The following is a 57,671-nucleotide window of genomic DNA, read 5'->3' as shown; positions in this document are numbered from 1 at the left end:
CTGCTTTTGGTATTAGAAGTATTCCTTCTATGTTATTTTGCCCGATAGGAGAAGAACCTCAAATGGCTCACGGAGCATTACCTCAAAAACAAATTGAACAAATTATTGCTGATGTTTTAAAAGTGCAGAAGTAATAAAATTATTGAATAAATGATGAAAAAAAGTGATGTTGAAAAGCATCACTTTTTTTTAGTTTCAACTCAAAATAAGAAACCCAGTGATTATCACTACGCAAGCTATTTTTTAAATTTTAATCCCTTTAAAAACAAGGGTTTGAGCTTTTTAAAATATGTCGTTGTTTTTTGAGAAAAACACAATTTGTTAAAAACTTCAAGGGATTTGTGAATAAGTATGGCTTTCAATTTTTAGCAATTTTTTGAATCTTTGTTTCTCCCCCAAGAAAAGAAAACATCAACTAAATTTAGCTCAAAATAAGCATGGCTGCAATCGAACCAATTTTACAAGAAAACAAAGATAGATTTGTAATTTTTCCTATTCAACATAATGATTTATGGGAATGGTATAAAAAACAACAAGCTTGTTTTTGGACAGCCGAAGAAATCGATTTACATTCTGATTTAAATGATTGGAATACGAAGTTAACAGATGATGAGCGCTATTTTATCAAACATATTTTAGCTTTTTTTGCAGCTTCTGATGGAATTGTAAATGAAAATTTAGCAGAAAACTTTGTAAACGAAGTTCAGTATTCTGAAGCAAAATTTTTCTATGGTTTCCAAATTATGATGGAAAACATTCATTCTGAAACTTATTCTTTATTAATAGATACATATGTAAAGAATGAAGAGGAAAAAGATAAGCTGTTTAAAGCTATTGAGGTTTTCCCAGCAATTAAGAAGAAGGCAGATTGGGCTTTAAAATGGATTGAGTCAGATTCGTTTGCTGAGCGTTTAATTGCTTTTGCTGCTGTTGAAGGAATTTTCTTTTCAGGGTCATTTTGCTCTATTTTCTGGTTAAAGAAAAGAGGATTATTACCTGGGTTAACTTTTTCTAATGAGTTAATTTCTCGTGATGAAGGTATGCACTGTGACTTTGCAGTTCATTTACATAACCATCACATGGTAAACAAAGTACCAAAAGAGCGTATTCGCGAAATTATTATCGATGCACTTGATATTGAAAGAGAGTTTATTACAGAATCTTTACCTGTAAGTTTAATTGGTATGAACGCTAAATTAATGACACAGTATTTAGAGTTTGTAACAGATAGATTATTATTAGAATTTGGATGTGATAAAGAGTACGAAGCTACTAATCCGTTCGATTTTATGGAAATGATTTCTTTAGAAGGAAAAACAAACTTCTTTGAAAAAAGAGTTTCTGAGTACCAAAAAGCAGGAGTTTCTTCTGGAGGTACTGGAGACATCAGTTTTGATGCTGATTTTTAATCGCAAAGCGATAAGATTTAATTATAAAACAATACTGCTAACCCCTACATGCGGTAAATTTTGCTAAAGTGCTTCGGTACTTTAGCACCATATAGTTTCAAAAAGAAACAAAATTATTTTAACGTATAAGAGTTGTTATAAGTGTAATGCTTTGGCGACGCTTTTAACCAAATTAAAACCAGTAAACATATGTATGTAGCAAAAAGAGACGGTAGAAAAGAACCTGTGATGTTCGACAAAATCACAGCAAGGGTTAGAAAAATGTGTTATGGATTAAACAAAATTGTTGATCCAGTAAAAGTAGCAATGCGAGTTATTGAAGGATTATATGATGGTGTAACTACTTCAGAATTAGATAACTTAGCGGCAGAAATTGCAGCTACGATGACTACTGCACACCCTGATTATGCAAAATTAGCAGCAAGAATTGCCGTATCTAACTTACATAAAAATACAAAGAAATCGTTTTCTGAAACGATGACTGATTTGTACGAATATGTTAACCCTCGTACAGAAAAAAAATCACCTTTATTGGCTGATGATGTGTATGATATTATCATGAAAAATGCTGATAAATTAGATTCTACAATTATTTACAGCCGTGATTTTAATTACGATTATTTTGGTTTTAAAACGTTAGAACGTTCATACTTATTAAAGTTAAACGGTAACATTGTTGAGCGTCCGCAACAAATGTTAATGCGTGTATCTATAGGTATTCATAAAGAAGACATTGATGAGGCAATTGCTACATACGAGTTAATGAGTAAAAAATATTTTACCCATGCAACTCCTACCTTATTTAATGCTGGTACACCAAAACCACAAATGTCGTCATGTTTCTTATTGCAAATGCAAGATGATAGTATTGATGGTATTTACGATACGTTAAAACAAACAGCTAAGATTTCACAATCTGCAGGTGGTATAGGTTTGTCTTTACATAACATCCGTGCTACAGGAAGTTATATTGCTGGTACTAACGGAACGTCAAACGGAATTGTACCTATGTTACGTGTGTTTAACGATACGGCGCGTTATGTAGATCAAGGAGGAGGAAAACGTAAAGGTTCTTTCGCTATGTATTTAGAGCCTTGGCATGCTGATATTTATGATTTCTTAGATTTAAAGAAAAACCATGGTAAAGAAGAAATGCGTGCACGTGATTTATTTTACGCAATGTGGATTTCTGATTTATTTATGGAACGTGTACAACAAGACGGGGAGTGGACGTTAATGTGTCCACATGAGTGCCCTAATTTATATGATACTTATGGTAAAGAGTTTGAGCGTTTATATACAAGCTATGAGCAAGCAGGAAAAGGTAGAAAAACTATTAAAGCACGTGATTTATGGGAGAAAATCTTAGAATCACAAATTGAAACAGGTACACCGTACATGTTATATAAAGATGCAGCGAACCGTAAATCGAATCAAAAGAACTTAGGAACCATTCGTTCTTCAAATTTATGTACTGAGATTATGGAATATACTGCCGAAGATGAGGTAGCAGTATGTAACTTAGCATCTATCGCAATTCCAATGTTTGTTGGAGAAGACGAAAACGGAAACAAGTTTTTCGATCACGATAAATTATTTAAAGTAACTAAAAAAGTAATTAGAAACCTAGATACGGTTATCGATCGTAATTATTATCCAGTAATCGAGGCTGAGAATTCTAATACACGTCACCGTCCGGTAGGATTAGGAATTCAAGGATTAGCAGATGCTTTTATCATGTTACGTATGCCGTTTACATCAGATGAAGCAAAGAAGTTAAACCAAGAGATTTTTGAGACTTTATACTTTGCATCTGTAACTTCATCTATGGAGGTTGCAAAAGCAAAAGAACCATATTCAACATTTAAAGGATCACCAATGTCTGAAGGAGAGTTCCAACACAATATGTGGGGAATTAAAGACGAGGAATTAAGTGGTCGTTGGGACTGGAATGCCTTACGTAAAGAGGTTAAAAAGCATGGAGTTCGTAACTCATTATTAGTTGCTCCGATGCCTACAGCATCTACATCTCAAATTTTAGGAAACAACGAAGCGTTTGAACCTTACACTTCTAATATTTATACACGTAGAGTGTTATCGGGTGAGTTTATTGTTGTAAACAAGCACTTATTAGAAGATTTAGTAGAGTTAAACTTATGGGATAACAATATGAAAGAAGATATTATGCGTGCAAACGGATCTATTCAACATATTGATACAATCCCACAAGAATTAAAAGATTTATATAAAACAGTTTGGGAAATGAGTATGAAAGATATTATCGATATGGCACGCCATAGAGGATATTTTATCGATCAATCTCAGTCGTTAAACTTATTTATGAAAGACCCTGATTTTGCGAAGTTAACTTCAATGCATTTCTATGCATGGAAGAGTGGATTAAAAACAGGAATGTACTACTTACGTACAAAATCTGCTGTAAACGCAAAACAGTTTACTTTAAATGTAGAGAAAAAAGCTGATACAATTGAGGAAGATAAACCGATGAGTGCAGCAGAATTTAAAGCAATGGTAGATGCTTCTAAAAACGGAGCACCAGATGATGATTGCTTAATGTGCGGTTCTTAAACCAAAATTTAGATTAAAAGTGATAAAAGAGAAGTCGAAAGGTTTCTCTTTTTTAGTAAAAAAAAATGATGTTATCCATAATTGGTTTTTTTGTAGGTTTATATGTTTATGCAAGGAGAGTTGTAAAAAATGATATAATTAAGAGAAAGATAGACCGTGTTATAAATGGCACAAATAAAGCTCTTAGATTATATAAAGAAACTAAACCAAAAACAACTTTAAAAACCCTCAATAAGTTAAGTATTAAAGGAATTCTATTTTCATTGATATTATCTACAATTTCATTAATTTTTACTTTTGAAATAAAAAATGAATTATTAAAATTCATTACCCCAATATTTATCTTATCTGCTTTATTAGCTTTTTCAATTTCGTGGATACAAAAACATAAGGAAACTAGAAAAAATCTTTTTCTAAATATAAACATGTTAAGTTTGTTATTTGCGCCATCAATAGTTTACTATATAGGAGGCTACATACCAATTTTAAATATTGATATAAATAGAATATTTAAACCTTTAAATTACCTCATGGAAGATGTTGGTGTTTTTAACTTTCAATTGATTTGGATTTTAATGTTATTAGTAGTTTTTTATATAGGAGCTTTTGTAGTTGCTATACCAATATATACAGTTATATATATGTTAATATTAGTAACAGCTTTGTTTATCAAATTAATTGAAAAGTACATTGATAATAATATTTTAGATGCTATTTTTGGAACATTAACACTTGGAATTTTATTATATAAAATATTTTTATAACCTATGAACTGGGAACAATTACTTTCTTTAAAACGCTTTGGAGATACACAAAAGCGAGAACGAATAAAACAAGATGAAACCCGTTTAGGGTTCGAGGTAGATTTTGATAGAATTATATTTTCATCTGCTTTTCGTAGTCTACAAGATAAAACACAGGTAATTCCATTATCAAAAACCGATTTTGTACATACACGACTAACACACAGTTTAGAAGTGTCAGTAGTAGGAAGAACCTTAGGACGTAGAGTTGGTAAAGTATTGTTAGAGCGTCATCCAAATTTAAAAGACTTAGGATACACTTTTAACGATTTTGGAGCTATTGTAGCTGCAGCATCGGTTATGCATGATATCGGGAATCCGCCTTTTGGGCATTCAGGTGAAAAAGCTATTGGTGAATACTTTAAAACAGGTAACGGAGCAAAATACAAAGAGCAACTTACCGAAAAAGAATATCAAGATTTAATTGATTTTGAAGGGAATGCGAACGGATTCAAAATTCTTACAGAAAGTAACCAAGGAACTGAAGGTGGTTTACGTTTAAGTTACGCAACTTTAGGAGCATTTATGAAATATCCTAAAGAATCACTTCCTAAAAAACCTACAAAGCATATAGTTGATAAAAAATACGGGTTTTTTCAATCTGAAAAAGAAGCTTTTTTAGATGTCGCAAACGATTTAGGCTTACAACAAAAAGAAAGTGACGGAATCTCATTTTACCGTCATCCATTAGCATATTTAGTAGAGGCAGCAGACGATATTTGTTATACCATCATAGATTTTGAAGATGGGATTAATCTTGGTTTAATCGACGAAGACTATGCTTTAGAATATATGATTAAGTTGGTTAAAGATACTATTGATAGTAAGAAGTATCATTCGCTTCAATATAAAAAAGACAGAGTAAGTTATTTACGTGCTTTAGCAATTGGAGTGTTAATTAATGAGGCTGTAGATATCTTTTTGGCTAATGAACAAGCGATTTTAAACGGAAGTTTTGAAAAATCATTATTAGATAAATGTAAGTATGAAGCACAGATTAACGACATAATTAAAATTAGTGTTGATAAAATTTACAGGAGTAAAGATGTAGTTGAGAAGGAAGTAGCAGGATACAAAATTATTGCTGATTTATTAGATGTGTTTGTAACCGCTTTAAATAATAAATTTGAAGGTAATCAATCAAACTATGATAAACTAGTATTGAATTTACTTCCTAAAGAATATCAACAAGAAAAAGAAAACATATATGATAGAGTCATGCAGATAAGTGGTTTTATTGCCAGTTTATCAGATGGATTTGCAATACGATTACATAAAAAAATTAAAGGAAATATTATTTAACACCTGCTAATAGGTTGATTTTTAATTAATTTATTATGTTTGCGTTTCTTAATAAATAAGTAGGGTAAAGTAAAACCTACTTGTTATATATGTTATTAACTATTTTATTATGAATAAAAAAATACTCCTTCTTGGCTTATTAGCTATAACTTTATTTGGTGTTGTTTTTAAAACTATGGTCAGTAATGAGACTGAAGTTGAGAAATTAAGAAAACAACACACTGAGTTTTTAAAGAATCACCCATATCAAAAAACAGGAGAACTTCCTAAAAAAGAAAGAAAAGCACAAGGCTTACCGCCAAATGCATACTTTGAGCAAAAATATTTAAATGAAATTAATCCTGCTACTGGAAGGACTCATATAGAAAATGTTTTTAAACTTCAAAAACAATTAGATAAACAAAATGCATTTCAAAGAGCTCCCGGAGAAGTAGATAATAGCTGGGTTGAAAGAGGTCCAGATAATGTTGGAGGAAGAACCAGAGCGTTAATCTTTGACCCGAATGATTCTACCAATGAAACTGTTTTTGCAGGGGGTGTTAGTGGAGGTTTGTGGAAAAACACTAAAATATCTGATGCAAATAATAAATGGGTTCGTGTTGGTATACCTGAAAACCTAGCAGTTTCTTGTATAGCAGTGGATCCTAACAATTCTAAAATATTTTATGTGGGTACTGGAGAATCTTATGTAAATGGTAATATTAACGGTGATGGTTTGTGGAAATCAGTTGATGGAGGTAATACCTGGAAGAATATTTTTGGAGGCGTTACTGGAGAAAGTTTTTTAGATGCTAATTCTAAATTAACTATAAATTCACCAGCAGGAATTACAGGGGATTATATTTCTATTAGAACTACTAATTTTGGAGGGGTTATTACATCTGATATCACTAAAGATTTGATACTCGTTAGTGATGGGACTGGTAATACAGATGATGGTTGTGAAGCTGTAACTAATGCTAGTTTATTAAATGGTAAAATAGCAGTAGCAAGAAGAGGTTCTTGTAATTTTACCGCTAAAGCAAAAAATGCTCAAGATGCTGGTGCTGTTGCTATAATTATTGTAAATAATGTTGCAGGCGCTCCTTTTAATATGGCTGGTACTGATGCTACAGTTACTATACCTTCGGTGATGGTTAGTAAAGAAGATGGTGATGTAATTATTAATGCTCTTTCAGCTGGGGTTGTTAATGGAACATTAAGTAGAACAAGCAATAATGCTTCAAATGCTACATTAGTACCTGGAGTTCAACATATAAATGATGTTATTGTTAGAAATAATAATGGGGTTTCAGAAGTTTATGTTGCCGCTGGTGAAGCAGGATATACTGGAGGAGCATCCATAGGTGGTGATAGTATGGGAATGTATAAGTCAATAGACGGAGTTAATTTCTCAAAATTAGATATTCCAAAAACAGGAGCAGGAAATGAATATGAACCTAACAATTTAGAGATAGCATCAGATAACTCAATTTATTTAAGTTCTACTAGAAGTTTCACCTATGGAGATGGTGGAGGAGCTATTTTTAAATCTACTGATGGAATAAACTTTAATCTAAAACATACCGTACCTAATGGTAATAGGACAGAAATTGCTCTTTCCCCTTCGAATCCAGGAGTGATATATATATTGGCGCAAACAACTGTATCTAGTGCACCTGTAAAAATATATAAAACAACAAATGACTTGATAAATGTAAATGAATTGACTTTACCAAATGATGCAGATAATGGAATACCAGCGAATGATTTTACTAGAGGACAAGCGTTTTATGATTTACTATTAAAAGTAGACCCTAATAATGAGGATGTTATTTATATAGGGGGTATTGATTTATTTAAATCAGTAGATGGAGGTACTTCATGGAATCAAATATCAAAATGGTCTAACAATAATAATTTAGCTGCTTTATCTATACCAACAGTTCATGCTGATCAACATGGTTTAGCTTTTGCTTCTTCATCAAGAATGATTTTTGGTAATGATGGAGGTGTCTATTTTTCTAACGATTCAGGAACAAGCATTGATGCTAGAAATAAAAATTATAATACTCTTCAATTTTATACTATTGGTGTTGCACCTAGATCCGCGTTTAATAATAATGAATATTTTTTAGCTGGAGCTCAGGATAATGGTACTCAATTAATTGAAGCTGCTACAGCTGGGATTAATAGCTCTGTTAGAGCTCAAGGTGGAGATGGGGCTGCAAGTTTTTTCGATACTGATGGATCTGATAGATATTTGATTGCAAATTTTGTATATAATCAATCAATTAATTTATTTAATTATAATACTTCTAATTGGATAACCATAAATGATGAAAACTCATCTAATGGAGATTTTATTAACCAAGAAGAGTTAGATTCAAACCTTAATATTTTATATTCTAATTATTCAAGCGGTTCAAATTTCATAGTTAAAAGATATTCTAGCTTATTAGGAACAATTGAGAAAAATGATTTAACAAATTCTTTAATGAACGCTGAGCCTTCTTCTTTAAAAGTATCGCCATTCACTACAACTTCTAGTAAATTATATATAGGATTAAAAAACAGTAAATTACTAAGAGTTGAAAATGCTGATTCTGGTATTGGTGTTTGGACAGAAATTACTGGAGATAATTTTATTGGATCTATCTCTGATATAGAATTTGGAACTAATGAAAATGAAATTTTTGTTACCATGCATAATTATGGTGTAAAAAGTGTTTGGTATAGTAATAATGGAGGAACAAACTGGGTGAGTAAAGAAGGAGATTTACCTGATATTCCTGTTAAATCTATTTTACAAAGTCCTTATAATACAAAAGAAGTAATAATTGGTACTAATTTAGGTGTTTGGAAGACTAACAATTTTGATTCAAATTCTCCTAATTGGAAACGATCTCAAAATGGTATGAGTAATGTGCCTGTATTAGATTTAGACTTGAGAGATGATAATATTGTTTTTGCAGCAACTTATGGAAGAGGTATTTTTTCAGGTAAATTTTTATCACCAAATGAGGATGAAGATGGAGATGGTGTTAATAATAATGATGATAATTGTCCTTCGACAGCAAATGCTGATCAGAAAGATACTGATGGTAATGGAATAGGAGATGTTTGTCAAGACACAGATGGAGATGGAGTTTTAGATATTAATGACAATTGCCCTGAAAAACAAAATGCTGATCAGAAAGACACTGACGGTAATGGAATAGGAGATGTTTGCCAAGACACAGATGGAGATGGTGTTACTGATGATATTGATAATTGTATAAATGTTAAAAACCCAGATCAAAAAGATTTCAATAATGATGGAATAGGTGACGTTTGTCAAGATTCTGATGATGATACCATATTAGATATTGACGATAATTGCCCTTCAGTAGCAAATCCAGATCAAAAAGATACTGACGGTAATGGAATAGGAGATGTATGTCAAGATACAGATGACGATGGAGTTATTGATACAGATGATAACTGCATTACATTAGCAAATCCAGATCAAAAAGATACAGACGGAAATGGAGTAGGTGATGCTTGTCAAGATACCGATGGAGATGGAATAATGGATGATGTTGATAATTGTATTAACACTCCAAACCCAGATCAAGCAGATGGGAATAATGATGGGACAGGAGATGTATGTGATACTAGTTTTGCGAACCCAGATAATATTTCTGTTGTAACTACTTCTGAAACATGTGTAGGTGAAGATGATGGAAAAATAATAGTTACTATTAAAGAGACATTTGTTAACTATTCAGTTACTTTAGATGGAGCAAAACCTCAATCAATAACAGGAACAGCTACAACAACAACTTATGAAAATTTAAAACCAGGAGAATATGAAGTGTGTGTTACTGTTGATGGTAGAGATTATAAGCAATGTTTTGTAATTAATATTACTGAATCAGAGGCTATTTCACTAAGGGCTGCTAAAAATCAAGAATCTAGAGATTATACGATTACTATGAATTCTGGTACAGCACCTTATAATGTTTATTTAAATGGAAGTTTAGTAAATACATTTAATAATTCAACGTTTAGTGTAAAAGTTCAAAAGAGCGGTGTTTTAGAGGTAGGAACAGCAAAAGAATGTGAAGGAAAGTTTTCAATGGTTATTGATAATACTTTCTTAAAGAAAAATCCAGTTTCTAATAGTATTGATTTATTATTGCCAATTGACGCTGAATCTAATATTAAAGTTACAATATTTGATGTAACAGGTAAGGTTGTTTTAAAAGACAATATACAAAGACAAGGAAATGAGTTATCAATACCATTTAATGATTTTAAATCGGGTATTTACATTCTTAAATTAGGTAATGATAACACAAACACTTTTAAAATTTTAAAATAATGAGAAAAGTAATAAAAACAATAGCATTATTTTCACTTCCTTTATTCGTTGCTTGTGGAGGAGGAAGTAAAGAACCTGTTAATGAAGCACCAAGTAAGGTGAACTTGGTATATCCAACACCAAATTTATTATGTATAGATAATACAATAACTTTTGATTGGAGTGATGCTACAGATCCTAATAATGATAACATTAGTTATAAAGTAGAGATTTCTAAAAATAGAGAAATGTCTAATATTGTAAAATCTCAAACAGCGAGTACATCTCAAGTAAATATTACTTTAGATAAAGGAACTGCTTTATATTGGAGGGTTACTGCTATTGATGCTAAAGGTTTAGCAGGAGAAACATCTTCAGTAAATGCTTTTTATACGAAAGGGGAAGGAGAAACTAATTCTGCTCCTTTTACTGCAAAGTTGGTAAGTCCTTCAGATGAAAAATCAACAGATGCCAATGCTTCTAATCAAGTTGTTTTAACTTGGGAAGGAGCAGATTCTGATAATGATACCTTAAAATATGATTTGTTTTTTGGAGAAAGTTCTGATTTTACTTCAGCTTTTGAAGAAAATTTAACGACAGAATCAAAAGAAGTAACTGTTGAAAGTGGGAAAACATATTACTGGAAAGTAAATTCTATTGACCCATCGAATGCAAAATCGATTGGTCAAGTATGGAGTTTTACAGTTAACTAATACTGACTTTACTATATTAAAAAAAGCACCGAATACTATTTGGTGCTTTTTTATTTTTTAAAATATCATTACTTTTTTAGATGCTTTTCTGCCATTTTTTCTAATTCATCATACCAATTCTGTCCAAACTTTCTTATGAGAGCTTGTTTTACAAATTTATAAACAGGTACTTGTAATTCTTTTCCTAAAGAACAAGCATCATCACAAATTTCCCACTTGTGGTAATTTACTGCTGAAAATTCACTAAAATCTTTAACTCTCACTGGATATAAATGACAAGAAATAGGTTTTTTCCAATCCACTAATCCTTGATTATAAGCTTCTTCAATTGCACATAAAGCTGTTCCTTTGTCATCAAAAATAACATAGGCGCAGTCAGCATCATTAATCAAAGGAGTCTCTAATTCACCAAAATCACTTTTAATCCAAGTTCCCTGTTTTTCGATAGCATCAATACCTTCTTTGCGCAAAAAAGGCTTTACTTTTGGATATATTTTTTCTAAAATTTTAGTTTCCTCCTCTTCTAGAGGAGCACCAGCATCTCCATCAATACAACAAGCACCTTTACAAGCAGATAAATTACAAACGAATTCTTTTTCTATAAGGTCTTCAGAAACGATGGTTTTTCCTAATTGAAACATAAAATATATTTTAAAGTTAGAAGTTTACATAAACTTCATGTAAATTTAGATGCAAAAATACTAGATTGTAACATTACTTATCTAATTTTGTACCCGAAAAACAACATAATATGAATTTTAATTTAAAAGAAATCTTTACTGCCTTTATGGTATTGTTTGCTGTAATTGATATTGTTGGAAACATTCCTATTATTATAGATTTACGAAAAAAAGTAGGTCATATTCAATCTGAAAAAGCTTCAGTTATTGCTGGTTTTATTATGATTTTGTTTCTTTTTGTTGGAGAACGTTTATTAAGTTTAATAGGAATAGACGTGCATTCATTTGCAGTTGCAGGTGCTTTTATTTTATTTTTCATTGCTTTAGAAATGATTTTAGGAATTACCTTATATAAAGATGATGAAGATGAAACATTAACAGCAACAGTATTCCCTCTAGCCTTTCCTTTAATTGCTGGTCCAGGTAGTTTAACGACTTTACTTTCTTTAAGAGCAGAGTTTAACATTGGTAATATCATTATAGCAGTTTTGTTAAATGTATTGGTGATATATATAGTGTTAAAAACATCTTCAAAAATAGAGAAGATGATTGGTAATAATGGAATTAAAATAATCCGAAAAATATTTGGAGTAATATTATTAGCTATTGCTGTAAAATTATTTGCTACAAACATTAAGGTATTACTAGCATAATGATTTTTGATGTTTTAATTGTTGGAGGAGGAGTTTCAGGAATGCAATGTGCGTTGGTATTAGGATCTGCTCAAACAAAAGAGTATGCTAGAGATAAAAATATTGGTATAGTTCTACATCAACGATCATCTCATTTACAGAATGCATTATTTAATAATGTTTTAGGTTTAAGAACTGGAACTTTAGGAGAAGATATTTTAACTCAAGGTAAGGAGCAATTAAAAACTCAATATCCAGATGTAAATCAAATTGAAAACGAGAAAGTAATAGCCGTTTTAGATGACAAAGAAGGATATAAGGTAATCACAAATAAGAATGAATATTTGAGCAAAAATGTAGTTATAGCGCTTAACTATTCAAAACCATTTGAAATAAGTGGATTAGAACAATATATTGAGCCTCATATGAGAGCTAATTCAATGAAGGACAGGGTTCAATTGCGAAATTTTAACCATTTAATAAAAAAAGGTTTGTATGTTTGCGGAACTTTAGCGGGTTGGCGTAGTCAATTTGCTATCGCAGCAGGAAGTGGCGCAAGCGTTGCAACCGATATATTAACAGTTTGGAATAATCATATTCCGACGAAAGTACATGATAAAAAATAATTTTTTAAATATAAGAATGATGAAAAGAATATTAGTTTTAGGAATGATAATGTCATTATTCATTAATTGTGGGGGAAGTGATAGCGAAGTTGTACCACCCCCTTCAGAAGATAAGGTTACAGCAGTAAATGATTCTTTTCAAGCTGAAGAAAATACTTCAGTTGTATTACCCGATTTTTTAGCAAATGATACTTATACGGCAGGAAGCATTAAAATAACTTTTGAAACTACAACAACGAAAAATGGAAAAGTAGTTGAAAGTAATAATAAGTTCACATACACTCCGGCATCAGATTTTTTTGGAACAGATTCATTTAAGTATACTATTTGTAGTACAATTACAACTAATAGCTGTTCTACTGCTATAGTTACTATTGCTGTTAAAGAAGACACTTCAAACAATGGCGGGGGTAACAATGCTAATTTTACTATACCTTCTGCTTTACAAGCATATTATAACGATATAGACTTTAGTCTAACAGGTACTTCTTTAAAAGATGCTTTAGCTACTAAGGTGATTAACTCACACACAAATCCAGTTTCATCATATACACCAGGTGTTTGGAATGTTTTAAAACAATCAGATTTAGATCCATCAGATGACAGTAAAGTATTATTGATTTATGGTTATAATGATAATGACGGAAATTTAGTAACAGATAGAACTAGAGATAAAAATGAAACTGGTGGTACTCAAAATGAAGATTGGAACCGTGAACACGTCTATGCTAAATCATTAGGTACTCCAAAATTTGAGAATACTGACACACCAGGTTCAGACCCGCATCATTTAAGGGCTTCAGATGTTAAAATGAATTCTAATAGAGAAAATAAAAAATTTGCAGCTGGATCTGGTAATGCTGGTGACGTATCTGGAAATTGGTATCCTGGAGATGAATGGAAAGGTGATGTTGCTCGTATGATGATGTATATGTATCTACGTTACGGTAGCCAATGCTTACCTAAAAATGTAGCCGTTGGTACTGCTAATTCATCAGATGCTAATATGATTAACTTATTGTTAGAATGGAATAAAGAAGACCCAGTTTCTGAGTTTGAAAAGAACCGTAACAATGTCATTGCAAATGATCAAGGAAATAGAAACCCAATAATTGATAATCCTTATTTAGCAACTCTAATTTGGGGTGGAGATACAGCAGAGAATACTTGGGATTAACCATTAGTAAAAACAAAGGCAAGCTTACAGGATTGCCTTTGTTTTTACTTTATAAGTTCTACCAATTGGTAATTTGTAATTGGATATTATTACATAAGTTCCAGTAAACTTTTCAATCTTTTTACTATTAACAATATAAGATTTATGTATTTGCATGAATCCTTTTTTATTTAAGGATTCTTCCCATTTTTTTAACGAATCAATTATTGTTAATTTTTTGTTTTCTGTAAAGAAAGTCAGATAATTTCTATCAGACTCAATGTATAAAATATCCTCAAGAAATATTTTGTGTATTGTTTTATCAATGTTTAAAAGTATTACCTCTCTTTCTACAGTTTCTTCTTTTTTATTTAAACGCTTTTCTGCTTTTGTTATGGCTTTTAAAAAACGGTCAAAAGAAAAAGGTTTTACTAAATAATCTACGATGGTTTCTAATTCAAAACTTGAAACGGCATAATCAGGATATGCTGTTGTAATAATTATTTTAGGTGGATTTTTAACTGTTTTTATAAAATCTAAACCAGAAACATCAGGTAAATTAATGTCTAAGAAAATAACATCAACAGAGTTTTCTTTTAAGTAGCTATTAGCGCTTAAAGCTGTTTGAAATGTTTCTAATAAGTTAATGTCAGGTACTTTTCTGATATAACTTTTTAAAACAATTTGTGCAGGTAATTCATCTTCTATAATAATACAATTCATAGCTCTAATTTAAATCTAATTGTAATATTACTTTAAAATCTTTATTTTCTTCAATTACAAGATCATAACTATTTGGGTACAATAAGTCCAATCTTTTTCTAAGATTATTCAAACCTATGGTGTCATTATCATTCTTTTTATTAGCGTCAAAGCTATTAGAACAAATACAGGTTAACCTACCTTTTTCTACATTAATGTCTATAAAAATAGTGCTATTTATAACACTATGTTTAAATGCATTTTCAATAAGTGTAATTAATAATAAAGGTGCGATTGAATGTTTATCAGAATCTATTGTTGTTTTATAGTCAATTTTCTTAATTCCTTCAGTTCTTATTTTTTGAAAAGCTACATAGTTATCTATAAACTGTATTTCTTTATGTAATGCGACCTTTTTAGTGTTGCTTTCATATAAAACATGCTTAAGGTTGTCTGATAATTTTAAAATTAAATCTGGAGCTTTATTTGGCTTTTCAATAGCGTAAGAATAAATGGTATTTAAGTTGTTTAGTAAAACATGCGGATTGATTTGTGATTTCAAAAACTTCAATTCCATTTCTGTTCGTTCTTGCTGAATTTGTTCTACTTCTTTAGATTGGTCGATATACCTAAAAAGCATCCATATAAAAGAGAAAAACAAAAGCGGAGTTATGGTTTGCCACAAATAATCACTTAAACATTTCATTATTGTACAACCACATCGAGTAAAAACATAACAATATAACTGAGTTGCTAAGAAAGAAATTAGTATAAAAATGAAACCGTAAAAAACGTACCATTTCTTTTTAACAAAAAAAGGAAGTAGTACCTGATTATTAGTATAAACAATAACCACCAAAATAAAAAAATACTGTAAAAAAGGGTTTTCTGCCCAATAGTATTGAGTAAAAACAAATAGCGAGATAAATGTAAATAACGACCAAAATAAAATATGAATTAAAATTTCGGCACTATGTTTTTTTATAAAGTCCATATACAATACCTCAAAATAAGTAATTTATAAACAGTATTCAAAAAATGAAGTACAAACAACATGTTCTTCGGTACGAAATACAACCTCATAGTTGTTTAAATAAGTTTATGTGCTGTATGTACTATTTATTTTTATAGGATGATTGATATCTAGTAGTTTCGAAGAAAATAAACGGAATACTAACTTAAATTAACTAAAAATGAAAAGAATTGTATTATTAATCGCAATTGGTTTATCTACGTTTATGATAAACGCACAAGAATTAAAATTTGAAACAGCTTCAATTGATTATGGAAAGATAAATCAAGGAGAAGATGGAGTTAAAGTATTTGAATTCAAAAATGTTGGTGACGCGCCTTTAATTATTAAGGATATAAAATCTACTTGTGGATGCACAGTTCCTAAAAAACCAGAAAGACCAATTATGCCTGGAGAAAAAGGGCAAATAGAAGTTTCTTATGATACCAAGAGACTTGGTGGATTTTCAAAAGCTATCACAGTAATTTCTAATGCAAAAACATCAAGAAAAATGCTAAAAATTAAAGGTTATGTAGAAAACAAATCTGCAGTAGCTGTAAACTAAAAATAAAAACCCCGAGTTTTAACTCGGGGTTTTTTATATATAAAAGATAGTCTATCCTTTTAAGCTTGCCTTCATAAACTCGGTATTCATACGAGCAATGTTTTCTAAAGAAATTCCTTTCGGACATTCAATTTCACAAGCTCCAGTGTTGGTACAGTTACCAAAACCTTCTTCGTCCATTTGCTTTACCATGTTTAAAACACGATCAGTAGCTTCAACTTGTCCTTGTGGTAATAAAGCATATTGTGATACTTTAGCTCCTACAAATAACATAGCAGATGAGTTTTTACAAGTAGCAACACAAGCTCCACAACCAATACAAGTTGCTGCATCCATTGCTTTATCAGCATCTTCTTTTGGAATTAAGATTGCATTTGCATCTTGTGTATTACCAGAAGTATTCACAGAAATATATCCACCCGCTTGTTGAATACGTTCAAAAGAACTTCTATCAACTACTAAATCTTTAATTACTGGGAATGCAGCTGCTCTAAATGGTTCAATTGTAATCGTGTCACCATCTTTAAACATACGCATATGTAACTGACAAGTAGTTACACCTCGATCTGGTCCGTGAGCTTCACCGTTAATATACATTGAACACATACCGCAAATTCCTTCACGACAATCATGATCAAAAGCAACAGGTTCTTCACCTTGGTTAATTAATTGTTCGTTTAATACGTCCATCATTTCTAAGAAAGACATATGTTCAGAAATATCGGTAACTTTATAGTCTACCATTTTTCCTTTATCGTTCGCTCCTTTTTGTCTCCAAATGCTTAGCGTAAGATTCATGTTACTCATATCTTTTCTTATTTGTATGAACGTTGTTTCAATTCAATATCGTTAAACTCTAATTCTTCTTTATGTAAAACTGCATCAGCAGGTTCTCCTTTGTATTCCCATGCAGCAACGTAAGCATAATCTTTATCATTACGTTTAGCTTCACCTTTTTGTAATCCGTCTAATTCAACAGATTCTTCTCTAAAGTGACCACCACAAGATTCGTTTCTATTTAATGCATCCTTAGCAAATAATTCACCTAATTCTAGGAAATCAGCTACTCTACCAGCTTTTTCTAGTTCAGGATTCATTTCGTTAGCATCACCAGGAACAGTTACATTTTTCCAGAAATCTTCACGTAAAGCTTTAATTTCAGCCATAGCTTCTTTTAAACCTTGTTCGTTACGCGCCATTCCACATTTTTCCCACATGATTTTTCCTAATTTCTTGTGGTAATAATCTACAGAATGTTCTCCTTTATTGTTAACGAAGAAGTTGATACGCTCAGTTACTTCCTTTTCAGCCTCATCAAATTCTTTAGTATCTGTTGGTATTTTTCCTGTACGAATATCATCAGATAAATAATCTCCAATAGTGTAAGGTAATACGAAATAACCATCAGCTAAACCTTGCATTAAGGCTGAAGCTCCTAAACGGTTAGCACCGTGATCAGAGAAGTTTGCTTCACCGATACAGTATAATCCGTTAACAGTTGTCATTAAGTTATAATCAACCCAAACACCACCCATTGTATAGTGCGTTGCAGGATAAATCATCATTGGAGTTTCGTATGGATTGTCATCTACAATCTTCTCATACATTTGGAATAAGTTTCCGTATTTTGCTTCTACGATCGCTTTACCTAAATCATATATTTCTTTGGCAGTTGGATTTGTAACATGCTTTAATTTAGCTTGCTCTTTTCCATAACGTTCAATAGCTGATTTAAAATCTAAATAAACAGCTTCACCTGTTGCATTTACTCCGTAACCAGCATCACAACGTTCTTTTGCTGCACGAGAGGCAACATCACGTGGTACTAAGTTACCAAATGCAGGATATCTTCTTTCTAAGTAGTAATCTCTTTCATCTTCAGACAAATCGGTTGGTTTTTTACGACCTTCTCTAATTGCCATTACATCATCCATACTTTTAGGAACCCAAATACGACCATCGTTACGTAACGACTCAGACATTAAGGTTAACTTAGATTGATAATCACCAGAACGAGGAATACACGTTGGGTGAATTTGTGTATAACAAGGGTTAGCGAAATACGCTCCCTTTTTATGAATTTTCCAAGCAGCAGTTGCATTAGAACCCATGGCATTGGTTGATAAGAAATATACATTTCCATATCCACCAGAAGCAATTACTACCGCATGAGCTGAATGACGTTCAATTTCTCCAGTAACTAAGTTACGAGCAATAATTCCACGAGCTTTTCCATCAACAATAACAACATCTAACATTTCGTGACGATTGAACATTTCAATCTTTCCACGAGCAATTTGACGGTTCATTGCTGAATACGCTCCTAATAATAACTGTTGACCAGTTTGTCCCTTAGCATAAAAAGTTCTCGAAACTAATACACCACCAAACGAACGGTTATCTAACTGACCTCCATAATCACGTGCAAAAGGAACTCCTTGAGCCACACATTGGTCGATAATATTTGCTGAAACTTGTGCTAAACGATATACGTTTGCTTCACGAGAACGATAATCTCCACCTTTTACAGTATCGTAAAATAAACGGTAGAAAGAATCACCATCTCCTTGATAATTTTTTGCAGCGTTAATTCCCCCTTGAGCAGCAATAGAGTGCGCTCTACGTGGAGAATCTTGATATGCAAATGCTTTTACATTATATCCTAATTCAGCTAAGGTTGCTGAGGCAGAACCTCCTGCTAAACCTGTTCCTACAACAATAACGTCGATTAAACGTTTGTTGGCTGGATTCACTAAATCGATATGATCTTTATAATCTGTCCACTTATCTTTTAATGGACCTTTTGGTACTTTTGAATCTAAAATTGCCATAGTTAAGTGGTTTTATTAGTGATTGAAATGGTGAAATAACGCAATAATGATAAACCCTACAGGAATACCAATTGCGTAAATTTTACTGAATGTTTTCAATCCTTTTGTATACTTATTGTTTGCTCCAACTGATTGGAAAGCAGAGTTAAATCCGTGTAATAAGTGCATTGCTAAAAACACAAATGCTATTATATAAGCACCTACTCTAATAGGGCTTAAAAACTTGTGTTGTAATTCATGGAAGTATCTAAATTCACCATCGTGTAACCCACTCCAATCGCCTTGAATGAACTTGGTATTGATTTCAGGAAACCAAAAATCGATAAAGTGTAATACTACGAATGCTAAAATTGCTAAACCAGACCAAATCATGTTTCTACTCATCCAAGTAGAATTAGCAGCTCCGTTGTTTTTAGCATAGCTTACCTTACGAGCACTTTTGTTTTTTAATTCTAGAATGAATCCCATTACAAAGTGAAAAACTACACCAAAAATCAAGATAGGTTGCATAACATATTGTACCAAACCATTGGTTCCCATAAAATGAGAAAGCTTGTTAAATGTTGCTCCGTTATCAGGAAAAATAGAAGTGATGTTTATTGCAAAATGTTGTAATAAGAAAAACATCAGGAAGAATGCCGAAAGTGCCATGGCAAATTTTCTTCCGATAGAAGATTTTAATAATCCCATTATTTTGTTTGTTGATTAAATAATAAACACAAATTTAAGGGGTACAGGCTACTTGCACAAACTTTACGAATTCTTTTCTTAAATATTTAGAATGGGTTTAAATAGAAAAGGGAATAATTAGCTTTTCGCTAACGTGTTTGAATAAGATTAGCTGCGTGTAAGCATTAAATTTAGCAAATAAATCCCAGATAGGAAGTCCGAGAGGACTTTCGTAAGTTAGTTAAAACCAGCAATTAATTTTATACGGTGTTGGCAAATCGTTTTTTAATTCATTTCGCACCATTTCAAAAACTCTTCAAGAACTTCATTCCATTTTTCTACATACTCTTCGTTTTCAGATTGTGGTAATATAGAAAACGAATGGTCTAATTTAGGATATACTTTAAATGTCAAATTTGTTTTTTTATTCCTAATGAATTCAATTGGTATTAAATATGCTGACTCTATTGGAACAGCTTTGTCTTTTGCTCCGTGCGCAACATATATTGGAATATTAATTTTTAATAAATTATCAATTGATGGTTCTACAGATGAACTCCATTTGCTATAAGAATGTCCTAACCATTTTTTTGTTAAACTATTAGGATGTTTATATATGTCTTTTATTTCATTAAAAACCTTTTCAGTTTCTATGATTGATTCCTCCTCTGTCATTTCCCCTCTTTGGACATGTTTTCTAATATCAAGTATAAAATCGTAATATTGAGCATTTCCTCCACCTGAAAAATAGCCAATATTTGAAATTTTATTATTGATTGTTCCTAGTTTGGCAACAACTTCAGTGCCTTCTGAATGACCAAAAAGAATAACTTTAGTTTGCTTTTTTAAAATATTATTTAAAAGGTAATTTACGACTTCATTAGCTTGCCAAACTCTATAATTTAAGTTGTCATTTTCATAAAATGATTTTGGAACTTTAAAATGATTTCCAAATATTTCAAAAGGAATATCTTTTTTAGAAATAGCAACTAATAAATAGTCTTTAGGAAATGTTTTTAAATCAAAAGGTAAAGTTTTGCTAACTTCGAGATACTTTTTAATTTTTGGTTCTTCATTTTTTGAAGTTTTAATTGTATCTATATGTTTAATTAATTTATAAAAAGGTTCACTTCCAGAACCTTGAATGTATAAAAGAACACTTTTTTTTAACAAGAGATTCCCATTTGAGTATGTATGAAAGTTTATTGTATCATTATTTTTTATTATTGAATAATGTTCAAATTTATTTTCAAAATATTTTTTTTGACCAAAACTTTGACAAGTGAAAAGTAAAGAGATTATTGCTAAAAGAATTAATTTCATAGATTTTACGTTTCCTATAAAGACTGATTAAATTTTCGAGTGTTGCATTAAATGTTTGCCAACTCGTTTCAGAATATGAATCCGTTTTAATGATTTATATTGAACGTTAGCGAAAGATATTTGTTTTTAGATTAAGAATCAAACTAAATTTAAAATATGAGATAGTTCTTCAGGTTTTTCTAAAGGAATCATATGGCCACAATTTTTAAAGATTAAATGTTTTCCTTTTTTAATTTGGTTTGAGAATTCTTTTATACTCGATGCAGATACTAAATTATCATTTTCAGCAGCAATAAATAGTATTGGAATATTTAATTTTAAAACTTCTTGAGAAATATCTAATCTAGAAGAAGTCGCTTTTAGTTGACGGATTAAAACTTTTTTACCTAAATCAGCATCCATTTTTTTGATGATGCCAGATAATTTTTGGTTTTGATGATTATCTGGATGTAAAAACTGTTGAATTCTCGCTTGTGAAATTCCTTTGTAGTTATGGCTTTCTAAAAACTCAATAGTGCTTTTTCGTAGTTGAATTTCTTTATCGTTTAACCCATTCGTAGTAGCGGCAATAATAACTAGTTTTTTAACTTTTTCTGGATGATGAATTGCAAAATTCATCGCAGAAAATCCACCTAAAGAAAACCCAATAATAGTTGTTGGATCGGTTATTTCAGAAAGTATAATTTGGTTGATTTCTTCAAAAGACTTTGCAGGTGTTATATCGATATGAACTGGTAGAATATTTTCTAAATTAGGAAATACAAATTGCCATAAATCAGCCGTACACATAGTACCAGAAATAAAATATACTTTTTGCATTATGGTTTGTAATTAGAAGAGACTAAACACTTATTATTTATCCATTTACCCTTTAATGATTCTTTTAAAATTAGGGTGTTGTCGCAAGTTAAAAACTGTCCGTTACCATTTTTTTTTATGATTTTTAATTTTCCTGCTTGAATGGCATTAATAACTTTGTAAATCAATCCTTTTTTAGAACTTCTTTTGTTTTTTTGAGTAAGTGAGAGTCCAACTTCGTTATTAAATAAGTCCATAGTAGATGAGATTTTATCAGGAACTACTCCATCTTCTAATTTTCTTTCTTTATAAGTTTTATAGTTCTCTTTTTCATGAGCTTTTCCTAAAGATCTAGCAGCACTTTTTCCTATTTCTTGATGCAAACGAGCCATCCAATAAGCGTGACGAAAAGCATCTACCTGCCCACCAGCTGCATCACCGTCTAATAGTGGTGATTTTTTAATAGAATCCGCAACTTTATTAGCTTCATTAGAAATCAATAAAGCTTTTTTAGCTTTAAAAGGATGAAATAACACCCACATTCTCTTTGAAGGCGATAGTTTTTTAAATTTTTGCCAATTGGATTGTGAGAACATAAATGAACTCAATAATATAAAAATAATAAAGAGATGTTTTTTCATTCTAGATAGTAAGAATTTTACTTCAAATATAGCCTTGTTTTGTTAGCTAACCATATTTTTTCGACCAAGAATAAAACTATGCAAAACAATGGCTATTCAAGATATAAAAACTTATAGATATCAAGATGTTTTTTCATTGCAAACTGTGCAATTTGAAAAAGCTTGTGTGGTTAATAAACCAGAACAAATAAATACCTATAAAATATTTTGGATTAAGGAAGGAAAAGGTACTTATCATATCGATTTTGAAACCTACTCATTTGATGGTAGTGTGTTGTTTTTTTTATCGCCAGGGCAAATTTTTTCAGTTGATTCTGAAAAAATAAAAGAAGCCTATCAGTTAAGTTTTGTACAAGATTTTTATTGCATTCAAACGCACGATTCTGAAATTGCTTGTAACGGAGTGTTGTTTAATAATGTTTATGAAACACCGTTTGTAAAACCTTGTGAACAAGATATTCAGAAACTAAATTTTATTATAGAAAATTTAATTGATGAATTTAAGAGTTCAGATACTGCTCAATACGACATGTTGCAAGCTTATTTAAAACAATTTATTATTCATTCTGTTCGAATAAAAAAAGAGTATCATGTTATTAAAGAAGATGCAACAACAAAATTATTTAAAGATTTCAGTTTGTTAGTAGAGCAAAATTTTAAAAAACTACACAGCGTTACCGACTATGCAAATCGATTAGGAGTATCTCCTAAATCGCTAACTAAGAGTTTTCATAAAACAGGAATTAAAACCCCAAGTGATTTTATAAAAAATAGAATAATTACTGAAGCTAAACGTCAATTGTTATATTCTACACAAGCAGTAAAATTTATTGCATTCGATTTAGGGTTTAACGATCCAGCATACTTTTCTCGCTTTTTTACTAAAGCAACAGGGCAATCGCCAAAACAATTTCAAAAAGAAAATAGAGCATAAAAAAACTCGCAACACACAAGGGCTACGAGTAAGGGGTTTATTTTTGGGGATGTGTTATTTTAAGGGGGTAATAATATTAAGGGAAATATTAATTATAAATAACACTGCAAATATATATGTCATTCATAGTCAATCCATTAACATATGTTAATAAATCATTTTTTAAGCATAAAAAAACTCGTAACACACAAGGGCTACGAGTATAAGGGGTATTAATTAAGGGAATATACTTCTTTAAGGGGGTAAGTATATTTATAATTATGTCTCAAATATATAGCTTCTTTTAAATCTAATAATTAACATAGGTTAAGAAATTAAAATGTTTTAAAAAATATTCTTTAGTCCAAGTCTTAGGAACTTTTGTCCATTTTTTAAGGTCTATTCTCATCGCATCTTTGTATCAGAATTTTTAACCAATGGTTTTCATGGTTAGTTTAAAAAGTAAAAAAGATGAAAACAAGAGAAAATTACCAATGCCCTAATTGTTGGGGATATCAAACATACGACGAGCAAAATCCTGAAAGAGAATTATGCAGTTGTAATCAAACAAAATAATAACCTTAAAACATACAAAAGATGAGTACAAGAATTGAAACATTAAATCCAGAAACAACAACAGGTAAATCAAAAGAATTATTTGATGCCGTTCAAAAGAAACTAGGATTCATACCAAATTTAATTAAAGTATTTGGTAATTCTCCAGCAACTTTACAAACCTATTTGAGTTTAGGTGAGTTAACAGCAAGCGGAAACTTTTCTAACAAATTTAGAGAGCAATTAGCATTAGCAATTGCTGAAGAAAATGAATGTAACTACTGTTTATCTGCACATACTGCTATTGGAAAAATGAATGGTTTAACAGATGCAGAAACTGAGCAAAACAGACAAGGATTATCTTCTGATGCTAAAGTACAAGCAGGATTAAATTTTGCACAAAGTGTAACTAAGAATAGAGGGAATGTAAGCTCTGAAGAATTAGCAGCAGCAAAAGCTGCCGGATATAATGATGGAGATATTTTAGAGATCGTGTTAAATGTAGTTGCGAACACTTTAACTAATTATGTAAATCACATTGCAGAAACAGAAGTAGATTTTCCAAGTGTTGAAGCAGGGAAATTTATAGTAAATGCTTAATAAAAAACTTTTTGAGTTAGCTTTTGTAGTTTTCTGTGAGACATTTCTATAAAAAAGAAGTTATGGAACTACAGAGCTACTCAACCTTTAATTAATTATAAAAACAAATCAAAATGAAACGAATTATTGCAATTTTAGTATTAACATTAGGTATCGCTTTTCAAGCAAACGCACAAGATGTAAAAACAGTAGCTTTAGAACAAACAAAAGGTGAGTTCACACAAAAAGAGTTGACTTTAAAAGAAGGAACTTATGTTTTTGAAATTTCAAACAATGCTGTAGGGCACGATGTAGGTTTTGTATTAGCACCTAAAGGAAAAGTAGAAGCAGAGCATCATATTAAAGATGCCTACGTAACTTCTTTGGTTAAAAACAATAGCAAGTCTACTTCTAAAAAAGTAACCCTTAAAAAAGGAGAATACGTATATTTTTGTCCGTTAAATCCAACACCTCAATATACTTTAAGAGTTGAATAAATTTATATAAATATACTGTAAAATAAAACCCAGCAATTTAGCTGGGTTTTTGTTTTATCTTCCATGATACTCCATATTTGGTATAGAGGTATCGTTTTTTAAGTATTTGTTAAACCAGTTTATTACTTGAATGTTAACCTCTTCTTTATGTTCTGTTATACCATGATCTCCCCCTTCAAACATTATTAACCTATAAGGAATTCTATGTTTTTCAAATTCCAAAGCTAAATTTAAACTGTGTTCAGGTTTCACTCTCCAGTCAGCATTTCCATGAAGCATTAAAATAGGAATTTTTTTTGGAAACTTGTCAACCCATTTAATAACTGAACGCTTATTTAACTCTTCTTCTTTATTGTTTTTATAATCAGGAATCAGTTCTCCAAATACACGGGTTTCCATTATAGGTCTATTTCTTATAGTTAAACGGCTATCAGAAAGGGCTCCACCTACTACTGCAGTTTTAATCTTATTCATTTTAGTTAGTGCAATGTAAGTCATCATACCACCCCTACTCCAGCCATACATTCCTATCTTTTTTGTATTAGCACCTTTAACTTCTTTCAATACATCTGTTAAAACGGTAACATCATTTACATCATTACCTCCAAACTCTTCTTTTCCTTCACTTCCTCCATTTCCTCTATATTGACTCGCAATTACAATGTAACCTTCTTTTGCTATTTTACCTAGAGGAAGAATTCCATGATAAACTTTTAAAGCTCCCATTTCTCTATTTCCTCCTCTGTTGTATATGATACATGGATATTTTCCAGGTTTTTTAGGTTTAGCCATAAAACCATTAATTTTTAAACCATCACTTAAATATGTTATAGCGTAAACATCAATATCATCAATATATTTAAAGTTTTGCTTCCAAGTTTCTTTTCCATCATTGGTAGTGATTAATTTCTTATAAATAGGGTATTTAGACCAGTCAGAGATTATATTTTGTTTGATTAAAAGTTTTTTTTCTTGAGCTTGACTAGATAAGAAAACTAGAAAGACTAGCAGTAATTTAAGAAGTTTCATTATAATGTAATTAGCAAATTTTTAATTCGAAAATAATCAAAAAAGCCATACAAACTTGATCCTGTATGGCTTTTAAGAAGTAATTAACTACTTATTCATTAAATCTTCAATCTCGTCTGCTTCAATAGGAATATTACGCATTAAGTTAAAAGGTTCTCCTTTTTCTTGAATAACTACATCGTCTTCTAAACGAATACCAAAACCTTCATCAGGAATATAAATACCAGGCTCGACAGTAAATACCATATTTGCTTGCATTGGCTCGTGTAATAATCCGTAATCATGCGTATCTAATCCCATATGGTGCGAAGTACCATGCATAAAGTACTTTTTGTATGCTGGCCATTTTGGATCTTCATTTTGCACATCAGCTTTATCTAATAAACCTAAACCTAATAATTCTGAAGTCATTAGTTTACCAACTTCAACATGATAATCTGCCCAAATAGTTCCAGGAACTAATAATTTTGTAGCATCATTTTTTACTCTGTTTACAGCATTGTATACTGCTTTTTGTCTGTTGGTAAAACGACCTGAAACAGGAATGGTACGAGACATATCTGATGAATAATTTGCATACTCAGCACCTACATCCATTAAAATTAATTCACCAGCTTTACATTGCTGATTGTTTTCAATATAATGCAATACATTGGCATTATTACCTGAAGCAATAATCGGTGTATAAGCAAATTTTTTAGATCGATTTCTAATAAATTCGTGGATAAATTCAGCTTCAATTTCGTATTCCCAAACCCCAGGTTTTACGAAATCTAACACACGTCTAAACCCTTTTTCGGTTATGTTACAAGCGGTTTGCATTAAATCTAATTCTATTTGATCTTTAACTGAACGTAAGCGTTGTAAAATAGGATTACTCTTAGCTACAGTATGCGCAGGGTATTTTGCTAATAACCATTTTGTAAAACGAGCTTCACGAGTTTCAGTTTCTATCGAAGCACGATAATGTTCATTGGTATTTATATAAACGGTATCAGCTAAAGCCATCATTTCAGCCAAAACTTTTTCTAAATCTTGTAGCCAAAAAACAGATTTTATTCCGCTTGTTGCTAAGGCTTTTTCTTTAGTTAATTTCTCTCCTTCCCAAACAGCAATATGTTCGTTTGTTTCACGTAAAAACAATACTTCACGTAAATTTTCTTTCGGACAATCAGGAAAAACAACTAGAATACTCTCTTCTTGATCTACACCACTTAAAAAGAAAATATCACGATGTTGTTCGAAAGGTAAAGTACTATCAGCACTTACAGGATATATATCATTTGAGTTAAAAACAGCTAAACTATTTGGCTTCATTTGTGCCATAAAGTTTTTACGATTTTTAATAAACAGTTTGCTATTTATTGGATGGTATTTCATAATAATTCAATTAAAATTGATAATGTTTTTCAAAAATAATGAAAGAATACATGCAAATATTAGCCATTTGGCGTTATTTTATATTTTTTCGAATTCTACTCATATGCCTAGTAGAAATTCCGAGAAAGGAAGCTAAATAATGAAGCGGAACTTCTTGTAATAATTTAGGTTCGTTTTCCAATAGTTTATGGTAACGTTCTTCTGGAGTTAAAGTCAGTAAATCAATTCGATAATCATCAATTAAAAAAATCTGATTTTCGATTAAGTTGTAATAGAATTGATTGAAGGCTTTATTGTTGTTTAATAGGTGTTTAAAGTCATTAATAGAAATCACCCATAAATTACACGCACTTAATGCCTTTATGTTTTTACGAGAAGGAGTTTGTTGTAAAAAGCTTTTTAAGGAGGCTGTACAAGAGTTTTTTAATCCTAAATAAGTAGTTTTTCCTTCATCAGATATTTGTATGGAATGTTGTAAGATTCCACTTTCTATGTAGCAAAAGTATTTGCATATTTTACCTTCTTCAACGTAATATTCGTTTTTAGAAAGCTTTTTAAAAGAAAAACAGGCTATAATTTCTGGAATCAAAGAACTTAACAAATCATTGTTTACAACAGTTTGTATGTATTGTGAAATATGTTCTTTTGAAGATTCCATCAAAGCGAAAAATTTAGTTTAAAAGTATAAAAAAAGGATGCCTAATAAGCATCCTTTTTAGATTATTTATACAAAGTAATTATTCTAACTCTATAGCTCCCATATTAGTGTTTTCACCAAGTACAGAATTTACATCATTAATTGTTTTTTCAGATAAACCAGAAGCGGCATCAGGTGTAAAGGTTACTTGATAAGTGCCAACAGGCACACCGTGTAACATAAAAGCACCATCAGCATTGGTAAATGTTGAAATGGATTCGGTAGCAGAAACAGCAATTACTTCTACTTGATAATTAAACGGAGTTACTTTACCAGAAATTGCGCCAGATAAAGCTTCAGTAGTTACCCTAATAGTTGGTTTTAAACTATAGGTTCCGTTTCCTTTTTCTACAATAGATTTATCAACCATAAAATCTAAAATGAAAGTATATTTAACTCCACCAACTAAATCTTGATGTACATTTAATTTTAATCCTGATTGTTGTGCGCTTGGAGTATCTAAAGGATAAGATTTTCCATCTTTAACTAAAGTGTTATTCTCTCCTAAAACTAAACGAATTTGATTAATTTTTCCTGAAGGAATTTCAGTGTCCACCAATAAAGCATCAACACCACCAGTTAATTTTAGTATATCGTACACTTGTGGAGTAATATTACCTAAACTTTCCCAACCGTTTTCTCGATTAATCATTACATCAGCAACATCTATATTTACTTCTTCGTAATCACCTGGAGCATCTACTAAACGAACCGCAACTTGTGAAGTCTTAGGGTCATCACTTGAGCAGCTAACAAAAGCAGCAAAAATTGTTGTTAATGCAAATAAGAATAAAATATGTTTTTTCATGATATTTGATTTTTTGTTATGCATTAATTAAAACAATATTTATGCCGAATTATTGTTGTAGATGTTTAATTATTAGGTTTTTGAGTTCTTTTTGGTCTTCTGTTATTTCTTTTTTTAGGTTTATGATTTTTAGTAGAAGAGTCATTTCTCTTTACTCCTCTAGATCTACCTTCATTATTGTTTGAGCTTTCTTTAGGTCGGTCTTTTTTAGGTTTTCTATTAACAGCTCCTCTGTGTGTAGCACCTACACCTTTTTTCTTACCCTTTCCAGATTTTTTCTTTTGAGTAGCTGCTCTTTTAGGACCAGCGGTATCTGTAGGCTCATAGCCTTCAATAATTTCTGTTTCTAACTTTTGTCGTAAGATTTTTTCTATCTCTTTTTGGTATTCAGTTTCTTCGCTACATACTAAAGAAATTGCTTCTCCTTTTGCTCCAGCTCTACCAGTTCTACCAATTCTATGTACATAATCTTCAGGTACATTTGGTAATTCAAAATTTATAACATGAGGTAATAACGGAATATCAATACCACGAGCAGCAATATCAGTAGCAACTAAAACACGAATGTCATTACTCTTAAAGTTAGCTAATGCTTTGGTACGAGCTGCTTGACTTTTATTTCCATGGATTGCAGCTGCAGAAACTCCCGACCCAATTAACTTTTTAGTAAGCTTATTAGCACCGTGCTTAGTTCTGGTAAAAATTAAAACCTGACTCCAATTACCGTCTTTGATTAAGTTGGTTACTACTTCTGTTTTTTTACCCTTATCAACATTATAAACTTTTTGAGAAACCTTATCGGCAGTTGAGTTTTGCGGAGCAGCTTCAACCGAAACAGGGTTTCTTAAAATTCCTTCAGCTAATTTTTTAATTTCTTTTGAAAAAGTCGCAGAAAACAATAAGTTTTGACGCTTTGCAGGCATAAAACTTATGATTTTGTTAATATCTCTAACAAAACCCATGTCTAACATTCTATCTGCTTCATCTAAAATAAGTACGTCTATTCTTTTAAACGACACAGCTTTTTGATCGTGTAAATCTAACAACCTACCAGGAGTGGCTACTAAAATATCTACCCCTCTTCTTAAAGTTGCTATTTGACTAGCAGCTTTTACACCTCCAAAAACTACTGCCGATCTTATATCTAAATGTGTACTATATTCTCTTACATTATCATAAACTTGTGCTGCTAATTCTCTTGTAGGTGTTAATACTAATGCTCTTACTGGTCGATATTTTGGGTGTTTTGTATCTGCTAATCGTTGTAAAACTGGTAATGTAAAACCTGCTGTTTTACCTGTACCGGTTTGGGCAGAAGCTAATACGTCTTTTCCTTCTAAAATATGTGGTATTGCCTTAGCCTGTATTGGTGATGGAGTATCGTATCCTTTTTCTTTGATGGCTTTTAACAAAGCATCAGATAATCCTAAAGATTTAAATGTCATATGTTTTTATTAAGTAACTCTAAAAAATAAATGGTTACTATGAGTGTACAAAGGTACTGCTATTTATTAGTTAAGTATAGTATATAAAAAAAGACGCCAGTAAGGCGTCTTTTTTTATATACTATGTTATTTTAACTTATTTGTTCATAGCACTTTTAATAAGGCCGATGATAACCATTAAAACACCACCACCAACACCACTACCAGCAATGTTACCGATGATACCAGAAATATCAATACCTAACATTCCTAATAATTGAGCTCCAAGACCACCACCTAAAATTCCTATAACAGAATTCCAAAGGGTACCCATTGAAAACTTTTTTAATAAAGCACCAGCGACGTTACCACCAACAGCACCACTTAATAAGCTAATAAGTAATTCCATAATTTTTTAATTTTTTAATTAGTTAATTGATTCTAAAGAAAGTGAAAAATAATCAATAAACCAAATATAACCAGTTTGTTAGATGCTTCCAATATGGAATAAAGCATCTCCCATATTAACAATCGGAAAGTTGTTTTTTGCGATTATATACCCATCAACAGGAGCTTTTACTTCGAAATTTGTTTCTCCATAAGTATCCATAATATTTCCTATAACTTGTCCTTTTTTAACTTTAGATCCGTTTGTGATTTTTGGATTAAATAAACCAGCAACTTTTGCGCGAATCCATTTTCGTTTTGTAATTTGAATTGACATTGAGTTTTGAGGAACTTCAACATCTTTGCGAATCATTTTAAAATGTTTTAAAACACGAAGTGTTCCGTTTATTCCTTGTTGAATAGCATTTTCTTCTAAACGTAAAGATTCTCCTCCTTCATAAACAATAACAGGAATATCGTTTTTATAACATTGATTTCTAAAAGATTTAGGGATTAGCTTAGAACCAAACATTAGTGGTGCATTAAATAATTTTGCTAATTCAAAACCTCTTTCATCTTCAGGAGTATATCTAATTTGTGGGAAGTTATTTCGTTGCGCTCCTCCAGTATGAAAATCTATAGCAAAATCTACATTTTCAATCAATTCTTTCATTAAATAATAGGCCATTCTACTTGCTAACGAACCACTTTTTGAGCCAGGGAAACTTCGGTTTACATCTTTACCATGCATATCGCGAGATAAATTTAGAAAACCAAAAACGTTTAACAACGGAACTACAATAACACAACCTCGATGAATCTTGTATGATTTATCAATAAGCATTCTACGAACTAGTTCTACACTATTAACTTCATCACCATGCAAACCTCCCTGCAGTAAAACAGTTGGTCCAAGTTCATCTCCATTAAAAACATACACAGGAATTTCAATAAATGTACCAGTAGGCAACCTATCAACAGGTATTTTAATCAGCTTAGATTCTCCTAAACCAATTTTTTGTCCTCTTATTTCTACGATGTTGTTTTTGAATCCTTGTTCAAACATTTTTCTTCTAAAAATTTAATAATTGCTTTGGCAATATTATCTTTTGTATACGCTTCAATTCCTTGCAAGCCAGGGGTTGAATTTACCTCGATAAGTAAAGGTCCTCTTTTAGAGCGAATTAAATCTACTCCGGTAACAGGTAAACTTAAATGTTGTGCGGCTTTAATGGCCATTTTTTCCTCTTCAAGAGATAAATCAACTTTAAAACCACTTCCTCCTTGATGTATGTTTGAGCGAAAATCATCTTCAAGACCTTTTCGTTTCATAGAAGAAATAACTTTATCATTAACAACAAAAGCACGAATATCTTCACTATTACTTTCTTGTATAAACTCCTGTAATAAAATACTTGTATTGGTACTATACATGGTATCAATTATTGACTTTGCAGATTTTTTACTTTCTGCTAAAATTACACCTGATCCATGAGTTCCTTCTTGTAGTTTTATAATAATAGGAGCTCCACCTAATAAATCTATTTGTTCGCTTATGTTTTCTGGGTTTACAGAAAATAAAGTATTAGGAATCGGAATATTTTTGCGATTCATTATCTGTAAAGTACGTACTTTATTTTGTGCTCTTAAAATACCAAGGGAAGTAGCAGTGCTATACACGCCATTCATTTCAAACTCTTTAACTACAGCTGCTCCATGACGAGTTGCTGAAGCACCTATTCTTGGAATAATTACATCAGGAATATCAATAATATTTTCACCTTCATAAATTATTTCAGGTTTACCATTGGTTAGTTTTATAGAACATTTTAAATGGTTAACCACTCTAACTTTATGTCCTCGACGGTTAGCTTCTTTGTATATTCTTTGGGTAGAATAAATATGCTCACTTACTGAGAGTATAAAAATATTCATAGCTGTAATAATTGTACCTTCACAAATCTAATCTTTTTTCTTTATAAGATTGAAAAGAGTTAAAATAGAATTCTGTTAATTTTTTTGATTTCAAATTAGCATGAAGTAAATTCATCGTCTTAAACCAAACAAAAATGAAACGTCTTTTAAATTTTTTAATAATTGTATTAACTTCTAGTGCTTTTGGTCAACAAGCTACTTCAGCTGAGATTATTCAAAAATCATTAGGGCAAAAAGAGCAATTAGAAAAAACGTCTTTAGTTAAAAACATTCCATTCGTAAGCATAGGACCAACAGTAATGAGTGGTCGTGTCGTTGATATTGATGTAAACCCTGAAAACACCACTGAATTTTATGTAGGATATGCTTCTGGTGGAGTTTGGTACACTAATAATAATGGAACAACATTTACGCCTGTTTTAGATAATTCGCCAACACAAAATGTAGGAGATATTGCTGTAGAATGGAAAAACGGAACGATTTGGGTGGGTACAGGTGAAAATAATTCATCGCGATCAAGTTATGCAGGTATTGGAATTTTAAAATCTACTGATAAAGGTAAAACCTGGAGTAATGTTGGATTAACAGATTCACATCATATAGGAAGAATTTTGATTAATCCGAATAATTCAGATGAGGTAATTATTGGAGTAATAGGTCATTTATATTCTTCAAATAAAGAACGCGGTATTTTTAAAACTACCAATGGTGGAAAAACATGGAAAAAAACCTTGTTTATAAATGAAAACACGGGAATTATAGATGTACAACCAGCGCCAAATAATTTCAATGTTTTATATGCTGCTGCTTGGGAGCGTAATCGTAAAGCTTGGAATTTTGATGGTGATGGAGAAAATTCAGCAATCTATAAATCTATCGATGCAGGAAATTCTTGGATAAAAATTTCAGATAATAATGGTTTTCCGAACGGAAATGGCGTTGGTAGAATTGGTTTAGCAGTTTTTAATGAAAATATAGTGTATGCTTTTCACGATAGCCAATTTCGAAGAGAAAAGAAGAAAAAGAAAGAAAAAACGAATGCTTTAACAAAAGATGATTTTAAAACCATGTCGGTTGATGCATTTTTAAAATTAAAAGACAAAAAGTTGAACACCTATTTAAAGATGAATGGTTTTCAAGAAAAATACCGAGCAGAAAATGTAAAGCAAATGGTACGATCAGGTTCTGTAAAACCAAATGATTTAGCAAAATATTTAGAAAATGCGAATACCTTGTTGTTTGATACTCCAGTTATAGGTGCTGAAGTCTTTAAAACTACAAACGGTGGTAAGTCTTGGAAAAAAATGCACGAAGGATATTTAGATGATTTATATTATTCATACGGATATTATTTTGGTGAAGTTAGAGTTGATCCACAAGACGAAAATGGAATTTACGTTTTAGGAGTTCCTATTTTAAAATCGAAAGATGGCGGAAAAACATTTACTTCTATTAGTAAAGAAAACGTACATGCCGATCATCAAGCTTTATGGGTGAATCCTAAAAAACAAGGGCATTTAATTGACGGAAATGATGGTGGGCTAAATGTTTCGTATGATGATGGTGAAAGTTGGATAAAAGCGAATCAGCCAGCAGTTGGTCAGTTTTACACGGTATATGCAGATAATCAGAAGAACTACAAAGTATATGGAGGCTTACAAGACAATGGAGTTTGGGTAGCGAATCATAATGCAAAGATTAATAAAGCATGGAAACAGTCAGGTAAAAACCCGTATGAAAGTATCATGGGCGGAGATGGAATGCAAGTAGCTGTTGATGATAGAAATCCAGACATAGTATATACTGGATATCAGTTTGGTAATTATTATCGAATTAACAGAAAAACAGGGAAGAACAAATACATTCAGCCTAAGCATAAATTAGGAGAAAACCCATATCGTTTTAATTGGCAAACTCCAATTCAGTTATCAAAACACAATCAAGATATTTTATATTTAGGAGGAAATAAATTACATCGCTCTTTAGATAAAGGAGATACTTGGGGAGCTATTTCTGATGATTTAACTAAAGGTGGAAAAAAAGGAAATGTAGCCTATGGTACTTTAACTACAATTTCAGAAAGTCCATTTCAATTCGGGTTGATTTATGTTGGTTCGGATGATGGATTGGTTTATGTTACTAAAAATGGAGGTGGAAGCTGGGAGAAAATATCTAATTCATTTCCACAAGACTTATGGGTAAGTCGTGTAATTGCATCAAAACATAAAAAAGAAAGAGTGTATGTAACTTTAAATGGATACCGTTGGGATGATTTTAATACTTATGTATACATGTCTAACAATTATGGAAAAACATGGGAAAATATCAGCAGCAATATTCCTTCATCACCTGTGAATGTGATAAAAGAAGATTCTAAAAAAGAAAATATTTTATACTTAGGTACGGATAACGGGTTGTATGTTTCTTTTGATAAAGGAAACAATTGGCAACCATTTAAAAATGGATTACCAAATGTAGCGGTACACGATTTAGTAATTCAGCCAAAGGCAAAGCATTTAATTATTGGTACACACGGGCGTAGTTTATACAAAGCAGATATAGCTGCTTTACAAGAATATAAAAATAAAGAAGCTGTTTTTTCAATAAAAAATCTTCGTAAAAGTAATTCTTGGGGAAGTTCATGGAGCAAATGGTTAAAGCCAAACACCCCAAAACTATCAATTCCATATTATTCGAATTCTGATAAGAAAATTACAGTAAGCATTTATGCTGGTGATGTATTAGTAAATTCTTTTCAAGCTGATGCAGAAAAAGGTTTTAATGAAATGGTGTATGATGTTTCTTTTTCTGATAAAGGAAGAAAAGCATATTTAAAACAGCATAAAGATGCTGTAATTAAAAAAGCTAAAAACGATGTTTATTATTTGCCTAAAGGAAAGTATAGAGTGGAGTTAAACGGTAATAAACAAACGTTTGAAATAAAATAAACTGTAACATTTTTACCTTTTTGCGCTCTAATAGGTAAAATAATAATCAATGAATAAACCTTTAAATTATACATGTCCTAAGTGTGCAAGTAAAGATTATGTAATTGGAGAAATGAGAGCTACAGGTGGAGTTTGGTCTAAATTTTTTAATATTCAAACCGAAAAATATTCAAGTGTTACTTGTAAAAGATGTAGTTATACAGAGTTTTATAAAGCTAGTACAAGTGCATTAAGTAATATTTTTGATTTCTTTGGGAATTAAGAAACATTGGTATCTTTGCTTATATGGGAATTATACGCGTAAACAACATTCGTTTATTTACAAATCATGGATGTTTAGATGAAGAGGCAAAAATTGGCTCAGAATATAGAGTAGATGTTGAGGTGAAAGCAGATTTGCAAAAATCCGCAAAATCTGATAAATTAGTAGATACGGTAGACTATGTTCATCTAAATTATATAGTAAAAGAAGAGATGGCAATACGTTCTGAGTTATTAGAACATGTAGCGCAGCGAATTTTAGATAGAATATTTAAAGAGATTCAACTCGTTGAAGAAGCGGAAGTTAGTGTGGCTAAAATTAATCCGCCAATAGGAGGAAATGTAGAAGAAGTAGTTGTCATTTTAAAAGATGTGCGTAAAAGTTAAAAAAACCTTGCATCAAAAGATAAAAACTGTAAATTTGCAGTCCTTATTAGTATAAGGTGTCGTGGCCGAGTGGCTAGGCAGTGGTCTGCAACACCATCTACAGCGGTTCGAATCCGCTCGACACCTCAAAACCGTTATAAATTATTTGATTTATAACGGTTTTTTTATTTTTTAGATTTAAAATGTAAGTAATTGAAAATTACTTGTTTTTTTTTATTAAAAGCTATTTATTTGCATTTCAATAAATTGCTAAGTTGAAAACAAAAAAAATAATATTATTAATAATATTATTATTCCCTTCAATAGTTTTCTCCCAGAATTTAGATAAAATCGGAAATGCTGATTTGTTTAAATTGACAGGCGGTGTTGCAGCTAATGCAATATATTATAATGGGGATTCTAATAGAGATCCATTTACTTATATCCTATCAGGTAATGTGAATGTAAATATTAGTGATATATACAATATTCCTTTTTCGTTTTCTTATTCGAATGCAAAATTTCAAAAAAATAATCCTTTTTCATTTAACAGGTTAAGTTTGCATCCTAGTTATAAATGGGTAACAGCACATATTGGAGATGTAAACATGACATTTTCTCCTTATACTTTAAGTGGGCATCAGTTTACAGGAATTGGGTTTGATTTATCCCCTGGTGATAAATTTAAGGTAAGTGTAATGTATGGTAGGCTTTTAAAGGAACGAGAGTATCAAGTTGATAATCTTAATGGAGTTGCTAATTATAAAAGGAATGGATACGGAATAAAAACCTCCTATAAATTAGAAAAAGGAACTATAGGTGCTATTTTTTTTAAAGCAAAGGATGAAAAAACTTCTTTAAAAAATGAAATACCAATAGAAAAAGATATTCAACCTAAAGAAAATGCGGTAATAAGTGTTGACGGAAATTATAAGTTAACAAATGAATTAAGTGTAAAAGCCGAATTAGCCGTTTCTGCTTTAACAGAAGATGTTAGAGCTGGTAAAGAAAATAGTGGTTTTTTAGATTTTTTATTAAACACAAACGTAAGTACGCAGTATTATAAAGCGTATAACTTTAATATAGATTACCAATTTGGAAAAGGGCTTATAGGGTTAGGCTACGAACGTATAGATCCTAATTACAAAACATTAGGAGGTTATTATTTTAACAACGATTTAGAAAATATAACAGTTAATGCTTCTCAAAGAATATTTAAAGAAAAATTAGGAATAACCGTTAATGCAGGTTTGCAAAAAGATGATTTAGATGGAGCAAAAACTAGCCAATTAAGAAGATTGGTTTTTTCTTTAAACGCTAATTATAATGCATCAGAGAAACTAAATGTTACAGCAGGATATTCTAGCTTCCAGTCATTTACAAATATTAAAAATCAGTTTGATTATATAAACGAAGTTTCTCAAATAGAAAATGAATTAGATAAAGCGAACATATCTCAAATATCTCAAAATTCTAATTTAAACGTAAATTATGTTTTAACAAATTCAGAACAAAAAAGAGAAAATATAAATGTGGGATTCACATTTCAAAACGCAGTAAATGAAATAGATAATAAAGCAGCAGAAAAAGATGAGTCTAGTTTTTACAATGGGAATGTTGTGTACACAATAGCGTATCCAAATGATAATTTAACACTATCTGGAGCTTTAAATGGAAGTTATAGTAAGCTTCCTCAAAATAAAGGAATTATTGCAGGACCTACAGTTTCTGCAAGTAAAGCATATCTTAATAAAAAATTAAAATTAACATCAGCAGTTAGTTATAATCAAAGTATTAATAACGGAACCAAACAAGGGGAAATTATAAATTTAAGATTGGGAGCTCGTTATGTATATAAAAAGCGACATAATTTTAATTTAAACGTATTAAATCAATATAGAAAATCGCTCTCAAAGTCACGAAAAGATTTAACAATAACCTTTGGTTATAATTATGCTTTTGGCAGCTTTAGTTCTAAAGATATTCGATTCAAGAAAAAAACTAAGAAAAAGAAAGTTAAAAATAAAAAAGAGAATTTTATAAAGTTTACCTATAAAGATTCTATATACGAAGGTACTATACCAATGATTGATTTTAAGTTAAAAAAACTTAGTGAATCAACTTTGTTTAAAGACATGCCAAATTACAAGAAGCAAAAATTAGATGATTATAGAAAGGAGATTGCTAAAGAGGAAAATAAGAGAGCATATAAGATAAAAGCGATTCAGTATTTGAAGGACTTACATGATATAAAAAACTATGAGAAAAAATACAATGAATTGTTATTTTCAGTAATTCAAGATTTATCAAAAGATATCAATAGGTTATCGCTAGACTATGCTATAGAGATAGATTATACCAAGGTAAATAAAGAAGTAGTGAAACATGAACTATGGAATAAAACGCCTCAAGATATAAAAACTTACCCTAAAGAATTACAAGAGGAATATGCTGTTTTAGAAAAAGAACAGAAAGGTGCATTAACAAAGTTAGTTACCCACCGTTGGATGAAATCTGTAATTACAAAGTATACCACATTTAATACGATAGTAAAAAGAGACGCTTACTTAAAGGGCTTTTTTAATCAAGAAGGAGGAAGTGTGTTTAAAATGATTGATAATAAGGAAGATAAATTAAAAATAAAATTATATTTGTTAAAAAAAGTAATAGACTTTTATGCCAAAAAATCGAAAGATGCTATTAATTTCGATGACTATGAACTAAAGTATATCTACAAAAACTAACCCTTCGCTATGAGAAAAAAATTACTTATTTTTTTACTTTTTATCTGCTCGTTCTCAACATTTGGGCAACAATACCCTGTACAATTATTAACAAATGTGCAAGCACCAGCACCAGTTAATTTTTATAATTATGCAGATGAATCAAGCTTAAATAGCCCAATAACCGTTCAAATATTTTTAAATGATTTAACGGTTTCAAATAGACAAATAAAATTAAAAACCTATTTCGAAGGTGGTAATATTCAATTTCAAAGTAAAGATTTTGTATTAGGAGCCGAAGAGTTGTTTATAGATGGTGGAATTCCGTTAATATTAAGAAATACTGAGTTAGCACCTTACTATAAATATGAAAACATACAAGGAATAGGGGTTGCTACTTATGGGCAATCTATACCCGAAGGAAGTTATGATTTTTGTTTTGAAGTATTCGACTATTTATCAGGGAGCAAGTTATCTGCAAAGAAATGTACAAAGGTTTTTATATTTAAAAATGAACCACCAATATTAAACCTACCTTTTAACGGAACCAATATAGCCCCAAAAGATTTTGAAAATATTGTTTTTCAATGGACACCAAGGCATCTTAACGTTAGTAATGTAGAATATGAGTTAAGCATTGTAGAAATATGGGATAACAGTATTACACCACAAACAGCATTTTTATCACAAGCACCTATTTATCAAGAAACAACAAGAGCAACAAGTATTTTATATGGACCCGATAAGCCTCAGTTGTTAGCAGATAAACGTTACGCATGGCGAATACAAGCAAAAGCATTACAAGGGCTTGAAGAAATAGGCTTGTTTAAAAACGAAGGATATAGCGAAGTATTTTGGTTTTCAAGAACCTCACCATGTCAAGTACCAGAAAACATATCAGGCGAGCCGAAAGGACTTTCAAAAATTAATGTGTATTGGAACGAAGATCCAACAGTGTACTCCGATTATATTATTGCTTATAGAGAAGCTGATAAACCCGATGCACATTGGTTTACCAAGAAAACAAACAGTGCTTGGGCAACTATATGGAATTTAAAACCAGGTACTACCTATGAATATAAAGTAAAAGGAAAATGTACTTACCAGTATAGCGAATATTCCGAAGTACAATATGTTACTACCGAGATTGTAAAAAATGAAGATGCCAATTACCAATGTGGTATTGTACCCGACGAAATAGCGATTACCAATAGAGAACCACATCCAGGATTAGCAATTGGAAGCCAAATAACTGCAGGAGATTTTAAAGTTGTAATTACCGACATAACAAGTCAATCACCAGGAGCTTTATCTGGTAAAGGCTATGTAAGCATACCTTATCTAAATTTTGCCAAATTTGCTGTTAATTTTAGTAACATTTTAGTAAATACCGACAATCGATTAGCCCAAGGAGAAATCGTAACCGTGTACGACTCTAAATTTGGTGAAGGCGCCTCTATGACGGTAGATGTAAATGTTAATATTTCAGAGGGAATTAATGGAGATAAAGGAGATACAAAGGAAATAACAGTAGATTTTGTCGTAGATAGTGTAACAATTGATGCAAATGGAGCTATCGTAGTAACGGGAACAAACGCAGAAGGAGAAGCGGACTCAGCAGTTATTCCAGGAGATAAAGACACGAAAATCATAAGCTCAAATGGAGATGTATGGTCGATAGGAGAAGATGGTAAAATAACAAAAGAAGAAGGAGCAGAAGGAGGAGCCGTGGTAGCAGGTACCACAAATGGGGTTGATAGTAATGGAGAAGTTAACCAAGTAACTGCCGATGGTGTTTTGGTAACTTTTGAAGATTCAGGTTATTATAGTTATGATGCCTTGCCTAAAAATACATCTTCTGAATTAGAAGCAGAGTATAGGGTTATAGAAACCAAAAACGGAAACAAATATGAAATTCCGTACAAGGCAATTTCAGATAATAATGGCGAAGATTTTATTTATGCCAACGTCGAAATAACGGATAGCTCTATAGTTAAAGACAGCATTATCTTTAAAACCAAAGAAGGAGCTAAGGTAGATGTATTATCATGGAATGGTAACAAAGCAAAACTAAAATTAGTTAGAAAGCTTGATTACGCTCATGAAGAAATTTATGCAACAATAAAAAATAAAGAAGGTAAATACGATGTTGCGGGTACTTTAATAACTACGCATTTAGCGTCGCAAGAATTAGAGGCTATTAATGTAGTGTTAGTACCAGTTGGTGTTGATATAGATAGCGATTTAATAACCAAGACCAAAGAAATTTATGCAAAGGCAGGAGTTCGATTAAATATACAAACTCTTGAAGAGGTAGATAAAAATGAAAAAAAGAAAAAATTACACCCTGATGAGATATATGGATGGGATAAAGATAATAATGGTAGTTTAGAGGTAGGTGATAGTAAAATACTATCTAATTATACGAACGAAGAAAAAGCTTTTAATGGTTATATTAAAAACCAAAACTATTATAACAAAAAAGCCTACTATATTTTTGTAACTAATATACCAACTACAAAAAGTGAGGTAGATGGCTTTATGCCACTAAAAAGACAATTTGGTTTTGTGTTTACAGCACAGGCAAATACTGTTACAAAACAAGCTAGAACTTTAGCACATGAGTTAGGGCACGGTATTTTTGGGTTAAAACATACTTGGGACGAATATAATTTCTCTCAAAGAGCTACTAACTTCTTAATGGACTATGGTACCGGTACCGTACTAAACCATTTAGATTGGAAAAAACTCCACGCGCCAGGTATTCAGTTATACTGGTTTCAAGGTGATGAGGATGGAGAAAGTGGCTCTGCTTCGTATGATTTTGTAGCAGAAGATATAACAAATGATTTACTTGTTGAAGATAAACTTAGTATAGATATATTACCTTCAACTAATAACAATTTGAAGGTTTTTGATTACGAAGGTATATTATCTTCTAATTTTGAAAGTTATGTTAATAATTATCTTATTTCAGGAAAATACACGGTTAGAGTTATAACTTATGGTTCACAAAAAGAAGTAGAAAAAGCATTAGAGGATGATGATGATGAAACTAGGCCTAAGCCAAATGAAATAGTTTTATTAATAAAAAAAGGAACTTCCAAATCATTTGTACAAGTATTACTAGGAACGAATGTTTTAAAAGAGTTAAGTGAAAAATCAGTAAGTAAAGAAGATTTAATTACTTTAATTAAGAATGAAAGTACTGTAGATTTAAAGAATTCGTTATTAAATAAACAGATTAAGCAAAATATATTTGGGTATTATTTAGCAGAGCATTCTAAAGAGTATGATGGGAGTGTTAAAGCATTTATATTAATAACCTTGCTAGATACAGTTATTTCAGGCATTGAAGATTTTGAATTAGCTGACAATATTTGGGATCCTTCTAAAAGTAATTATTCCCCAATAATAAAAAGCGATAAGCTTCAAAATGCATATGTATGTGGTTTGTATAATGGACTAATTCAAGAAGCGAAGGCTATACCTGAACTGGCAAAACTATTAATTAAAATAAGCTCTTCTGAAAAAAACAGAAAACAGTTTGGTTCAGAAATAGATAAATTAATAGAAAAAGGGATATTAAACTCAATTTTAGAAGGGTTAAAGAAAAAGTATGCAGGTAAATCTCCCTATTATTTGAGTTATGAGTCAGGGAAAACTACAGTTGCGGTAGGAACCATGTTTGTTTCTTTTGGTTCTGTGACGAAAGCAGGTAAATTAACTAGTTTAGTAAAGATTGTAAACCCGTTAAAAGGAGCCATTGATTTTTTAAATAAAGTAACTAAAGCAGGTTTAGTTGTTTATAAGAAATCTAAAAATGTTTTTTTACTTAAAGTAACTTTAGAATCTAGTATTGTATTAGCAAAATTAGATGTTGATAATATATTAAAAGAAATTAAATGGTTAAATGAAGGAGAAATAATTAGCTATTTAGATGATGTTAAATATTTAGATGATTCAGGTAACATTGTTGAAGCACAATTTGCTTATGTAAAAAAGAATAACGGAGAGGTTGGTTTGAAAGTGACTAACGCAGGGAGCGAGTTAATTAATAAATTAAAAGGTAAACTTAAACTAGGTGATAAATGGGATGATTTTGTGGCTGACTTTAAAGATAATACTAACGCACTTAGAAGGTTTAATAAGAATCCAAAATTAACCAAAGTATGGAAAATGTTATTTACTACTACACGAAGAAATGACCTTAAATGGTTAGATCAAATGAGTGATTGGTTAGATTTAGGAGTTAAATCTAAAGTAATTGATAATGTTATTCATTTTACAGCACCTAATGGATTTAAATTTGCTAAAATAAAAGGAAATAAATTATACTATAACTATGATGGATTTGGAGGTGATATATTGGTTAGTTCAGATAAGGTAACGACTGTTTTAGGTAAATTTTTTGACCCCCCTAAATTTGGAACATCAGTATATTTAGATAAATCTAAAACAGGTTTAGAAAATGGTATAATTAGTAGAGTAGTTAATAAACGTCCTCCGAATAATTCTATTGCGTTTTTAGATTTACCAGAAGATCAATACAATTCTTTATTAAATGGACATATAAAAGATAATATACTTTCAAGTCCTTTATTTAAAGGAGATCAATCAAAATTAGATTTAATTGATGGTTTAGATCCTTGGAGTAATCAAGTTAAAGATATAATTAGCAATCAAATATTACCAAACGCTTCTACGGATGAAGCTTTATCTATTTTGAAAAAAGGAATTGATGATGGTAATAAGGTATTTTGGAATACTTATAATAAAACTTTCTTAGAAAAAGCATTTAAGCGAGGTGATGATGTTAGATTAGTTTCTGATCCTGATTTTTATAAGGCGGCAACTGATGAAATAGGGGGTTCCTATAAAAAAGAATTAATTGAAATTGATAGATTAAAAGATTTATATGGATATAAATATAATTCTGTTTCTAAAACTTTTATAAAAAAATAATTAATGAATACAGTTAGGTCTAAATTATGGTTTGATGAGGTTAATAGGTTATTAAAGGTTTACAACATTCTAATAACCCGTTTTGGTTTTAACCTTATATCATGTAGCTCAAGGGAAATAAAATTTAATAATGGTATCTATGATCTTTATTTTATGTATTCCTATGATCGACATCAAATAGATAGAAAAATGTTGATGACATTAATATCATTTGGAGATGGAGAGAGAGAAAAGACAATAATTGAAGTCCTAAAACGATTTTATCCTGAAATTGATGTTTATAAAGAAATAGCACAGCTTAATTCGGAAACGAATGATCAAGATGTTACCTATTTAAAATTACTAGAGAAGTATATATATATACTATTAGAATCTGAAAAAGTTTTTACGTCATGCTAGAGTAAACATATTATAAAAAAATAATGAAGTATTTTGATTTAATTTATGATGAGTGTTTGAGAATAAATAAAATTCTTGATTCAAGATATAAATCTTTTTCCTTTTTAGAATCTTCTTTATATAAAATAATTTATGAAAATGAAGACCACATGTTAATTTTTGGATATTACCCTGAGCGATATGAATATGGTAAATCAATGTTTTTAAAAGGATTGATGATTCAGACAGCTAATATGAATGTAGAATCTTCTTTAGTTCAGATAGTGTCTTTTTTTAAAAATGATTGTAAATTTTTCGAAGAAGACAAAAAAAAATATTCTTTAGACGAATTACTTAACTATTACGATTTTTACAGATTACATTATAAAAATTATCCTGATTGGGAATTTAAATATCAAAAATATTTAAAAGAAAAATATCCTTGGTGAAAATAAAATTATACAAAAGAACTTTTTTTGTATAAACTCCCCCCGCTAGTGCGAGCATCCTGCTCGTGACAGCAAGAACAAGAAGAAATAAAAGTTAATAAAACAGAAAATAAAATAATGAAAACAATAGTAAGCATAGTAGTAAGTATCTTTTTAGTAATTTTAGTAAGTTCTTGTAGTAGTGATACACCAAACTCAAAAGAATTTAGGTATTTAGGCTTTGAAAAAGAGGTGCTATTACCAGCAGTAAATGAAAGAGAGTTTTCTTTTTATGCCTTAAGTTTCGACACCAATAAAAATAATTGGGAGCTTACTTTAAATGATGGAAGAAAAGATATACCTGTAACATTAAACAGAATAGAAGACACGCCTTATGGCTGGGAATCAGTAGAGGAGTATATGCAAAAAATACATTGTAAGATACCAGCTTTTGGTACAGGGAATTATACTTTAATCGTAAAAAATAAAATTACTGGTCAAGTGCAAAGTGATGTTTTTTTAGTTAGAGACAATACTTTTAATGAGGTGAAGTCAGCAGGAGAAGCATCTTATAGTTTAGAAAGAAAAAAGAATTATTTGTATTACCAAAACACCACAAATACAATACTAAGCAATATAAACACTAATAGTATAGAAAAAGTAGTGTTAGAAAATACAACTACGCTTAACTCTATTATAGTAGCGCATGAAGTTAATAATGAAAAATTACATTTTACAATTCCTAAAGCAACACCAGTAGGACTATATTATTTGGCAGTATATTATAAAAGTGGACTTAATTCATATTTCGAAAAAGAGTTAATAATATTAGATGAGCAAAAGCCAGTAATAACAAGCCTAAATAAATCAACCTTTACACCTGGAGAAAGTTTACAATTAAAAGGAAGTAACTTTAGGTACACTATAAACGAAGACTTTATACCAACAAAAGGTCTCGCTAGAATTAAAACAAAAACGGTTTTAGTTTTTAATAACGGAAAAGACGAGCAGGCAATGAGTTTGGGTAGATACGAAGAAGATGAGATGTATAATAATATAAATAGCACCTTTACCGAATTAACATTTGAAATACCTGGAAAAGAGAGTTTTTATATTTATTCAGATGTTGATAAAACTTATTTAGAAGGAGAAGTATATTTAAAAAACGGACCTTATAAATCAGATTCGTTTACACTAAGAATAAACTTTTAAAAATAAAGAAGCTAAAAAAAAGAAAAAGAAGTCAAACCCTTCAGTATGAATAAAAAATTAACCCTAAGTTTTTTAATACTTATATGTATAAGTATCAACCTTTTTGCGAATACTAATTTTAATGAAAGAGATAAAGACAGTATAGCAACAAAGGCAGTACCGGTAAAGCCAGCTAAAATAACAAGTGCAAAAACCTTTCGTAGTTTTTCATCTTTAGAAAAGTTCGATAAAATAGAAAGGCCTGTTATACAACAACGTTTTACCGATCAAGGGTTTCAATTTAATACTGCCGATTCTACCACAAATAAAAAATGGTTAGATAAAGCAACGAACACCTTCAAAAAAATTGAAGAGTTAGATAATTATATTGATGTTTTAACAAAAGATGGTTTAGCACAATTACCAGTAGCCATTAAACCTGTTAGTATAAGTAATGTAAAGTACACTGTAGGTATTGCCAAAGCTGTTTTTAAACCTGCTTTTACTGAGTTAACGGTTTTTTTAAAAGTTGAATTACCTAGTACAAATGATAAAAGAGGCGATCAAGTATTAATTTTAGGAGCGTCTGATGTAAAACTATCACATACAGGGGGTATTATAGGTGATGCTAAACTAAACTTAATATCACAATTTACAGTTAATTTTAATGAAGGTTCTGTATTACTAACCTTAAAAGGAAGTTTCGAAAAACCAGGTACGTATGCTTTAATAGATTGTTCTGGGTTTAAAGAAATGGGGATTGATGCAAACATAAAATTTGCAGATGGTTTATTACACCCAGTAGATAAAAAAGGAAAGAAAAAAATAGGTTATGTAGAAGCCGATTTTAAAACTACCATTGCCGATTGGAATGATATGGTAGTAAATATATCATTACCAGAATTTGGTATTAAAGGGCTTGAAGGAACTACCTTTAAATTAAACACCGCTGTTTTTGATTTTAGTGATTTACGAAACGACCCAGCAACGCCAGCATCTTATATCAATAAATATTACAACGGAACTCCTAATTTATGGCGAGGAGTATATGTAAAATCATTACAAGTAGTACTACCACCGGAATTTAAAATTAAAGGTAAAAGCGATAAAAGAGTTGCTTTTGGGGCTAGTGATTTAATAATTGATGGGCAAGGTGTAACAGGAAAATTTATAGGAAAAAATGTAATAGGTCTTAAAGAAGGAGATGCTTCTGGATGGGATTTTTCATTAGATTATTTTCTGTTAGATATAGAAACCAATAACCTTAAAGCTGGAGAATTTAAAGGAAAATTAGTATTGCCAGTTTCGCAATTAGATAGTTTAAAATATCATGCAGTATTTCAACCAGGAGAATATAAATTAAAGGTTGAAACAGAAAAAGATATTGAGTTCAACGTTTGGAAAGCCGATGTACATTTAACCAAAGATTCTTATGTAGAAATGAAAGTTAAAGATGGTAAGTTTAGGCCCAAAGCAAATTTAAACGGTTCTTTAACAATAGCAGCAGGTTTAGGAAATAACAATAGCACACAAACAACTACAAATAAGAAAAAAAGCACCATTAATTTTAAAGGAATTAAATTCCAAAAAATGGTATTGCAAACTGAGTCTCCTTCGTTTACAGTAGACTATTTTGGTTTAGAAGGAAGATTAGCTTTAGCAGGATTTCCGTTAGCAATTAATGAAATAGGGTTAAAAACACCCTCAGATAATAGAGCCGAATTACTCTTCGATTTAGAGGTAAACTTAATGGGGTCTAGCGATGGAGGTAATGGAGGATCAACCAAGTTAGCTATAAAAGGACTTAAAGAAGAAGGTAAATGGAAATTTGATGGCGTAAAATTAGAAAGACTACATATAAAAATGGATGTTGCTGGTACGCAATTGCAAGGAGCCATTTTTATATTTGATGATGATCCCACCTATGGTACTGGTTTTGCAGGAGCAGTAGGAGCAAAATTTTCAAAAGGCTTAAAATTAGAAGTACAAGCAAAGGCGCTATTTGGTAGAACAAAAGAATTTAGATACTGGTTTGCCGATGCGCAGGTAAAAATACCTAACGGAATACCTGTGTTTACAGGTTTTGCATTAAATTCTTTCGGAGGAGGAATTTATAGTAGAATGAAAATGGATGGAGTAAGTAAGAAAAACGATGCTGCATTTCAGGAAATAGGAGCCTCTACTTCAGGTATAGTTTATGTACCGTATAAAGACAATGCTTTAGGTATGAAAGCCTCGGTAGGTATTACCACACAAAACTCTGAAGATTTATTTCATGCTACTGTAGAATTTGGAATGGCATTTAGAAGATCGGGAGGTTTACAAGAAATTTATTTTAAAGGATTTGGAGAGTTATTATCTCCTCTTCCATCAGATTATTATGATGTGTTAGAAGATAATTTAAGTGCTGTTTCTGATGAAGGTGTTGCGATACAAAACAAACAAACTTCGGCAGCTATAGCGGTAGATGTTTTTATTGGTTTTGATTTTGTGAATGATATTTTTCAAGCAACATCAGAAGTATATATAAATTTCGGAGTCGTAAAAGGAGTTGGACCTTCTGGTAGAGCAGGATGGTTAGATTTTTATGTGTCTCCTGATGAATGGCATTTATTAATAGGTACACCACAAGACAGGGTTGGAGTAGAGATAGATTTGGCAATTTTAAAAGTTAAAATGGATAGTTATTTTATGACAGGAGATAACTTACCAGGAAGTCCACCACCACCATCAATAGTTGCAGATATTTTAGGAGTTGATGTTTCAGACTTAGACTATATGCGTGATTTAAATATGTTAGAATCTGGTTATGGTTTAGCTTTTGGGGCAAGTTTAAGCGTAACCACAGGAGACTTAACTTTTTTAATATTTTACGCCCGTTTTGATGCAGGTGTAGGTTTTGATATTATGTTAAAAGATTATGGCGACGCTCATTGTAAAGGCTCATCAGAACCTATAGGTATGAATGGTTGGTATGCAAATGGTCAAGCATATGCCTATTTACAAGGAGAACTAGGGTTAACATTTAGGCTTTTTGGTTCTAAAACGAAAATACCAATTATTAGTGGAGGAGGCGCAGTATTATTACAAGCACGTTTACCAAATCCAGCTTGGTTTAGAGGTTATTTAGGAGGTAGATACAATTTATTAGGAGGCTTAATTAAAGGAAGATTTAGATTTAAAGTTGAGTTAGGTGATAAATGTGAAGTAGTAGGAGGAAGTCCGTTAGAAGGTATTGTTGTTATAGGAGATTTAAAACCTAAAGATGCTAGTACAGAGGTAGATGTATTTGCTGCGCCTAAAGCTGTATTTAATCTTCAAATTAATAAGATTTTTGAATTACCAGACGAAACAGGTGATAGAAAGTATAAAATCTTATTAGATGAGTTTTCTGTTAAAAATAATGGAGCTCCTATTGTAGGTGAAGTTAAATGGAATGATAAAAATGATGTAGCTGTATTTTATTCTCATGAAATTTTACCACCAAACGCGCAGCTTAAAGCATATGTCCAACTTCATTTTGAAGAATTTAAGAATGGCAAATGGGAAAAGATAAAAGACGATGGTAAGGTAGCAACCGAAACTAAAGAAGTAAGTTTTGCAACTGGAGAGGCACCAAAAACAATCCCTTTAAATAATATAGCATATATGTATCCTGTTTTAGGGCAACAAAATTTATTTATTGAAGAATATGGTACAGCTTATATTAACTTAAAAAGAGGGCAAAGTTACTTGTTTGATGCTGTACCAGATTGGGATAAAACAATGGTAATGTCCTCAGGTAGTGAAACACAGATAAAATCATACACATATAGTTCAGCAAAAAAACAAATAGTGTATAGTTTACCCAAGAGCATGACTAAAGAAACAGTATACAATGTAGATATTAAATTGGTTTCTGAAGGAAATAGCGATTTAAACGATAATGTGTCTGAAAGCTATAATGCAAAAGATATTGGAGGCGACGATACTGAAAACACTGCTGAGGTAAAATCGAAAACAGCAGATGAAGCGGCAACCAAAGATGGAGAAAGAAAACTACTAGCCTATGATTTTAGAACTAGTGAGTATGATACTTTTGAAGATAAGATGGACGATATGAATAAAAATAATGATTTGTATGACCATGTTGATTACCCCTACGGATTAACGTTACTAGCGAAGATAGATCATCAAGAACCATTTGATTTACTAGAGTTAAGAGGTAATGAATTTTCAGGAAATGCTCCTTTAGTTGAAGTAAGAGCTATTTTAGAAGATTCGTATTACAAAAAACAAATTTATCCATTATTATATCAAAATTATCCTTTAGCGGGAGAGTTAGAAGTGAACAGAGAAACTGATAAGGTAGGAATTCCACCAGTAGAAGGGGTAGAACCTATGACTTGGTATTTAACGTATTTAGAAGAAGGATACACTGGTGAAACCAGTTTATATAATCCATATAGATATAACTTAACCTACTACTATTTACAAGATTATGAAGACCTAAGTTACCAATTAGTAAATTCAACGATTAATTGGCAAGAGAATCCAACTTTTTCAAAACTGGTAACAGAAGCTTTCCCATATATGAGAAAAGGTAGATATAAAACAAAATTTAAATATGTTTTACCAGGTCAGGTAAAACAAGGAAGAGACAATGTTGTAAAATATATAAACCCAATAAATGAATAACAGTATGAAAACATACGTACAAACATTAATTATATTTTTTGGATTTATTTTAAATGTATATGCTCAAAAAGAAATAGGAAATGAAACACCAGAGGTAAAAGTTATAGCCCATCCTACAAAAAAGACAATTATGTTACGCTGGGGAGTTACGACACCATCAGCTTGGAAACACGCCAATAAAGAAGGATATATTATTGAAAGAAAAACAATTGTTGTAAATAAACAAGTTTTAAAAATACCTATAGTAAAACGACTCAATACAACTCCAATAAAGCCTAAACCTATGATGGAGTGGAAAGAGTTTACAGAGAAGAATAATTATGCTGCAATTGCAGCACAGGCATTGTACGGGGAGCAGTTTGACGTAGAAATGAATGAAGGAGGCAATGGCATTATGAGTATTTTAAATCAAGCACAAGCTGTAGAACAACGATTTTCTTTTGCATTGTATGCTGCAGATCAAAATTTTGAAGTAGCTAAGTATTCAGGGTTGGCTTATGTTGATAATGATGTTAAAGAAGGTGAACGTTATTTATACACGATTAAAGTAGTAAACACTACCCAAAAGAAGAAAATAAAGCATGGGGGTGTATATTTAGGTTTAGGCGACTTTAAACCATTACCAAAACCCCAAGAATTTGTAGGTGTTTTTAAGGATAAAACAGCAATGTTAAGTTGGAATTTTTCTTTACTTAAAAAATATTATAACAATTATATTGTTGAAAGATCAGAAGATAATGGTATTAATTTTAAATCATTAACAGCAACACCTATAACTAATTTAGGAGAGAGAGAAAGGAATCCATCAAATAGAATGATGTATGTAGATAGTTTATTTCAAAATAATAAAGTATACAAATATCGAATAAAGGGAATTTCTCCTTTTGGTATAGAAGGACCTTATTCAAACATTGTTTCTGGTAAAGGAATTACACCATTAAAATCAGTAGCTTATATAACTGATATAAAATTTTTAGATGACGGATCAGCTACAATTAATTGGGAATTTCCGAAAGAAAGCGTAAATGAATTAAGATCGTTTAATTTATTACGATCTGATACCCCAAAAGGAGTATATGAAGTAGTAGCTTCAGAAATAGCAAAAAATGCAAGAGCTTATAAACTATCTAATCTAACTCCGATAAATTATTATAAAATAGTTTCAGTAGGGCATGATGGAGGTAAACGTGAATCTTTTCCTAAAATGGTGCAACCAGATGATAGCACCCCACCAGCAGTTCCTGTAGAATTGAATGGTAAAATAGATTCTTTAGGTGTAGTTAGGTTAGCTTGGAAATTGAACACAGAAAAAGATTTTTTAGGATATCGAGTTTTTCGCTCAAACTTTAACGATGATGAGTTTACTCAAATAACATTTAAGCCAACACCTAATAATTATTTTGTTGATACCATAAATATCAAGACTCTAAATAAAAAAATTTATTATAAAGTACAATCTTTTGATAGACGCTATAATCCTTCAGAATTCTCTAAGTCACTAGAGTTAAAAAAGCCAGACATAGTACCACCAACACAACCAATTTTTACTTCTTTTAAGTCAGAAAAAGGGAAAGTAGCGTTAAAATGGGTAACGAGTACAAGTGATGATGCTAAAAGTACAATGTTGTATAGAAAAGAAAAAGGAGTAAGTACTTCTTGGCAATTAATAGCTGATTTACCACTACCTCAAAGTAGTTATGTAGATGATAAAGTAGCTTTTAGCAAAACTTATTTATACACTATTTTAACAATAGATGACTCAGGCTTAGAGTCAGAGCCAATTACCCCTTTAAAAATCACAATTTCTGATGACGTACTAAAACCAGAAATTACAAAACTGAATGGAGAAGTAAACAGGGAAGGAAAATATATAAAACTAAACTGGCTATATAAAGCACCTAATGTAGTAGAATACATATTATATAAAGCAAAAGAAGGAAGCAAACCAACTATGTATAAGGTTTTTAGTATAGGTACAAGTAGTTTTATAGATAAAGACTTAACTATAAATACAAAATACACTTATTTACTTCAGGCTGTTTTTAAGTCTGGAGCAAAATCACCAATAAAAAAAATTGAACTAAATTATTAATGCTATGAAAAGATTATTACTTGTTTTAGGGATACTATTACTCAGTGTAAGTAATATTTATTCACAAGAATACACTGTAGAAGTTAATGGATATATAGGAACTTCGGGGACTACATGTAGAGTTTATAATGGTCTTTATAAAATTGAATTGATTTTTAACGATGGCAGTAAACCTGAAGTGGTATATGAACAGCCTAAAACTGTAAATACAGGTTTCAAATCTAGACCATTTACTTTTACAGGAAAAAAACTAAAATCAGTTAAATTTTATCATGTTAGAAGAAGGTGGTGTGGTGCATTTGGTACAAAATGTTGTGAAAAGTATGGAACAAAAGAAATTAATGTAGAAAATAAATATCCATGCTTTAATCAGAGGTATAGTAAAAAAGAAATATTTCCAAATGCAGATAGTGGTTCAGCTGAAATAAGAATGTATCCATTAACTGAAATAAAATATCCTGATGGTTTTAGATTAGATAAAACAAAAATTGTTTGCGAAACAAGCCCTATTGCAATTGAGGCAGCTTTTAAAGATTACTTGGATCCTGTGAATACATATAAATGGGAATTTCAAGATCCCGTAAATACAGGAAGTAAATATAAAGTAGCATACCAAAACTTATTAGATGCAGCAGAGAATGCATTTAATCAGTATGTTAATTGCACAAATTCATCAGGCGGAGGTGATGTGTTATTAAAAACTCAAAAAAAAAGCATATTAGAAGATGCTAAAGAAGGAATAAATAAGCAACAAAAAGCTGCACCTATAGATGGGAATTGTGATTATTATTTTAATAGGTACATATTAGCAAGAGAAGCTTTAAATAATTATACGGGAGAAAAAACAGATCCTGTGTATTATTGGAGACTTATAAGTAGTAAAAATGGACAGAGTTCAATTGATTTATTACTTTCCGATTTGTATTCGAATGTTGATGATCAAAAAAAAGCTTTAAATAATGAAACAATATTGGTGAGATTAAACCCTGGTTGTGATGGTGATAAAGATGCTTCTAACCCGGTAAAAATTCAATTTTTACCTGAACCTCCAAAAATGGCTAAAGAACCAAATTTTAATCCACCAAAATGTTCGTATGATGTAATAGAAGGGTTTACATTATATTTTGAAAGGCAAGTATATGAAAATGAAAAGGTAAATATATCTTTAAAGAAAGAACTTGATGATGGAACTTTTCTGGTTTGGGATACTAATGACTTAATTACAAAATTCACTAAAATAAATGATAATTTATATAAATATACTTGGGTAAAAAAAGGGCCTAACTCCATTATAGATGGAAATTATAAAATTAAAGTAACAGGACATAGAATAAATGAATTTGGAAACTTAGTTCAAAATTGTATACCATTAAACTTTCCTGAAGACTTAAAAAATGGTAAAACATTTTATAGTATTAAAACGCCAGTTCCAATTACTTTTACAGCAGAAGAAGAACATGAAACTTGTTTTGGGGAAAATGATGGAAAGATAAAAATTACTGCAAGTGGTGGTCATGAATTTGTGTTTTCTGACCCAGTAGACCCAGTAGACCCAGTAGACCCAATACTGTTGCCGAAAGTACCAATAGGTCCATTGGATCCCATCGACCCGCTAGATCCTATAGATCCGAAAGACCCTATAGATCCAGGACCAACATATCCAGCACCTACTACTGAGAAAAATAGCTATGAATATAGTTTAGATGATGGCGTTACTTGGAGTACTGATAGTTTTGAAGATTTTATAATTGTTGAAAATTTACCGCCAGGGACATATCATATTAAGGTAAGAGATAAGAATGGATGTACAAGTGATCCTGAAAGTATAGAAGTAGTTATAGTAGCTAAAGAGAAAATAATACATGATGTTTCAATTATAAAACATCCAAGTGCTCCAGGAGAAGCAGATGGACAAATAAAGATTATTTCCGTTAGTGGAGGTACTCGAATTAATGGAGTAAGTTATACTTATGAGGTTTATAATTCTTTTGACCAAATTATAAAAACATCAGAAACTGTTAATGGAGATTCTGGAAAAATAATTCCAGGCTTACCAGCAGGAGCTCACAAAATAGTGTATACTGATGCTAATGGTTGTACTGAAGACTATGTTTTACCAGAACTAATAGATCCACAGCCAATAACTTTTTCTTTAGATAGTACACAACCTGACTGTAATGGAGGTAATAATGGTAAAATAGAGATATCTGAAATAAAAGGAGGATACCCTAATTATACAGTTACTATTAAAGAAAAAAATGGTTCTGTTATTGAGAGTTTCTCTAATGTTACTGAAAACAGTACCATTATTGCGAAAAAAAATATTTCAGCAGGAGACTATGTAGTTACCGTTAAAGATGCTGATGCTCGTTCAATTGCTATATCATTGAATGTAAATGTTGCCGTACGTTCTAAAATAGAAATAACAGAAATTACTGCTACACCTATTACATGTTTTGATGGAAAATCTACAATAACAATTAAAGCTGAAGGAGGAAAATCAGGAGAATACGAATATGGTATATACGATGGTTCTAATATTAAATGGCAAGAGCGTAATGATTTTAAAGTAGTAGCATCTTCATCTAAATATAGATTTGTAGTAAGAGATAAGAATGTTATTTCTGAATGTAGGTCAGAGGAAAAAACAATGGATAATATTATTACTCAACCTAACCCTATCGAATTAATAAGTAAAAACGTTATTCATAACACTGTTTTTGACGGGACTAAAGGAGAAATTTCATTAGATATAGATGGAGGAACTCTTAATGCAGAAAACCCAAAGTATGTTGTTAATTGGACCAAAAAAGGAGAAGCTTTTTCTGAAACAGGAAACCCACTTAAAAATTTAAAAGCAGGGTTTTATACAGCAACAATTATAGATGGCAATGGGTGTATTGTAACAAGTAATAAAATACCTGCGCTGAAAGATATTGAAGTTAAACAGAACCCAAAGCTAGAGATAAAGAGTGATGCAATCAAAATAACTAAAGAAATTACTTGTAATGGAGGAGTTGGTTCTATAGAAGTTAAACCTATAGGTGGTTCAGGAAATTACACTTATCAATGGTCTACCAATGATGGAAGTATTGTTTCTGGGGGAGAGACAGATACGGTAACAGGTACAGCAGGTACATACTCAGTCAAAGTAAATGATGGTTTTATAGATGTAGTAGCAGAAAAAATATTGATAGGTAAATCAAAGTTAAACCTTGAAATTAATAAAACAGATATTACTTGTTTTGGAGCTGAAGATGGTACAATTAAGATAACTGCTAGTGGTGGAGCGGGTGAATATTCTTATTCAATAGACAATGAAACCTCATACCAAAAAGTAAATACCTTAACTAATAATACGATAACAGGTTTAATTAAAGGAGAATACAAAGTTTGGATAAAGGATATAAGTGATTGTAAAATAGATATTCCTATTGAAGTAATAATAGAAGAGCCTACAGAAATTAAAATAAATAACCCTTCTGTTACCTATTGTAGTACAACAGGAGGGAGTGAAGGAAGTATTTCTCTAGAGGCTTCAGGAGGTAAAGGGGTATTAACATATATATGGACAAAAGAAGGAGATGTTGGTTTTACAAGAAGTACTAAAGACATTAACAATCTATATGCAGGAGTATATAAAGTAATTGTAAAAGATGATAATGAGTGTAATTTAACTCAATCTTTTGAGGTTAAGGAGCCAAAACCAATACAAGTAAGTATTAAAATAACAAATAAAATACCTTGTAAAGGAGATGATAAAGGAGAATTGTTAGCAGAAGTTACGGGGGGGTACCCTATAAATTCTACACCAATAGATTTTGATTATAAATGGTATTTTATAGAAAACGGAACGTCAACCTTATTAAATTCAGGAGATTTAAAGAAAAACAAATTATCTAATATTTTTGCAGGAACATACCGAGTTGAAGTTAACGATGCCAAAGGTGCAATGATAAGCACTCAAATTAAATTAGGTGAACCAGATAGTTTAGATATAAGTTTAGTATCTAAACAAGATGTACAATGTTTTAATGGAAATGATGGAGGGGTAGATATAAAAGTTACAGGAGGAACAGAGCCATATGAATATAGTTGGATAAAAATTGGTGATACTTCATTCACAAAAGAAACCGAAGATATTTCTGAGTTAAAAACCGGAAGTTATCAACTAGAAGTAATTGACGCTAATAAGTGTAAGTTAACTTCATCAGTATTTGAAATAGAACAACCTATAGAAGCGATTAGTGTTTTTGATTTTGAAATTGTTGATTTAAAAGGATTCGAAACAGGAGATGGAAGTATTTCTATAACTGTTAAAGGAGGGACACCTGATTATACATACGAATGGAGAGAGAAAGGAAAAACTACAATTATAGGGAGGAATAATAAGGTTGAAGATTTACAAGCTGGAAACTATGAAGTAACTATTAAAGATACTAATAAATGTGATCTTATTAAAGACTATACGTTAACTCAGCCAGAATTACTAGAAGTAATTAGTATAAGTCAGTCTAAAGAAATTTTATGCTACGGAAATAAAGGAGTAACATTAACTCCTGAAGTTGAAGGAGGAGTAGAACCTTATCGTTATGAGTGGAGAAAGAAAGGATCAACGACAATTGAAGGAGTGTTATCTAGTTTAGAAGGTGTAGGGTCAGGA

At 31.0% G+C, this 57,671-nt stretch carries 41 protein-coding genes, 1 tRNA gene and 1 pseudogene (1 of these 43 running past the window's edge); 26 read left to right on the top strand and 17 right to left on the bottom strand.

Features of this window, described 5'->3' with window-relative positions; translation table 11 throughout:
- The 7 genes from trxA to H3Z83_RS09225 form a co-directional block, all read left to right on the top strand.
- On the top strand, window positions 1-134 hold the final stretch of the coding sequence (gene trxA / locus H3Z83_RS09255) for a thioredoxin (protein WP_182125206.1). It extends 226 nt beyond the left edge of the window; the window shows 134 of its 360 coding nt (coding positions 227-360); the start codon falls outside the window, past its left edge; it ends in the stop codon at window positions 132-134.
- A gap of 303 nt (window positions 135-437) precedes the next feature.
- A complete protein-coding gene (locus H3Z83_RS09250) occupies window positions 438-1,409 on the top strand; it encodes a ribonucleotide-diphosphate reductase subunit beta (protein ID WP_182125205.1) in 972 nt (323 codons plus the stop codon).
- A 189-nt stretch (window positions 1,410-1,598) separates the two neighbouring features.
- Entirely contained in the window at window positions 1,599-3,998 is a 2,400-nt protein-coding gene (locus tag H3Z83_RS09245; RefSeq protein ID WP_182125204.1) for a ribonucleoside-diphosphate reductase subunit alpha, read from the top strand.
- Window positions 3,999-4,063: 65 nt separating this feature from the next.
- On the top strand, window positions 4,064-4,762 hold the full coding sequence (locus H3Z83_RS09240; protein WP_182125203.1) for a hypothetical protein: 699 nt from the start codon (window positions 4,064-4,066) through the stop codon (window positions 4,760-4,762).
- Window positions 4,763-4,765: 3 nt separating this feature from the next.
- On the top strand, window positions 4,766-6,103 hold the full coding sequence (locus H3Z83_RS09235) for a deoxyguanosinetriphosphate triphosphohydrolase (RefSeq protein WP_182125202.1): 1,338 nt from the start codon (window positions 4,766-4,768) through the stop codon (window positions 6,101-6,103).
- A gap of 109 nt (window positions 6,104-6,212) precedes the next feature.
- Entirely contained in the window at window positions 6,213-10,448 is a 4,236-nt protein-coding gene (locus tag H3Z83_RS09230) for a thrombospondin type 3 repeat-containing protein (protein ID WP_182125201.1), read from the top strand.
- Window positions 10,448-11,140: a fibronectin type III domain-containing protein gene (locus H3Z83_RS09225; protein ID WP_182125200.1), complete on the top strand. Its 693-nt coding sequence runs from the start codon at window positions 10,448-10,450 to the stop codon at window positions 11,138-11,140. Before H3Z83_RS09230 ends, H3Z83_RS09225 begins: the two co-directional genes overlap by 1 nt.
- A gap of 68 nt (window positions 11,141-11,208) precedes the next feature.
- Here H3Z83_RS09225 and H3Z83_RS09220 read toward each other — a convergent pair whose 3' ends face one another.
- Window positions 11,209-11,781, bottom strand: a complete 573-nt coding sequence (locus tag H3Z83_RS09220) for a DUF3109 family protein (protein WP_182125199.1) — start codon at window positions 11,779-11,781, stop codon at window positions 11,209-11,211.
- A gap of 110 nt (window positions 11,782-11,891) precedes the next feature.
- Between H3Z83_RS09220 and H3Z83_RS09215 the strand changes: the two genes are divergently transcribed.
- From H3Z83_RS09215 to H3Z83_RS09205, 3 genes are read left to right on the top strand one after another with little or no spacing between them, the layout of a single operon-like run.
- The gene (locus tag H3Z83_RS09215) at window positions 11,892-12,473 is read left to right on the top strand and encodes a MarC family protein (protein WP_182125198.1); all 582 of its coding nucleotides are present in this window, start codon (window positions 11,892-11,894) and stop codon (window positions 12,471-12,473) included.
- Window positions 12,473-13,078, top strand: coding sequence for an NAD(P)/FAD-dependent oxidoreductase (locus tag H3Z83_RS09210; RefSeq protein WP_182125197.1), 606 nt, complete (start codon window positions 12,473-12,475; stop codon window positions 13,076-13,078). Before H3Z83_RS09215 ends, H3Z83_RS09210 begins: the two co-directional genes overlap by 1 nt.
- 19 nt (window positions 13,079-13,097) lie before the next feature.
- Entirely contained in the window at window positions 13,098-14,255 is a 1,158-nt protein-coding gene (locus tag H3Z83_RS09205; protein WP_182125196.1) for an endonuclease, read from the top strand.
- A 24-nt stretch (window positions 14,256-14,279) separates the two neighbouring features.
- Here H3Z83_RS09205 and H3Z83_RS09200 read toward each other — a convergent pair whose 3' ends face one another.
- Both H3Z83_RS09200 and H3Z83_RS09195 read right to left on the bottom strand, forming a co-directional pair.
- Window positions 14,280-14,957, bottom strand: a complete 678-nt coding sequence (locus tag H3Z83_RS09200) for a LytR/AlgR family response regulator transcription factor (protein ID WP_182125195.1) — start codon at window positions 14,955-14,957, stop codon at window positions 14,280-14,282.
- Between the two features lie 4 nt (window positions 14,958-14,961).
- On the bottom strand, window positions 14,962-15,642 hold the full coding sequence (locus tag H3Z83_RS09195) for a sensor histidine kinase (protein ID WP_246337523.1): 681 nt from the start codon (window positions 15,640-15,642) through the stop codon (window positions 14,962-14,964).
- A gap of 487 nt (window positions 15,643-16,129) precedes the next feature.
- On the opposite strand from H3Z83_RS09195, the gene H3Z83_RS09190 reads away from it, so the two are divergent.
- The gene (locus H3Z83_RS09190; RefSeq protein WP_182125193.1) at window positions 16,130-16,513 is read left to right on the top strand and encodes a DUF1573 domain-containing protein; all 384 of its coding nucleotides are present in this window, start codon (window positions 16,130-16,132) and stop codon (window positions 16,511-16,513) included.
- Window positions 16,514-16,564: 51 nt separating this feature from the next.
- Here the strand turns inward: H3Z83_RS09190 and H3Z83_RS09185 are convergent, their stop codons facing one another.
- The 6 genes from H3Z83_RS09185 to H3Z83_RS09160 form a co-directional block, all read right to left on the bottom strand.
- Window positions 16,565-17,320, bottom strand: a complete 756-nt coding sequence (locus tag H3Z83_RS09185) for a succinate dehydrogenase/fumarate reductase iron-sulfur subunit (protein ID WP_182125192.1) — start codon at window positions 17,318-17,320, stop codon at window positions 16,565-16,567.
- An 8-nt stretch (window positions 17,321-17,328) separates the two neighbouring features.
- Window positions 17,329-19,344, bottom strand: a complete 2,016-nt coding sequence (locus H3Z83_RS09180) for a fumarate reductase/succinate dehydrogenase flavoprotein subunit (RefSeq protein WP_182125191.1) — start codon at window positions 19,342-19,344, stop codon at window positions 17,329-17,331.
- A gap of 15 nt (window positions 19,345-19,359) precedes the next feature.
- The gene (locus H3Z83_RS09175) at window positions 19,360-20,037 is read right to left on the bottom strand and encodes a succinate dehydrogenase cytochrome b subunit (RefSeq protein ID WP_182125431.1); all 678 of its coding nucleotides are present in this window, start codon (window positions 20,035-20,037) and stop codon (window positions 19,360-19,362) included.
- A 261-nt stretch (window positions 20,038-20,298) separates the two neighbouring features.
- Window positions 20,299-21,336, bottom strand: coding sequence for a dienelactone hydrolase family protein (locus tag H3Z83_RS09170; RefSeq protein ID WP_182125190.1), 1,038 nt, complete (start codon window positions 21,334-21,336; stop codon window positions 20,299-20,301).
- Between the two features lie 138 nt (window positions 21,337-21,474).
- Window positions 21,475-22,155 (bottom strand): alpha/beta fold hydrolase, encoded by a 681-nt coding sequence (locus H3Z83_RS09165; RefSeq protein ID WP_182125189.1) that lies wholly within the window; start codon window positions 22,153-22,155, stop codon window positions 21,475-21,477.
- Complete coding sequence (locus H3Z83_RS09160) at window positions 22,155-22,775, bottom strand: DUF6973 domain-containing protein (protein ID WP_182125188.1); 621 nt, start codon at window positions 22,773-22,775, stop codon at window positions 22,155-22,157. Before H3Z83_RS09160 ends, H3Z83_RS09165 begins: the two co-directional genes overlap by 1 nt.
- Before the next feature lie 88 nt (window positions 22,776-22,863).
- Here H3Z83_RS09160 and H3Z83_RS09155 point away from each other — a divergent pair, with 88 nt between their 5' ends.
- The 3 genes from H3Z83_RS09155 (at window position 22,864) to H3Z83_RS09145 (ending at window position 25,319) form a co-directional block, all read left to right on the top strand.
- The gene (locus H3Z83_RS09155; protein WP_182125187.1) at window positions 22,864-23,709 is read left to right on the top strand and encodes a helix-turn-helix domain-containing protein; all 846 of its coding nucleotides are present in this window, start codon (window positions 22,864-22,866) and stop codon (window positions 23,707-23,709) included.
- A 576-nt stretch (window positions 23,710-24,285) separates the two neighbouring features.
- A complete protein-coding gene (locus H3Z83_RS09150) occupies window positions 24,286-24,843 on the top strand; it encodes a carboxymuconolactone decarboxylase family protein (RefSeq protein WP_182125186.1) in 558 nt (185 codons plus the stop codon).
- A gap of 113 nt (window positions 24,844-24,956) precedes the next feature.
- Window positions 24,957-25,319: a cupredoxin domain-containing protein gene (locus H3Z83_RS09145; protein WP_182125185.1), complete on the top strand. Its 363-nt coding sequence runs from the start codon at window positions 24,957-24,959 to the stop codon at window positions 25,317-25,319.
- 54 nt (window positions 25,320-25,373) lie between these two features.
- On the opposite strand, the gene H3Z83_RS09140 is transcribed toward H3Z83_RS09145, so the two are convergent.
- From H3Z83_RS09140 to H3Z83_RS09105, 8 genes are all read right to left on the bottom strand, one after another.
- Window positions 25,374-26,348, bottom strand: coding sequence for an alpha/beta hydrolase family protein (locus H3Z83_RS09140; RefSeq protein WP_182125184.1), 975 nt, complete (start codon window positions 26,346-26,348; stop codon window positions 25,374-25,376).
- 87 nt (window positions 26,349-26,435) lie between these two features.
- Window positions 26,436-27,728 (bottom strand): aminopeptidase P family protein, encoded by a 1,293-nt coding sequence (locus tag H3Z83_RS09135; protein WP_182125183.1) that lies wholly within the window; start codon window positions 27,726-27,728, stop codon window positions 26,436-26,438.
- A 73-nt stretch (window positions 27,729-27,801) separates the two neighbouring features.
- The gene (locus H3Z83_RS09130; protein WP_182125182.1) at window positions 27,802-28,386 is read right to left on the bottom strand and encodes a Crp/Fnr family transcriptional regulator; all 585 of its coding nucleotides are present in this window, start codon (window positions 28,384-28,386) and stop codon (window positions 27,802-27,804) included.
- 79 nt (window positions 28,387-28,465) lie between these two features.
- Window positions 28,466-29,233: a DUF4382 domain-containing protein gene (locus H3Z83_RS09125; protein WP_246337521.1), complete on the bottom strand. Its 768-nt coding sequence runs from the start codon at window positions 29,231-29,233 to the stop codon at window positions 28,466-28,468.
- Between the two features lie 65 nt (window positions 29,234-29,298).
- Window positions 29,299-30,678, bottom strand: coding sequence for a DEAD/DEAH box helicase (locus H3Z83_RS09120; protein ID WP_182125180.1), 1,380 nt, complete (start codon window positions 30,676-30,678; stop codon window positions 29,299-29,301).
- 136 nt (window positions 30,679-30,814) lie between these two features.
- Window positions 30,815-31,066: a hypothetical protein gene (locus tag H3Z83_RS09115; protein ID WP_182125179.1), complete on the bottom strand. Its 252-nt coding sequence runs from the start codon at window positions 31,064-31,066 to the stop codon at window positions 30,815-30,817.
- A gap of 78 nt (window positions 31,067-31,144) precedes the next feature.
- Window positions 31,145-32,110 (bottom strand): succinylglutamate desuccinylase/aspartoacylase family protein, encoded by a 966-nt coding sequence (locus tag H3Z83_RS09110; RefSeq protein ID WP_182125178.1) that lies wholly within the window; start codon window positions 32,108-32,110, stop codon window positions 31,145-31,147.
- Entirely contained in the window at window positions 32,077-32,979 is a 903-nt protein-coding gene (locus tag H3Z83_RS09105; RefSeq protein ID WP_182125177.1) for a RimK family alpha-L-glutamate ligase, read from the bottom strand. The genes H3Z83_RS09110 and H3Z83_RS09105 overlap by 34 nt, the downstream gene beginning before the upstream one ends.
- A gap of 134 nt (window positions 32,980-33,113) precedes the next feature.
- Between H3Z83_RS09105 and H3Z83_RS09100 the strand changes: the two genes are divergently transcribed.
- From H3Z83_RS09100 to H3Z83_RS12980, 12 genes and pseudogenes are all read left to right on the top strand, one after another.
- Complete coding sequence (locus tag H3Z83_RS09100) at window positions 33,114-35,927, top strand: VPS10 domain-containing protein (protein WP_182125176.1); 2,814 nt, start codon at window positions 33,114-33,116, stop codon at window positions 35,925-35,927.
- 49 nt (window positions 35,928-35,976) lie between these two features.
- Window positions 35,977-36,189 carry a zinc ribbon domain-containing protein gene (locus H3Z83_RS09095; RefSeq protein ID WP_182125175.1) on the top strand — a complete coding sequence of 71 codons (213 nt, stop codon included), beginning with the start codon at window positions 35,977-35,979 and terminating at the stop codon, window positions 36,187-36,189.
- A gap of 23 nt (window positions 36,190-36,212) precedes the next feature.
- The gene (folB, locus tag H3Z83_RS09090; RefSeq protein WP_182125174.1) at window positions 36,213-36,575 is read left to right on the top strand and encodes a dihydroneopterin aldolase; all 363 of its coding nucleotides are present in this window, start codon (window positions 36,213-36,215) and stop codon (window positions 36,573-36,575) included.
- A gap of 55 nt (window positions 36,576-36,630) precedes the next feature.
- Window positions 36,631-36,701 (top strand) — tRNA-Cys (locus tag H3Z83_RS09085).
- 128 nt (window positions 36,702-36,829) lie between these two features.
- Window positions 36,830-39,298, top strand: coding sequence for a TonB-dependent receptor (locus H3Z83_RS09080; protein ID WP_182125173.1), 2,469 nt, complete (start codon window positions 36,830-36,832; stop codon window positions 39,296-39,298).
- 9 nt (window positions 39,299-39,307) lie between these two features.
- On the top strand, window positions 39,308-44,242 hold the full coding sequence (locus tag H3Z83_RS09075) for a fibronectin type III domain-containing protein (RefSeq protein ID WP_182125172.1): 4,935 nt from the start codon (window positions 39,308-39,310) through the stop codon (window positions 44,240-44,242).
- Window positions 44,243-44,437: 195 nt separating this feature from the next.
- Window positions 44,438-44,641, top strand: a complete 204-nt coding sequence (locus H3Z83_RS09070) for a hypothetical protein (protein ID WP_182125171.1) — start codon at window positions 44,438-44,440, stop codon at window positions 44,639-44,641.
- Window positions 44,642-44,664: 23 nt separating this feature from the next.
- Window positions 44,665-45,069, top strand: a complete 405-nt coding sequence (locus tag H3Z83_RS09065) for a hypothetical protein (RefSeq protein WP_182125170.1) — start codon at window positions 44,665-44,667, stop codon at window positions 45,067-45,069.
- 117 nt (window positions 45,070-45,186) lie between these two features.
- On the top strand, window positions 45,187-46,260 hold the full coding sequence (locus H3Z83_RS09060; protein ID WP_182125169.1) for a hypothetical protein: 1,074 nt from the start codon (window positions 45,187-45,189) through the stop codon (window positions 46,258-46,260).
- Window positions 46,261-46,305: 45 nt separating this feature from the next.
- Complete coding sequence (locus tag H3Z83_RS09055; RefSeq protein ID WP_182125168.1) at window positions 46,306-50,916, top strand: hypothetical protein; 4,611 nt, start codon at window positions 46,306-46,308, stop codon at window positions 50,914-50,916.
- Between the two features lie 4 nt (window positions 50,917-50,920).
- On the top strand, window positions 50,921-53,008 hold the full coding sequence (locus tag H3Z83_RS09050; protein ID WP_182125167.1) for a fibronectin type III domain-containing protein: 2,088 nt from the start codon (window positions 50,921-50,923) through the stop codon (window positions 53,006-53,008).
- Window positions 53,009-53,012: 4 nt separating this feature from the next.
- Window positions 53,013-57,671 (top strand): annotated as a pseudogene (locus tag H3Z83_RS12980) (hypothetical protein); the annotation flags it as partial.

It is taken from the genome of Tenacibaculum pelagium (assembly GCF_014062345.1).
GTDB classification, from domain to species: Bacteria; Bacteroidota; Bacteroidia; order Flavobacteriales; family Flavobacteriaceae; genus Polaribacter; species Polaribacter pelagius.
This window is presented reverse-complemented; position numbering and strand designations above follow the sequence as displayed.

Bases quoted from the DNA above. Each gene is read 5' to 3' on its own strand.
- H3Z83_RS09250 (WP_182125205.1), top strand. From the start codon at position 438: ATGGCTGCAATCGAACCAATTTTACAAGAAAACAAAGATAGATTTGTA.
- H3Z83_RS09245 (WP_182125204.1), top strand. From the start codon at position 1,599: ATGTATGTAGCAAAAAGAGACGGTAGAAAAGAACCTGTGATGTTCGAC.
- H3Z83_RS09240 (WP_182125203.1), top strand. From the start codon at position 4,064: ATGATGTTATCCATAATTGGTTTTTTTGTAGGTTTATATGTTTATGCA.
- H3Z83_RS09235 (WP_182125202.1), top strand. From the start codon at position 4,766: ATGAACTGGGAACAATTACTTTCTTTAAAACGCTTTGGAGATACACAA.
- H3Z83_RS09230 (WP_182125201.1), top strand. From the start codon at position 6,213: ATGAATAAAAAAATACTCCTTCTTGGCTTATTAGCTATAACTTTATTT.
- H3Z83_RS09225 (WP_182125200.1), top strand. From the start codon at position 10,448: ATGAGAAAAGTAATAAAAACAATAGCATTATTTTCACTTCCTTTATTC.
- H3Z83_RS09220 (WP_182125199.1), bottom strand. From the start codon at position 11,781: ATGTTTCAATTAGGAAAAACCATCGTTTCTGAAGACCTTATAGAAAAA.
- H3Z83_RS09215 (WP_182125198.1), top strand. From the start codon at position 11,892: ATGAATTTTAATTTAAAAGAAATCTTTACTGCCTTTATGGTATTGTTT.
- H3Z83_RS09210 (WP_182125197.1), top strand. From the start codon at position 12,473: ATGATTTTTGATGTTTTAATTGTTGGAGGAGGAGTTTCAGGAATGCAA.
- H3Z83_RS09205 (WP_182125196.1), top strand. From the start codon at position 13,098: ATGAAAAGAATATTAGTTTTAGGAATGATAATGTCATTATTCATTAAT.
- H3Z83_RS09200 (WP_182125195.1), bottom strand. From the start codon at position 14,957: ATGAATTGTATTATTATAGAAGATGAATTACCTGCACAAATTGTTTTA.
- H3Z83_RS09195 (WP_246337523.1), bottom strand. From the start codon at position 15,642: ATGAAATGTTTAAGTGATTATTTGTGGCAAACCATAACTCCGCTTTTG.
- H3Z83_RS09190 (WP_182125193.1), top strand. From the start codon at position 16,130: ATGAAAAGAATTGTATTATTAATCGCAATTGGTTTATCTACGTTTATG.
- H3Z83_RS09185 (WP_182125192.1), bottom strand. From the start codon at position 17,320: ATGAGTAACATGAATCTTACGCTAAGCATTTGGAGACAAAAAGGAGCG.
- H3Z83_RS09180 (WP_182125191.1), bottom strand. From the start codon at position 19,344: ATGGCAATTTTAGATTCAAAAGTACCAAAAGGTCCATTAAAAGATAAG.
- H3Z83_RS09170 (WP_182125190.1), bottom strand. From the start codon at position 21,336: ATGAAATTAATTCTTTTAGCAATAATCTCTTTACTTTTCACTTGTCAA.
- H3Z83_RS09165 (WP_182125189.1), bottom strand. From the start codon at position 22,155: ATGCAAAAAGTATATTTTATTTCTGGTACTATGTGTACGGCTGATTTA.
- H3Z83_RS09160 (WP_182125188.1), bottom strand. From the start codon at position 22,775: ATGAAAAAACATCTCTTTATTATTTTTATATTATTGAGTTCATTTATG.
- H3Z83_RS09155 (WP_182125187.1), top strand. From the start codon at position 22,864: ATGGCTATTCAAGATATAAAAACTTATAGATATCAAGATGTTTTTTCA.
- H3Z83_RS09150 (WP_182125186.1), top strand. From the start codon at position 24,286: ATGAGTACAAGAATTGAAACATTAAATCCAGAAACAACAACAGGTAAA.
- H3Z83_RS09145 (WP_182125185.1), top strand. From the start codon at position 24,957: ATGAAACGAATTATTGCAATTTTAGTATTAACATTAGGTATCGCTTTT.
- H3Z83_RS09140 (WP_182125184.1), bottom strand. From the start codon at position 26,348: ATGAAACTTCTTAAATTACTGCTAGTCTTTCTAGTTTTCTTATCTAGT.
- H3Z83_RS09135 (WP_182125183.1), bottom strand. From the start codon at position 27,728: ATGAAATACCATCCAATAAATAGCAAACTGTTTATTAAAAATCGTAAA.
- H3Z83_RS09130 (WP_182125182.1), bottom strand. From the start codon at position 28,386: ATGGAATCTTCAAAAGAACATATTTCACAATACATACAAACTGTTGTA.
- H3Z83_RS09125 (WP_246337521.1), bottom strand. From the start codon at position 29,233: ATGAAAAAACATATTTTATTCTTATTTGCATTAACAACAATTTTTGCT.
- H3Z83_RS09120 (WP_182125180.1), bottom strand. From the start codon at position 30,678: ATGACATTTAAATCTTTAGGATTATCTGATGCTTTGTTAAAAGCCATC.
- H3Z83_RS09115 (WP_182125179.1), bottom strand. From the start codon at position 31,066: ATGGAATTACTTATTAGCTTATTAAGTGGTGCTGTTGGTGGTAACGTC.
- H3Z83_RS09110 (WP_182125178.1), bottom strand. From the start codon at position 32,110: ATGTTTGAACAAGGATTCAAAAACAACATCGTAGAAATAAGAGGACAA.
- H3Z83_RS09105 (WP_182125177.1), bottom strand. From the start codon at position 32,979: ATGAATATTTTTATACTCTCAGTAAGTGAGCATATTTATTCTACCCAA.
- H3Z83_RS09100 (WP_182125176.1), top strand. From the start codon at position 33,114: ATGAAACGTCTTTTAAATTTTTTAATAATTGTATTAACTTCTAGTGCT.
- H3Z83_RS09095 (WP_182125175.1), top strand. From the start codon at position 35,977: ATGAATAAACCTTTAAATTATACATGTCCTAAGTGTGCAAGTAAAGAT.
- folB (WP_182125174.1), top strand. From the start codon at position 36,213: ATGGGAATTATACGCGTAAACAACATTCGTTTATTTACAAATCATGGA.
- H3Z83_RS09075 (WP_182125172.1), top strand. From the start codon at position 39,308: ATGAGAAAAAAATTACTTATTTTTTTACTTTTTATCTGCTCGTTCTCA.
- H3Z83_RS09070 (WP_182125171.1), top strand. From the start codon at position 44,438: ATGACATTAATATCATTTGGAGATGGAGAGAGAGAAAAGACAATAATT.
- H3Z83_RS09065 (WP_182125170.1), top strand. From the start codon at position 44,665: ATGAAGTATTTTGATTTAATTTATGATGAGTGTTTGAGAATAAATAAA.
- H3Z83_RS09060 (WP_182125169.1), top strand. From the start codon at position 45,187: ATGAAAACAATAGTAAGCATAGTAGTAAGTATCTTTTTAGTAATTTTA.
- H3Z83_RS09055 (WP_182125168.1), top strand. From the start codon at position 46,306: ATGAATAAAAAATTAACCCTAAGTTTTTTAATACTTATATGTATAAGT.
- H3Z83_RS09050 (WP_182125167.1), top strand. From the start codon at position 50,921: ATGAAAACATACGTACAAACATTAATTATATTTTTTGGATTTATTTTA.